The 57671-nt window shown below is 41.7% G+C and carries 45 protein-coding genes and 1 pseudogene (1 of these 46 running past the window's edge); 18 read left to right on the top strand and 28 right to left on the bottom strand.

Features of this window, described 5'->3' with window-relative positions; genetic code table 11:
• Window positions 1-269 (top strand): integrase core domain-containing protein (locus tag LPA49_RS15725; protein WP_230236436.1); only part of this gene is annotated, 269 nt, incomplete at its 5' end.
• 28 nt (window positions 270-297) lie between these two features.
• Here LPA49_RS15725 and LPA49_RS15730 read toward each other — a convergent pair.
• The 4 genes and pseudogenes from LPA49_RS15730 to LPA49_RS15745 form a co-directional block, all read right to left on the bottom strand.
• Window positions 298-780: pseudogene (locus LPA49_RS15730) on the bottom strand (TonB-dependent receptor plug domain-containing protein); the annotation flags it as partial.
• Between the two features lie 624 nt (window positions 781-1404).
• Window positions 1405-2631: a threonine/serine exporter ThrE family protein gene (locus LPA49_RS15735; RefSeq protein WP_036972924.1), complete on the bottom strand. Its 1227-nt coding sequence runs from the start codon at window positions 2629-2631 to the stop codon at window positions 1405-1407.
• Window positions 2632-2780: 149 nt separating this feature from the next.
• A complete protein-coding gene (locus LPA49_RS15740; protein ID WP_074988719.1) occupies window positions 2781-4001 on the bottom strand; it encodes a glycosyltransferase in 1221 nt (406 codons plus the stop codon).
• Window positions 3998-5005: a LacI family DNA-binding transcriptional regulator gene (locus LPA49_RS15745; protein ID WP_230237104.1), complete on the bottom strand. Its 1008-nt coding sequence runs from the start codon at window positions 5003-5005 to the stop codon at window positions 3998-4000. Before LPA49_RS15745 ends, LPA49_RS15740 begins: the two co-directional genes overlap by 4 nt.
• Window positions 5006-5159: 154 nt before the next feature.
• Here LPA49_RS15745 and LPA49_RS15750 point away from each other — a divergent pair, with 154 nt between their 5' ends.
• Window positions 5160-7613: a prolyl oligopeptidase family serine peptidase gene (locus LPA49_RS15750; RefSeq protein ID WP_118845205.1), complete on the top strand. Its 2454-nt coding sequence runs from the start codon at window positions 5160-5162 to the stop codon at window positions 7611-7613.
• Window positions 7614-7792: 179 nt separating this feature from the next.
• Here the strand turns inward: LPA49_RS15750 and LPA49_RS15755 are convergent, their stop codons facing one another.
• Complete coding sequence (locus LPA49_RS15755; RefSeq protein WP_230237106.1) at window positions 7793-10159, bottom strand: TonB-dependent receptor; 2367 nt, start codon at window positions 10157-10159, stop codon at window positions 7793-7795.
• Window positions 10160-10996: 837 nt separating this feature from the next.
• Between LPA49_RS15755 and LPA49_RS15760 the strand changes: the two genes are divergently transcribed.
• Window positions 10997-11614 carry a LysE family translocator gene (locus LPA49_RS15760; protein WP_230237107.1) on the top strand — a complete coding sequence of 206 codons (618 nt, stop codon included), beginning with the start codon at window positions 10997-10999 and terminating at the stop codon, window positions 11612-11614.
• A gap of 45 nt (window positions 11615-11659) precedes the next feature.
• Here LPA49_RS15760 and LPA49_RS15765 read toward each other — a convergent pair whose 3' ends face one another.
• Window positions 11660-12568: a LysR family transcriptional regulator gene (locus LPA49_RS15765; protein ID WP_065978962.1), complete on the bottom strand. Its 909-nt coding sequence runs from the start codon at window positions 12566-12568 to the stop codon at window positions 11660-11662.
• Between the two features lie 119 nt (window positions 12569-12687).
• On the opposite strand from LPA49_RS15765, the gene LPA49_RS15770 reads away from it, so the two are divergent.
• Window positions 12688-14664 (top strand): ligand-gated channel protein, encoded by a 1977-nt coding sequence (locus tag LPA49_RS15770; RefSeq protein WP_230237108.1) that lies wholly within the window; start codon window positions 12688-12690, stop codon window positions 14662-14664.
• A 145-nt stretch (window positions 14665-14809) separates the two neighbouring features.
• On the opposite strand, the gene LPA49_RS15775 is transcribed toward LPA49_RS15770, so the two are convergent.
• Genes LPA49_RS15775 through LPA49_RS15790 form a run of 4 tightly spaced genes read right to left on the bottom strand, consistent with a single transcriptional unit; the run spans window position 14810 to window position 19754 of the window.
• Entirely contained in the window at window positions 14810-15856 is a 1047-nt protein-coding gene (locus tag LPA49_RS15775) for a pectinesterase family protein (RefSeq protein WP_230237111.1), read from the bottom strand.
• 9 nt (window positions 15857-15865) lie between these two features.
• Window positions 15866-16807, bottom strand: a complete 942-nt coding sequence (locus LPA49_RS15780; protein ID WP_036972291.1) for a sugar kinase — start codon at window positions 16805-16807, stop codon at window positions 15866-15868.
• The gene (locus LPA49_RS15785; protein WP_036972290.1) at window positions 16807-18294 is read right to left on the bottom strand and encodes a UxaA family hydrolase; all 1488 of its coding nucleotides are present in this window, start codon (window positions 18292-18294) and stop codon (window positions 16807-16809) included. The genes LPA49_RS15780 and LPA49_RS15785 overlap by 1 nt, the downstream gene beginning before the upstream one ends.
• 2 nt (window positions 18295-18296) lie before the next feature.
• On the bottom strand, window positions 18297-19754 hold the full coding sequence (locus tag LPA49_RS15790) for a tagaturonate reductase (protein ID WP_230237114.1): 1458 nt from the start codon (window positions 19752-19754) through the stop codon (window positions 18297-18299).
• A gap of 242 nt (window positions 19755-19996) precedes the next feature.
• Here LPA49_RS15790 and kduD point away from each other — a divergent pair, with 242 nt between their 5' ends.
• The 6 genes from kduD (at window position 19997) to LPA49_RS15820 (ending at window position 25563) form a co-directional block, all read left to right on the top strand.
• A complete protein-coding gene (kduD, locus tag LPA49_RS15795) occupies window positions 19997-20761 on the top strand; it encodes a 2-dehydro-3-deoxy-D-gluconate 5-dehydrogenase KduD (protein ID WP_118845217.1) in 765 nt (254 codons plus the stop codon).
• A 15-nt stretch (window positions 20762-20776) separates the two neighbouring features.
• Window positions 20777-21619 carry a 5-dehydro-4-deoxy-D-glucuronate isomerase gene (gene kduI, locus LPA49_RS15800; protein ID WP_036972286.1) on the top strand — a complete coding sequence of 281 codons (843 nt, stop codon included), beginning with the start codon at window positions 20777-20779 and terminating at the stop codon, window positions 21617-21619.
• Between the two features lie 36 nt (window positions 21620-21655).
• The gene (locus tag LPA49_RS15805; protein WP_074988727.1) at window positions 21656-22645 is read left to right on the top strand and encodes a TRAP transporter substrate-binding protein; all 990 of its coding nucleotides are present in this window, start codon (window positions 21656-21658) and stop codon (window positions 22643-22645) included.
• Window positions 22642-23127, top strand: coding sequence for a TRAP transporter small permease (locus LPA49_RS15810; RefSeq protein WP_036972283.1), 486 nt, complete (start codon window positions 22642-22644; stop codon window positions 23125-23127). The genes LPA49_RS15805 and LPA49_RS15810 overlap by 4 nt, the downstream gene beginning before the upstream one ends.
• Window positions 23127-24428 (top strand): TRAP transporter large permease, encoded by a 1302-nt coding sequence (locus tag LPA49_RS15815; protein ID WP_036972281.1) that lies wholly within the window; start codon window positions 23127-23129, stop codon window positions 24426-24428. Before LPA49_RS15810 ends, LPA49_RS15815 begins: the two co-directional genes overlap by 1 nt.
• Before the next feature lie 118 nt (window positions 24429-24546).
• Window positions 24547-25563: a LacI family DNA-binding transcriptional regulator gene (locus LPA49_RS15820; protein WP_036972278.1), complete on the top strand. Its 1017-nt coding sequence runs from the start codon at window positions 24547-24549 to the stop codon at window positions 25561-25563.
• On the opposite strand, the gene LPA49_RS15825 is transcribed toward LPA49_RS15820, so the two are convergent.
• From LPA49_RS15825 to LPA49_RS15860, 8 genes are all read right to left on the bottom strand, one after another.
• Window positions 25540-26487, bottom strand: a complete 948-nt coding sequence (locus tag LPA49_RS15825; RefSeq protein ID WP_230237117.1) for an alpha/beta hydrolase — start codon at window positions 26485-26487, stop codon at window positions 25540-25542. The genes LPA49_RS15820 and LPA49_RS15825 overlap by 24 nt on opposite strands.
• The gene (locus tag LPA49_RS15830; protein WP_230237120.1) at window positions 26484-28142 is read right to left on the bottom strand and encodes a glycoside hydrolase 43 family protein; all 1659 of its coding nucleotides are present in this window, start codon (window positions 28140-28142) and stop codon (window positions 26484-26486) included. The genes LPA49_RS15825 and LPA49_RS15830 overlap by 4 nt, the downstream gene beginning before the upstream one ends.
• A 9-nt stretch (window positions 28143-28151) precedes the next feature.
• Window positions 28152-29234 carry a glycoside hydrolase family 105 protein gene (locus LPA49_RS15835; protein WP_227006884.1) on the bottom strand — a complete coding sequence of 361 codons (1083 nt, stop codon included), beginning with the start codon at window positions 29232-29234 and terminating at the stop codon, window positions 28152-28154.
• A gap of 116 nt (window positions 29235-29350) precedes the next feature.
• Window positions 29351-31885 (bottom strand): glycoside hydrolase family 88 protein, encoded by a 2535-nt coding sequence (locus LPA49_RS15840; protein WP_230237123.1) that lies wholly within the window; start codon window positions 31883-31885, stop codon window positions 29351-29353.
• Between the two features lie 52 nt (window positions 31886-31937).
• Window positions 31938-33380, bottom strand: coding sequence for a glucuronate isomerase (uxaC, locus tag LPA49_RS15845; RefSeq protein ID WP_118845226.1), 1443 nt, complete (start codon window positions 33378-33380; stop codon window positions 31938-31940).
• Between the two features lie 53 nt (window positions 33381-33433).
• A complete protein-coding gene (gene eda, locus LPA49_RS15850; protein ID WP_230237126.1) occupies window positions 33434-34060 on the bottom strand; it encodes a bifunctional 4-hydroxy-2-oxoglutarate aldolase/2-dehydro-3-deoxy-phosphogluconate aldolase in 627 nt (208 codons plus the stop codon).
• The gene (locus LPA49_RS15855) at window positions 34060-35538 is read right to left on the bottom strand and encodes a glycoside hydrolase family 28 protein (protein WP_065978972.1); all 1479 of its coding nucleotides are present in this window, start codon (window positions 35536-35538) and stop codon (window positions 34060-34062) included. Before LPA49_RS15855 ends, eda begins: the two co-directional genes overlap by 1 nt.
• Before the next feature lie 151 nt (window positions 35539-35689).
• Window positions 35690-38716 (bottom strand): TonB-dependent receptor, encoded by a 3027-nt coding sequence (locus LPA49_RS15860; RefSeq protein WP_230237129.1) that lies wholly within the window; start codon window positions 38714-38716, stop codon window positions 35690-35692.
• 354 nt (window positions 38717-39070) lie between these two features.
• Here LPA49_RS15860 and LPA49_RS15865 point away from each other — a divergent pair, with 354 nt between their 5' ends.
• Together LPA49_RS15865 and LPA49_RS15870 are read left to right on the top strand one after the other, a co-directional pair.
• Window positions 39071-39838, top strand: coding sequence for a rhamnogalacturonan acetylesterase (locus LPA49_RS15865; protein WP_065978974.1), 768 nt, complete (start codon window positions 39071-39073; stop codon window positions 39836-39838).
• Between the two features lie 247 nt (window positions 39839-40085).
• On the top strand, window positions 40086-42266 hold the full coding sequence (locus tag LPA49_RS15870) for a PHB depolymerase family esterase (RefSeq protein ID WP_230237131.1): 2181 nt from the start codon (window positions 40086-40088) through the stop codon (window positions 42264-42266).
• 39 nt (window positions 42267-42305) lie between these two features.
• On the opposite strand, the gene LPA49_RS15875 is transcribed toward LPA49_RS15870, so the two are convergent.
• Window positions 42306-44384, bottom strand: a complete 2079-nt coding sequence (locus LPA49_RS15875) for a TonB-dependent siderophore receptor (protein ID WP_230237134.1) — start codon at window positions 44382-44384, stop codon at window positions 42306-42308.
• 563 nt (window positions 44385-44947) lie between these two features.
• Here LPA49_RS15875 and LPA49_RS15880 point away from each other — a divergent pair.
• On the top strand, window positions 44948-45403 hold the full coding sequence (locus tag LPA49_RS15880; protein ID WP_230237137.1) for a globin family protein: 456 nt from the start codon (window positions 44948-44950) through the stop codon (window positions 45401-45403).
• A 61-nt stretch (window positions 45404-45464) separates the two neighbouring features.
• On the opposite strand, the gene LPA49_RS15885 is transcribed toward LPA49_RS15880, so the two are convergent.
• On the bottom strand, window positions 45465-46343 hold the full coding sequence (locus LPA49_RS15885; RefSeq protein WP_036972256.1) for an EamA family transporter: 879 nt from the start codon (window positions 46341-46343) through the stop codon (window positions 45465-45467).
• 333 nt (window positions 46344-46676) lie between these two features.
• Here LPA49_RS15885 and LPA49_RS15890 point away from each other — a divergent pair, with 333 nt between their 5' ends.
• The gene (locus LPA49_RS15890; RefSeq protein WP_051501874.1) at window positions 46677-47036 is read left to right on the top strand and encodes a flagellin; all 360 of its coding nucleotides are present in this window, start codon (window positions 46677-46679) and stop codon (window positions 47034-47036) included.
• 15 nt (window positions 47037-47051) lie between these two features.
• On the opposite strand, the gene LPA49_RS15895 is transcribed toward LPA49_RS15890, so the two are convergent.
• The 7 genes from LPA49_RS15895 to LPA49_RS15925 all read right to left on the bottom strand — a co-directional run bounded on the left by LPA49_RS15895 (window position 47052) and on the right by LPA49_RS15925 (window position 53271).
• Complete coding sequence (locus LPA49_RS15895) at window positions 47052-48041, bottom strand: Gfo/Idh/MocA family protein (RefSeq protein WP_230237139.1); 990 nt, start codon at window positions 48039-48041, stop codon at window positions 47052-47054.
• A gap of 2 nt (window positions 48042-48043) precedes the next feature.
• Window positions 48044-48844, bottom strand: a complete 801-nt coding sequence (locus tag LPA49_RS15900; RefSeq protein ID WP_230237142.1) for a class I SAM-dependent methyltransferase — start codon at window positions 48842-48844, stop codon at window positions 48044-48046.
• Window positions 48845-48848: 4 nt separating this feature from the next.
• Window positions 48849-49220, bottom strand: a complete 372-nt coding sequence (locus LPA49_RS15905; RefSeq protein ID WP_036972250.1) for a hypothetical protein — start codon at window positions 49218-49220, stop codon at window positions 48849-48851.
• A 54-nt stretch (window positions 49221-49274) separates the two neighbouring features.
• Window positions 49275-49694 carry a DUF3429 domain-containing protein gene (locus LPA49_RS15910; RefSeq protein ID WP_036972248.1) on the bottom strand — a complete coding sequence of 140 codons (420 nt, stop codon included), beginning with the start codon at window positions 49692-49694 and terminating at the stop codon, window positions 49275-49277.
• Between the two features lie 114 nt (window positions 49695-49808).
• The gene (locus tag LPA49_RS15915) at window positions 49809-51344 is read right to left on the bottom strand and encodes an AMP-binding protein (RefSeq protein ID WP_230237144.1); all 1536 of its coding nucleotides are present in this window, start codon (window positions 51342-51344) and stop codon (window positions 49809-49811) included.
• A complete protein-coding gene (locus LPA49_RS15920) occupies window positions 51328-52155 on the bottom strand; it encodes an SDR family NAD(P)-dependent oxidoreductase (protein WP_118845251.1) in 828 nt (275 codons plus the stop codon). Before LPA49_RS15920 ends, LPA49_RS15915 begins: the two co-directional genes overlap by 17 nt.
• An 81-nt stretch (window positions 52156-52236) precedes the next feature.
• Window positions 52237-53271, bottom strand: a complete 1035-nt coding sequence (locus tag LPA49_RS15925; RefSeq protein WP_036972243.1) for an AraC family transcriptional regulator — start codon at window positions 53269-53271, stop codon at window positions 52237-52239.
• Window positions 53272-53421: 150 nt separating this feature from the next.
• Here LPA49_RS15925 and LPA49_RS15930 point away from each other — a divergent pair, with 150 nt between their 5' ends.
• From LPA49_RS15930 to ahpF, 4 genes are all read left to right on the top strand, one after another.
• On the top strand, window positions 53422-54423 hold the full coding sequence (locus LPA49_RS15930; RefSeq protein ID WP_118845253.1) for an NAD(P)-dependent oxidoreductase: 1002 nt from the start codon (window positions 53422-53424) through the stop codon (window positions 54421-54423).
• A gap of 42 nt (window positions 54424-54465) precedes the next feature.
• Complete coding sequence (locus LPA49_RS15935) at window positions 54466-54969, top strand: 2,4'-dihydroxyacetophenone dioxygenase family protein (RefSeq protein WP_036972241.1); 504 nt, start codon at window positions 54466-54468, stop codon at window positions 54967-54969.
• A 206-nt stretch (window positions 54970-55175) separates the two neighbouring features.
• Window positions 55176-55745, top strand: a complete 570-nt coding sequence (gene ahpC, locus LPA49_RS15940; protein WP_036972239.1) for an alkyl hydroperoxide reductase subunit C — start codon at window positions 55176-55178, stop codon at window positions 55743-55745.
• A gap of 166 nt (window positions 55746-55911) precedes the next feature.
• Complete coding sequence (ahpF, locus tag LPA49_RS15945) at window positions 55912-57492, top strand: alkyl hydroperoxide reductase subunit F (protein ID WP_036972237.1); 1581 nt, start codon at window positions 55912-55914, stop codon at window positions 57490-57492.
• A gap of 95 nt (window positions 57493-57587) precedes the next feature.
• Here the strand turns inward: ahpF and LPA49_RS15950 are convergent, their stop codons facing one another.
• On the bottom strand, window positions 57588-57671 hold the 3' end of the coding sequence (locus LPA49_RS15950) for a DM13 domain-containing protein (protein WP_230237146.1). The gene runs 387 nt beyond the window's last position; 84 of the gene's 471 nt are visible here — the last part of the coding sequence; the start codon falls outside the window, past its right edge; it ends in the stop codon at window positions 57588-57590.

Below are 57671 nucleotides of genomic sequence, written 5' to 3' on the forward strand. Positions count from 1 at the left end.
ATCAAGTAAAGCTTAATGAAAATGGCATTACTCCATCGATGACCGATGGCTATGATTGCTATCAAAATGCATTGGCGGAGCGCATTAATGGCATATTGAAGCAAGAATTCTTACTCTATAAATGCCAAAATCTGAAAGAGCTACGTGAACTCGTCGAAGAATCAATAGTAATATACAATGAAATGAGGCCGCATTTGAGTTTAGGCATGGAAACCCCAAACCAAGTGCATAAAAAAGACCAGGAGCAAAAGCTACTGGCCTTCAATTAAAACCGTCAACGTATTTTAGGACGAGACAATCAATATCAGCCTCAGGTGATTTATACACTTCTAATCCAGAGACAATTTCAGAAGGAAGCATCGTGTAGTTAAAGCCTCGGCTTGCTGAAGAATCAACCCACCAATCAGCAGAGCCAACGGCTTGGCCATTTAAAAGAGTACGGTTTTGGTTTTCTGATGTACCGCGAATACTTATCCGCTCACCTTCGCCAAAGGCACGACTCATCGATACACCAGTAATACGTTGCAGTGATTCTGCAACGTTTTGGTCTGGAAACTTACCAATATCCTCTGATGTCACTGCATCGACGATAGAGTTTGCAAAGCGTTTAGTATTTAGTGATTTGACGACACTGCCACGAATACCGCGAACTTGAATTACTTCTACTTCATCAGTGGTGGCTTGGCCAGTTTCATTAGCAAATACAGGTGAAGCTACGCCCGCACTTAATAATGACAAACTGATCGCTAAACTGAGTTTATTCTTGTTTAAGTTCAACATTGTCGATCCCCTTGAATTCGAACTTGTGTTTTATCATTTAGGTTTAAGTGCTTAGCGGCATACACAGAGCACTTAACTGGTGTCAAACTAACGCAACGTATAGCGTGCTTATTTTTCTTGCTCTGCCAAAAGGCAGCGCTGTCATAAAGTTTGAGTGGTTATTAAACGCTTTTCTTGATTGGGGAGTCTTGAATTTGAATGAAAAGTTGTGAAATGTTAAAAATCAATTAAATTTAGACTTTTGTTCTGTTTAATGTTTTGATTTATTAGTGTTTTTTATTTTTATTTTTGTTGGTTATTTTAATGAGTTAAATTTACTTATTGTTTTTTAGATAATTAAATAGCGGACATTCACAACTTTAAGATGAAAAAGTTGGCAAATTTAAAAACGATTCGATACTGATTAAAAGAAGCTGAGAATAAACACAAAGAAGGAAATTTTAAATTGTCGCGGGGCACCTACATATTTTGTTTGTATCAGTTATGCAGTAACCTCGTTTTTAATGCGAAGCTTTAATCCTTGGCGAATTTGGTTTTCTTTAGAAGGGGTGTTTTCTTGACTTTACACGCTTGCTTACGGCTGCCAATAACCAAAAAGCCCGAGTAAACTCGGGCTTATATAAATTACAAACTCTTTTTCGGTGGCAGCGCAACGTTGGCGAAAATTAAACCCGCTACTAACGACATAAAAATCAAGAATGTTTGCTGACCTATGTGCTCGGCGTACACAAAATCTTGACCTTCAATCAGCGAGTTTAGGCCAATGTAGGTCTTGCTTCCCGGGACTAACACGATTAATCCTTGCATGGCGACGATAGAAGCAGGTGCATTCGCAACACGGTTAAACAGGTTACTAAAAATACCAACCGATAATGCCCCTACAAATGTACCCAAGGTGTAGTCAAGATACATTGCTGAGCCAATGCTTGTACCATATGCAATAAAACCTGATGCAATTGACCATAGCGCATGTTTAAGCTTGGTTCTAAATATCACGATTAAGCTGCTACATAACATGAAAATAGCCAGCCATGCGGTCCACTTGGGTAATGGTTCTGGTTGCACAAAATCGGCTTGTCCGAAAATCGCAAACCCGATACCAATACCAATAAAAGCACCAAAATAGAGTTTAAACAGCAACATAAAGGAATCCATGACTCTGGCTGTTCCCGACACCAAATGCCTCGCTGCAAGTTCGGCAAAGCCTAACGCTAAAGCAAGCCCCGGTATAAACACAATAATGGCAGAGAGAACAACTAACCGAATATTAATTTCGGCATCGAGGTACACACTCACTGCACACGCTAAAATAGCGGAAACAATGGCCACTAATGGTTCAAGCATATGAGCAACGCGTTTAGAACGTGTTGACCAAAGAACAAATAAATACACCACTAAAGTCAGCAGTGCAGACCAAAATACATCATTCCAACTGGTGCCCATTAGCATTGCAAATGCACCACCTGATGTTGCAAACGCAACGCCAGTGGTAAATTTGTTGTAAGGGTTTGGCATGGTGTAAATAATGTCGAGCTGTTTATCAACCTCTTGCAAGGTTAACTCGCCATTGAGCATTTTATTTACCAGATCATCGGTATCAGCAAGCGAGCCTAAGTCATGATCACCCGGATCAACGCGTGCAACATGGGTGTACTCTTCTTCGTGGCCATCTGTCCAGATCACAAACGTCACTGAAGTAGGCGACATGACGAAGGAGGATTTTAGGCCAAGATATGTTGCGACTTCCATTAAGTGCGCTTCAAGTCGATATGCTGGTGTGCCATATTTATGGAGCATTTTACCCAGCTTAACGATAAATTTTCGTTTTTCAGTAAACGTTGCGTTTTTCAAAGGCGTTTTGAACCAAAGGTTAAATTGTTCAGTTAAGGATAGACCAAATTTCAATAAGATATAGTCTGCAAAGCAGACTATAAAGCTTAAATTTACCAGCGCGATTTTAGCGACAAACGCTACTATGTCTAGTGTTATTTAGGGGTAATTTACTTATTTTTTGCTTCAATCCATTGCGCCATATATTGTGTTGAACGCATTGTGTGATGTTTCAGCATTTGCCCTGTGAAATTGTTGTGTCTATGGCTTATCAGTGACTCACTGACGTGTTCAATTTTAGCCATTAATTGCGCTTCAAGTTTTGATTTATCATAATATTTTTGCAATAACTGTTTGCCATATTGCTGAGCTTGAATAAACGCAGATTCATCTTTGTAAAGTGCTACGGCGGCGTCGGCAAATTGCTCTGCATTTTCGCAAACTGTACCTGGCCACGGCTCGTTTAGGTGCATGCCTTCACTGCCAATTGGGGTGGTGACACTCGGCGTTTGCATGATCATCGCTTCCAGTAACTTACCTTTAATACCGGCACCAAAGCGCAGTGGTGATAAGCATACGCGAGCATCTTCCATCACTTTATAGGCATCATCTGCCCAGCCTTTTATTAAAAATCCTGTTTTAGGGTTATTAAGTGCCGTTGCTTTAGGCGGTGGGTAAGAGCCATAAATATGTAATTCGGCGTCAGGTAGTTGCTTGCGGATCAACGGCCAGATTTGTTGTAAGTAAAGGACTGCATCCCAATTTGGGGCATGGCGAAAGTTACCAATCGTCATAAAATGCTGGCGCTCATTAAAGGGTTTTGTGTTGGTCGGAAGCGCTTTTAAGTCGACTAAAAATGGCAAGTGATGCAATAACGCACTATCAACGTTGAATACATCGTTTAGTAATTGCATTTCATAGTGCGAGATGATCAAACTAATATCTGAGCGCAAAATAGCAGCTATTTCACGTTTGGCAATATCACTGTGTAAGTCTGCAAAGCTGAATGCACGTCCTGCTTTATGTGCCTCGTGGCGAGCGTTTCTTAAGCATTGCAAGTCTTCTGTGTCGAGGATTTTTAATGCATTGGGACAGTATTTATCTACACGCCAACCAAATTGCTCTTCCATCATGAAGCGATCAAACATCACGATATCGGGATTATAAGCTTGTACATACTGATCAAAGCTGGCGCAGTTTAGGGCAATGACTTGGCTGGTTATGCCTTCGTTTGCAAGGTCAATCATGTGCTCTGTTTTTTGCGCTGGACTGGCAAACTCGACTTGCCAGTTTTGTGCTCGAAAGGCGCGCAATAGCGACATCATGTGGGTGCCGGCGGCAGAGGAGTTTGGCTCTGGCCATACATAGCCGATCACTAACACTTTTTTCATTGACTTGAGTCTCGTATTTGTAAATTGACATCCACCAAAGTGCGGACAGGTGGTGTCGATTGATTAAGAAGTTCTTTTAAAACTTGGCAAGTGCGCTTACCAATTTCATCGGCATTTATTGCAATGGTTGAGAGCGATGGTAGCATTAATCGCGAGTCTTCAAGATCATCAAAGCCAACAACTTTAATGTCTTTGCTCGGTTCTAATCCATGTTGGCGCATTGCTTCAATGGCACCATAAGCAATCACATCGTTAAAGCAAATAATCGCTTTGATATGCGGGGATTTTTTGATCAAACTGTTGAAGGCTTCGCGGCCACCTTGACGATTTGTTTGTGCCTGAATAACACGTTTGTCTTCGCTTATATTAAATTGTTTAAGCGCCGATAAAAAACCACTCAGTCGCTCATGGTAGTCTGATATTTCATCTACACCACCTAAAAAAGCAATTTCTTCAATACCTTGCGACAGGATATGGCTGGTAGCAATATGAGTGCCTTTTTTGTTGTCGGGTAAAACGCACGGTGCTGCCGAAAAGGGAACCTCACGCATTATATTAATTACAGGAAAGCCGCTATTAATCAGGTCATCTTGCCAGCTTTGTTCGGTGCCAGGGGCCGGGCACATAATAAAAGCAGACACATTGTATTCTTTTAGAGTTTTTACAACTTGCTTTTGTCTTTCTACACATTCGGCAATATTTACCAACATAGGCAGCATTCCTAAATCGTAAATATGCTTCTCCAAGCCTACTGCTAGTTGCGCTGAGTAGGGGTTGGTTAGGTCATTAATTACCAGTGCGACAAGATTCGAGCGCTTACTTCGAAGTGCTGCGGCGTCTCGGTTATATACATAACCAAGCTTATCGATGGCAGTCAGCACTTTTTCTTTACTTTTATTACTGACTTTATCACTGTTAGTGAGAACCAAAGACACGGTAGATTTTGATACTTGCGCTTCTTTGGCTACGTCCCAAATAGTGACTTTGCCCGTTGATTTTTTCATTTTTGTTTAGCGAAAAGTAGCGAATATAGTGTGCTTATATTAGCGTAATTTAGTGATTTAAGTCACTGATTAGCTGCCAAAAGAGTCGAAACTCTTTATAAAATGTCTTAAACTATTTTCTTAGTCGGAAATAAAAACGAAAAAAGGAACTAACATGAAAGCATTAAAATTGCTTTTTACGCTGATGATTGGCGTGTCAGTTTGTACTTCAAGTTTTGCCAATGAAGGGTATCAAACACCTTCACCTGCCTTGGCTTCGGTTGTCGATGCTAAATTAGCACCCAGTAGTTATTTATCAAATGATGCCGAGTGGTTGGCATTATTTGATAGAAAACGTATTGATACCCTACAAGATCTTGCGAAAGAAGAACTAAAACTCGCCGGAATTAAACTCAATCCTGCCAATTTTTCGCGCTCACGTGAGCGCGCTATATTTACGTCTCTGGTGCTAAAGCATGTTGAAACAGGGAGTGAAATTACGGTATCGGGTTTACCCAATGGTTTAATTCGCTCGCCCAGTTGGTCAAGCGATAGTCAATACTTAGCCTTTGTGATTGAACAAAAAAATAGTGCCAATTTATGGGTTTATAACGTCAGTACAAAACAAGCAAGGCAACTCAGTGATACGCCGTTAAACTCAGTATTAACGCGTACTCCTTACATGTGGTTACCCGATAGCAGTGCTATCGTTGCAAATGCGGCTGTTAATTTAGGTAAAACCCGTTTAACCAATGACAGCACGGCTGTCGTTCCGGTAATTCAACAAAGTACAGGTGAAAAAGCACCTGCGCGCACTTATCAAAATTTATTAAGCAGCCCCTTCGATGAAGCGCAGTTTAAGTTTTTTGGTCAAAGTCAGCTTACTTATATTCCATTGAGCGGCCAAGCGCAGCCAATTGGTCAAGCTGGGTTAATTAAGTCGTTTTCAGTATCGCCCGATTCAACCAATATTTTGGTGGGTATGATCGATGAGCCTTTTTCGTACCAAGTTCCATACCAACGCTTTGCTGCTACATGGCAAATTTGGGGAATGCGCGGTTACACCTTGGCTGAGCTGGCAAAACAGCCGCTAGCCGACAATATTCCCCAAGGTTACGACAGCGTTCGTACTGGCCGTCGAGATTTTCAGTGGCGTTCAGACCAAGGTGCCGAAGTCATTTGGGCAGAAGCACAAGACGGTGGCGATATGAAAACAGACGTAGCGCACCATGATTACCTTTATAGTTTGCGCGCTCCGTTTAAACGTGAACCTAAGCTATTTGCTAAAGTTGAGCGTCGCTTCGACTCAATAGAGTGGGGCAGTAACAATGTTGCTTTATTATCTGAATGGCGTTTTAGCGACAGACAAATACGCACATTTGTTATACAACCTCGAAATGCCGATAAAAATCGCGTGCTCTTTTCTGAGCGCAGTTACAATGATGCTTATAAAGATCCAGGTTACCCAATCTACGAGAAAAACGACTTAGGTGAAAGTGTCATCAAAGTGGTTGGCGGTCGTTATATTTATTTCCGTGGTAATGGGGCGTCTGAGCAAGGAAATATCCCATTCTTAGACCGTTACGATGTAAAAACAAACTCAACAACCCGTGTTTGGCAATCAGCTGCACCTTATTACGAGCGTGTGCGTGCGATGTTAGACGATGAAGGCGAGCGTTTGATCACCATACGTGAATCAAAAACAGAGCAACCAAATTTCTTTATTCGTGATTTAGATAACGACAAACTCACTCAATTAACAACGTTTGAGCATCCTTACCCTGAATTTAAAGGCGTAACTAAAGAGCTTATTCGTTATAAGAGAGAGGATGGTGTTGAACTTAGTGGCACACTTTACTTGCCGCCGGGCTATGACAAAACCCAAGGAACGTTACCTGTACTGATGTGGGCTTACCCGCTTGAATACAAAGATAAAGCGGTGGCATCGCAAGTGCGCGAATCACCGTATGAGTTTACTTACATTGGGTATTGGGGGCCTATGCCGTACCTTGCAAAAGGGATTGCGGTATTTGATGACCCTAAAATGCCAATTGTAGGTGTCGATGGTAAAGAGCCGAATGACCTTTTCCGTACTCAGCTCGTATCGAGTGCGCAAGCCGCTGTTGATGTATTGGTTGAAAAAGGCATTGCCGATAAAGACAAAATAGCGATTGCTGGTCACTCGTATGGTGCTTTTATGGTGGCCAATTTACTAGCACACAGCGACTTATTTAAAACGGGTATTGCCCGCAGTGGTGCTTACAATCGCACATTAACGCCATTTGGTTTTCAAGGTGAAGAACGCGATTTTTGGCAAGCTCAAGATGTATATGCCGCAATGTCGCCATTTTTCCATGCTGAGAAAATCAATGAACCTATGTTGATGATACACGGCCAAGAAGATCCAAATTCAGGCACGTTTCCAATGCAAAGCGAGCGCATGTACGCCGCATTAAAAGGCCTTGGCAAAGAGGCTCGTTTAGTTATGTTGCCTTATGAGGCCCACGGCTACCGTGCCCGTAAGAGCTTATTGCATGTGCTTTGGGAGCAAGAGCAATGGCTAGATAAATACTTATTAAGTGATGAAAAGCAAGCAGAGCCAGTTGCTGCTGAAGGTGTCACTCAGTAATTAGCAAAATACTTATATTAAGAATCCCCGCCTTTTAGCGGGGATTTTTTGAGAGGCTAAAGCTGAAGTTAATGGTGGTCAGTATTACCAATTACGATTTAACGAGTTTGAGCTGCCTAGAATTAATTGTTGAAAAAATAATGCCGCTTAGAAAGCGGCATTGACTCTTTAATTGTTATTTACATAAAGTTGTAATCTAAACGTATGCCAATGCTACGCTCGGGTAAAAAATCTATGTATTTTTGAGCGGTTGTTCTATTACTACGACTTCGATCTCTTTTATACTTAATCGCATCATTATCGAAGACATTATTTAAGTGAACGCTTAATTTCACGTTTTCGTTGACCTCATAACGAGCTGATAAGTTAAATACTTCATAACCAGGCACTTCATCTCCAGGTTTGGTATCAAAGTGCGTGTTGTATTTACCATATGCTGAGACGTCACCACGAATAAAGAATGGCTTGTTATTAATGTCAAATTCCTTATCTATTGCGATATAAGCATTATATTTAGGCACCATCGTCATTTCTTGACCTTTAACGCCACCGATTGTTTCATTATCTTCAGTAAGTTCAGAGTTGGTATAAGAGGCATTTACAATTAATGCTATAGTATCTGTTAAGCTTGCTTTTGACTCAAACTCAAGCCCTCTTGAACGTGCTTTTCCTGCATTTGCGGTATAAGAGAACCCACAAGAATCCATGTAAATACTCGTCTTAATATCACTCCAGTTTATTTGATAAATAGCAGAACTAAAGTTGAACTTACCATCGAATAATGAGCCTTTTAAGCCAACTTCATAGTTATCGATTGAATCAGATGTGAAGCGAGCTTTACGATTCTTAGCATTAACATCATTTACACACGCTGCGGCTAGTGGGCTATTGTTACCACCTGGGCGGTATCCTTCAGAGTAAAGAGCATAAATTGAATAGTCATCAGTAGGTTGCCAAGAAGCGCTAAATTTAAAGCGATTTCCTTGTTCTTCACCGCCTATCAGTGTTTTATCGTTTGACCACACACCAATTTCTTCAGTGCGTTCAAAATCTTCTAAATTGAAATGGCGAATACCCGCATTTAACTCAATATTGCCAAAATCGTCTGTTTCAATTTGGTACGCTACATCTGCAAACAGCGCAAACTCTTTTGCCCACTCGCTGAACACATGATAATTCCAAATTTTATTAGGATCGTCAAAGTTATCTAAACCGATTTGCTGGGCATCGTCCCCCCACCAGTAAAGTGCAGCAGCTGCTGTCCTGTCACCGCTTTCAATATATTGCCATTGATGACCTGGAGAGTCAGGTCGCCATGATTTATCCCAATAAGCACCGACAGTCCAACTTAAATTGCTATTTAAATCGAAGTTCTGAAGCCTAATTTCATGGGTAACGCGGGACAGCTCTTGATCGTTTATTATCCATGTTTTAAACATATCAGAAGCATCTAAACGAGACCAATCATCCAGCGAATCAGATTTTACTTTTCGGTATGAACCAGCATAAGTTAATGAAGCAACGTCGGCTATATTATCAACATCAACAGTTAAGCTATATAAATTTGTAGACTCTTTATCCCAACCATCGAGTAAATTATAGAGAGCATATTTATCATCAGCACCATGAATAAATCCACCACCTTGAATACAATCTGGGCGATTAAATGTCGGATCACATGTTATTTTAGTGTCTGAGATATCATAACCGTACTTAGCTGAAGCATCTTCATCATAAGATAATTCATAGTAATATCCTGGCTTTGAGGTATCTCCCAATGTTGCGCCATTAGCAGAATACTCATCATGCACATAGGTGAAGTTAAGTGCTAAATTATCAATTGGTTGCCATAATAATTGACTTCGAATAAAACTACTTTGACTTTTACTCTGTTGTCCTGTTGCTTGATTGACATAAGGACGGACATCGTTGGTTATATTACCTGTCACTCTTAATGCAAGGGTATCTTCTAATAGAGGTACATTAACACCTAAAGATAAGCTGCTGTCAAAACCATCTACATTATTTTCACTTGAGCCTTCAATCGTACCAAATAACTCAAATTCATCTAATTGTGGTTTTTTAGTGATAACGCGAACCGTACCACCGATTGCATTCGAACCGTATAATGTACCTTGTGGGCCGCGTAATACTTCAACTCGCTCAACATCTGTGAGGTTTGTAAATTCATACGGGATATCATCAGTGAATATGGCTGTTGTATCTGGCGATGCGCTATTCCCTCCGCTTAACCCTCTTAAAATTAACTGACCACGAGGTGCTGCAGCACCAGCTAAAGTACGGTAAATATCAGATGCATCAAGGTAGTTTCGATTGGCAATCTCAACTGCAGATACCGCTGAAATACTCATAGGTATTTCTAGGATTGTTTCAAGTTTTTTACGCGAAGTAACCGTTATTACTTCTAGATTTTCCTCTTTTTCAATTTTATCTTCTGTATCCATCGCTATTGCTGGAACTGCATATAAATGACCTAAAATCACAGTGGTTAAAATAGTTTGTTTTGTTAATAGAGTGTTTTTCATTGATGTTCCCAGTGTTTTTTTGTTGATATTCTATTAACGACGTTAATTTAAATATTGGTATTGTTCAATCTATTTAACCCTTTTTTGGGGAATTGTTTTTCTGATTGTTTTTTATTTTGGAATTAATTATGTCTTTTTGTTTATTTTTACATGCTAAATAATGAGATTGACCAACGTGTATATTGTTTTTGTGAGTCGTTAGTCGTGCTTACGGAATTGCTCATCAGGCAATGGTCTTTTTTTGGTGATGAGTGATGAATTTTTTAATTGTTCTCTCAAACTGCACATTCGAATCTTTCTTCAATTAAATTATCCCGTCAGATAAAGCTACAGAGCACTCATAGGTATTTTACAGAGAAGGTAAAAGCTCAGCGCAACAAGTTTGCAGTGATCACAGGGGTCATTGCTGTTTAGGTAAAATACTAAATTCAGTTTCACGCGGAAAATTAGTTATAGTGTCTGTACTTATCGAAGCTATAAAGTAGAGCTGAGTTTAGTTGACTGAAGATGAAGCGCTTGTGCAATAGCCATCGCTATCCCAAGAAATGGAGTCCGATACAATGACTACTCGTGGTCGCGCTGTATGTAATAATGATCTGGCTTGATTATTTGCTGCAATAGAATGTGTTGCCCAAGCTAATGATATAGGCTTTTTGGTAGCTTATATTTTAGTAACGAAGATCGTGGGATAACTAGCTCCCTATATTAATATTGCATTACCAGTTTTCATGAGCTTTAGCGCATTGAAATGTGAGTAATCGCGTGTTTGTTTGCTTATTTAATTGAATGTGTTTAAATCGCTTTCCTATTTTTCAGTATTCATGATGTGATTGGTTTATGCTCGATTTAGCAGTACTTGCGGTTTTTATTCCTACCTTCTTTTTTGTGTCTATTACACCAGGTATGTGCATGACTTTAGCGATGACTCTGGGTATGAGTGTGGGGGTAAGGCGCACATTGTGGATGATGGTGGGTGAAGTGCTGGGCGTGGCAACGGTGGCAATTGCGGCTGTTGTGGGGGTTGCCAGTATTATGCTTAATTATCCTGCGTTGTTTGCGGTACTAAAATATGTTGGCGGTGCGTACCTTATTTATCTTGGAGTCAATATGTGGCGCGCAAAAACCAGTTTTAAGCCCGAAAATGAAACCGAGCAGCAAATAGGGCGCGGACAACTGTTTTCACAAGGTTATATCACTGCCATCGCAAACCCAAAAGGGTGGGCGTTTATGATTTCACTCTTGCCCCCTTTTATAAATGTAGATTTAGCCGTTGCCCCGCAGCTTGCTGTATTAGTAAGCATTATTATGCTGAGTGAGTTTATCTGTATGTTAATTTATGCCACGGGTGGTAAAAGCTTGAGGTTATTTTTAGATAAAGGCGACAATTTAAAATGGCTAAATCGTATTGCCGGTGCGCTTATGATGTGTGTAGGTGTTTGGCTCGCACTTGGATAATACCCACGCGCTTATTTTAGCGAATTGGTATTATCCGTACTGGCCTTAATCAACAAATTCAACCTGTTTCGATACATCATTAAAACAGTGTTTTATGGTTTCTATCGCTGTTTTGGTTTTTGCAGCTAAGCTGTCTCTTGCTGGAGTAACTGCATACACGGTGTAGTTTGGCATGGCCCATTCGGGCGCGATTTCGATGAGTTCTTTTGTTCTTAATAAGTGCCTCACTTCAGGCTCTGGCAACACGCCATAACCGACCCCATCACAGACCAGCGCAATTAAACTTTGCATGTTATTAACGTTTATTTTTGCCTTGGGCAGCGGTTTACTTTCAAGCGTTAGTGGATTAAATGCATTGCTGTCGGCGTATGTATGTGAAATACGGGCGAACTGATGTAAATCATCCCAACTGACTTTTTTAAACTTAGCGATAGGATGATCTCTGTGGGCGCAGAGCTTTAACGGCCAGGTTGCGAGCTTTCGTGCAATCAGATTTGAGTTTGTTAATGGGCCTATTGCAATGGCTAAATCTGCGCCACTTTTTATCATATCGATTGGCTCATCAGTTAAAATTAACTGAATACGTAAATCATCAAACTCGTTTATTAGGCGCTCGAGCGGTTCACTTAAAAGCCCTCCACCAAAACCGACGGGGGCGACTAACTTTAATTCGCCACTGGGTTTACTTTGTAAGTGTTGTAATTGCGTGCTGGCTTGATCTGCAAGTGCCAGCATCTTTAAACAGCTTTGATAATACAAATGACCGGCTTCGGTCAGCGTCAACTCTCGCGGGCTGCGATTAAATAAACTTAACCCGATTTCCTGTTCTAATTGTTTTATATGTTGGCTTACAGCCGATGTCGTCATTGATAACTCAGCAGCAGCACTGCTCATATTGCCTGTTTCAACAGTACGAGAAAATACGCGTAGTGTTTTGATTAGCTTGGAATTCATTGTTCAGGCCTTCTTAATTCAGTTTTAAGAAATCGTAAATTGTTAAAACGGGGACTTCTCATTAATATTGCAAACGCTAATTATTATCATTTATAAACGAAAAGTCACGGAGTATTATTATGACGAGGGTTGTTCCTTCTGTTTTACCTCTCACCGCTGCTGTCTTAGCAGGCCTATCTCATTTTGCATACGCTGATGATAAAAAACAAGACATGGAAGTGATTGTTGTTTCTGCATCTGGGTATGAGCAAATGCTAAAAGAGGCACCTGCAAGTATTAGCGTGATTGATCGTGAGCAGCTAGAAAAGCGTTTTTACCGTGACTTAACAGATGCCATGACCGACGTACCCGGTGTGGTTGTGACCGGTGGTGGTGATAGAAAAGATATCAGTTTGCGTGGTATGGCAAGCCAGTACACTTTGATTTTAATTGATGGCCAACGTCAAACCTCTCGCGAAACTCGTCCAAACAGTGATGGCCCAGGTGTTGAAGGGGCATGGACACCCCCTATTTCAGCCATTGACCGAATCGAAGTTATTCGTGGCCCTATGTCATCACTGTATGGCTCTGATGCGATTGGTGGGGTTATCAATATTATAACCCGTAAAACACCCGAAAAGTGGTATGGCGAACTGCGTTTAGACAGCACCATTCAAGAATCAAGCGAATCTGGCAACATTAATCAAGGTAGTTTTTTTACCGCGGGTGGCTTAATTCCAGAGTTGCTAGGAGTTCAGCTTTCAGGGCAGTTCTCTGAGCGTGATGAAGATGACTTTGTTGCTGGCTTTCGAGGTAAAGAGCAAAGCAATATCAAAGCGAAGTTTATTTTAACGCCATCAGATAACCACGAAATTATGTTTGAGGTGGGCTCGGCAAAACAAAAACTGGATGAAACTTTAGGTAAAACCGTCGCGCCTTTAGCGCAAGGTGAAAGCTGTGGCCGACGGGGGTGTCCTGAGTCGTCAACCACAGAGTACGACCAAGAAACTTATTCGCTTAGCCATAATGGCTTTTACGATTTTGGCTCATCGCGCAGCTATCTAAAATACGATAAGTTTGATAACACCTCGCGTGAAATGTATGTCGAAAATACCGACGCGCAAACAAGCTGGACACTGCCATTTACCAATCATAATGCAAGCGTTGGTGCGGCGTATTTAAAAGAAGAACTGGATGATTATACGAGTAATAGCATCAGTGATTTAACGCATGTGGAAAACGAGCAATGGTCGGTGTTTGCAGAAGATGAATGGTCTGCATCAAAGCAATTTAAACTGACCACTGGGCTTCGTTATGATCATGATGGTAACTTTGCGGGTCACTTTAGTCCGCGTTTATATGGTGTATACAATGCCACTAAGTCGCTGACTGTGAAAGGGGGAATTTCAACAGGCTTTAGAGCACCGAATATTCGCCAATCTACTCCAGCGTGGGGACAGGTAAGCCGTGGTGGTAATATTTATGGTAACCCAGACTTAATCCCTGAAAAGTCCGTAAACTACGAAATGGGGATTTATTATGATATCAGTCGCGATTTATCGCTCTCAAGTACGGTGTTCTACAACGAGTTTAAAGATAAAATTACGCGTATTTCTTGCCCATTAACGCAATGTACAGATGGTCCGAATCAGTTTGGTTCTCTGCCTACAACTTATATCAATGTTGATGAAGCAGTAACACAAGGGTTTGAGCTGTCGGTTTCTTACGATATTACCAGCGAGCTTGATGTGAGTGCTAATTACACCTACACCGAATCTGAGCAAAAAACCGGTGAATACAAAGGCAGTCCACTTAATCAATTACCTAAACACATTTTACAAACCTCACTTAATTGGCGCCCAGTAGATAAACTAGGAACGTGGCTGCGTGTGCATTATCGCGGTGAAGAAAGCCAACCTACGACAGGTCCATCGCAAAGTAGCTTAATTGCACCAGACTACACTTTGGCAGACATGGGGGGTAACTATGATTTAAGCCGACGAATTACACTTGGCTTTGGTGTGTATAACCTATTCGATAAAGAAATATCAGAGGCAGAGTATGGTTATGTAGAAGACGGTCGTCGCTACTGGTTGTCAGTGGGTGTTAACTTTTAAATGTGATGAGTAAGATGAGTGTGGCGTAATTATGCCACACTCATATTTATCGAACGAGGTTGAGTGCATACCTGTGAGAGGTGAGTAACGATATAACTTACAGTGACATTGAAACCCAAAGCATGCACTCTAAAGTTAACGCAACTTATTTCAACTGAAATGCATCAGTTTTAAAGTTTTGAGTAGCCAGCTGTTGTTTCAGCATCTGCAATTGTTGTTTGGGTTGCCATTCGCCTTTGAAAACCCAGTCAACAAGGTTGTTTTCTTCTATATTTAGCTGTTTCGGTTGGAAGTTATCATCTAACCAAGCATACGGGGCTTTGTTATTGGCGAAGAAATAACGGGATCCCCAACGATTTGGTTGGTCTCTTTTCTTATCCGCATAGGTTTTTTTAAAGATAGGTTTATCTGCTAAGTTATCAGAAAACTGATTTCCGAATAAATAAAACTGGGCATCATAATGATGTCTGCCAAGCCAAAAGCCTTCTACGCCATTAAATTCACTATTAGCAACAACAAACTTTTGTTCGCTACTCAATTCGCCATCATGCCAAAGAGTCGCGGTTTGTTTTAAGTTGTAAAATTGAGAATGCTCAATGAGGGCGGTACCTCTTGGGCAAACCATATCTGTAGCCCCAGTGAAAGAGCAGTAAGAGTGGTAATAAAGACCCTCTTTTTTGTTCCAAAGACTCACTGTATCAGCACCATAGGCCTGTACGTCACATTGATGAAAGATGATTCGTGATGCGTTTTCAAAGCCGCGGATCGCAAACTGATGTTCAAGTGTGTTATGAATTTTTCCGTAATCATTGATAACGGAGATATTGGCGAGTGTTATGTCACTGCCAGTGATATTAACCACGGCAGCTCCCCAGTCACTGTCATTGTGTTCTCGCCAACTATTCCTCAACTGTGCGTAACGAATGATAGTATTAGCGGCGGATTCACCGACAATACTGAGGTTACTGCGGGTGATATACAGTTTTTCGTTGTATTCACCAGCTGCAACAGTGATCACCACCTCTTTATAGGGGCTACTCGCATTAATTGCAGCTTGAATGCTGTTATAGGCATGCTTATTATTTTTTTCTACATGCATAAATGTGACAGGCTCGGTACCAATTGCAGGCGTCGCAGCAAAAACACTCTGCGCAATAGATAACCCCACGAGCAATGATAAAAATAAACGCATACTTGTCTCCTAAAGTGTGCTGTTTAGTATTGAGTTATCTATTGGAACGATGGCCCCTCGTTGTTGAATAACCTGTCCTGCAACGAGATTTCCAGCCTCTGCACAGCTTGCAATGTCATGGTCTAGCAACCAATAACTTAAAAACCCCGCATTAAATGAATCACCTGCTGCAGTGGTATCAACAACATTATCTACCAGTCTGGCATCATACTGATTGACAATACTGTGACTATTTTCACTGTATTGACAGCCCTTTTCACCGGTTTTAATGACCAGCTGCCTTACACCTTGTTGATGCAAGTGCTCACGACATTCTGTGAGGTTGTTAAAGCCCCAAATTTGGGCTTCATCTTCAAATGTCACCAAGGCTAAATCAGCAAGCTGATACATACGGTTGTTGCTCTGTTGGCAATGAGATTGAGATGCCCAAAGCGTTGGCCGGTGGTTACTATCGTAGATAATTTTAACACCATGAACTTTTAGATCAGCCAAAGCATTTAGTAAAACATTACAGTCATCGATGGGCAAAATTGCGAGTGAAATACCCGACAAATAAACTGCATCGACCGCTTTTAACTGGCTAACAATATCAGCAAATTTAGCATGGCGAACGAGGTATTTTGCCGCAGAATCATTGCGCCAATATTGAAAAGTGCGTTCGCCATGGGCGTCAGTTTGGATCATGTATAAACCAGCATGCTTGTTACTGTCGGTTAATACGGTGTCACAGTTAACCTGGTAGTCTTGCCAGCGAGCAATCATTGCTTGGCTTAACGCATCCTCTCCCATCACAGTGACGTAATTGACATCAATGCGTTCGCTTGCCAATTTTTTCATGTAAATGGCTGTATTCATGGTATCGCCACCAAAGTTTTGTTGCATTTCGCCAAAAATAGCCCCTGACAACTCCACCATACATTCCCCAATAATGGCAATTTTCTTTTTTGACATTAGAGGGTTACTCCTTTTTTCCAGATGGCTACTTCGCGAATATCATTCACTTCATTACAGGTCGGTTTACCATTCACTACATCCACCAACAAATCGACAAATTCTTGATGAACTTCAGGCATGGATTTGCCATTCACCAGCACACCAGCATCGAAGTCGATCCAGCGGGTTTTCTTTTTCGCAAGCTCTGAATTAGTGGCTATTTTTAAGGTAGGCACAAAACCACCGTAAGGCGTACCTCGCCCGGTGGTAAAGAGCACAATATGACAGCCTGCAGCTGCAAGTGCGCTGGTGGCAATGGGGTCATTGCCGGGGGCGTTGAGTAAATTGAGTCCTGGAGTACTTAATCGTTCACCATAATCAAGCACTGCCTGTACTTTGCTGGTACCTGCTTTTTGAGTACAGCCCAACGATTTGTCTTCTAATGTAGTTATGCCGCCTTTTTTGTTACCCGGAGACGGGTTTTCATAAATGGGTTGGTTATGCGCTTTATAGTAACCTTTAAAATTATTTACCATGCTGACAAGCTGGTTAAAGGTGTCTTCATCTTTACAGCGAGACATTAGTAAGGTTTCTGCACCAAACATTTCGGGTACTTCGGTCAGTACGGTCGTTCCACCTTGAGCAATTAAGTAATCAGAAAAATAACCTAGCATTGGGTTTGCTGTGATACCGGATAAACCATCACTGCCACCACACTCAAGACCAAACTTTACTTCACTCAGCAGACCGGGTTCACGTTTATCATGTTTAATTACATCGTAAATTTGTTCTAGCAGCGCGACACCATCTTCTACTTCGTCATCGGAATGCTGAGATACTAAAAATTTTATTCGATTCTCATCAATATCACCTAACCCCGCTTTAAAGGCGGCAAGCTGATTATTCTCGCATCCTAAACCGACAACTAATGCACCACCGGCATTAGGGTGTAATGCCATATCTTGCAGTAAAATTCTCGTGGTTTCTAAATCGTCACCTAACTGTGAACACCCAAATTGATGAGGAAATATATGAACTCCGTCAATGCCAAGATCGGGGTGATTCCGTAGAAACTCATCTTTCATTTGTTTGATCATACCGTTGACGCAGCCAACCGTTGGAATCAACCAAATTTCGTTACGTATACCAATTTCGCCATTCGCTCTGCGATATATATTCACGGGTGGAGAGGGCTCAGCAGGAGCTTGACTGACAAATTCAGGCTGATATTGATACTCTAACTCATCATGCAGGGTCGTTTTAATGCTGTGGGTATGAACCCAAGCACCTTGTTTTATATCTTCAAGAGCAAAACCAATTGGAGCGCCATATTTTATAACACGGTCATCTTTTGAAATTGGCTTTAACGCAATTTTATGTCCTTTTTCGATGTCGTCTAATGCGGTGAACGAGAAGTCTTCAAACTCAATGTGTTCACCCGCACTAATTGGGCTCAGGGCAATAGCAACATCATCAGTATTATGAAGTCTTAATAACTGTGCCATGATTATAATTCCACTTGTTTTGATAGTGTCTCTTCAACAGAGGTCGTAAGCATGCTGTTAAGCTGTTCTGTTACTAGAACAGTCAATCCTGTCAGTTCATTGAGATCTTTATCCCAATGCCACTTAGCGCCAAGCACACTGCTGACAAGTTCTTTCAATGTTATCGCACCATCTTGGTGCTGTTGCCACAGGGATTTGAATAAAGTGATCCACTCAGGACTATCTGAGAGCTCAATGGGTTGACCATTACGCTCGCCGCGGTAAAACAAAATTTGCCCCGCAATTGCTGTCGCAATAAGTGCTGGAACGGTTTTATTATCTACAATATACTGCTCTAACTGCGGCAGTAATCGCGTTTTAAATTTGGTCATACTATTCAGTGATATCGACATAAGTAAATGACAAATATACGGATTTCTAAAGCGATTAAGCACATCATTGGCAAATACCTGCAATTCATCTTTAGGTAAAGATAGCGTGGGAATAATCTCGTCAAAAATCAGTTTACTTACATATTTCTCGATTAATGGTGAGGCGAGCGCTTCGCCCACAGAGTCGATATTTGCCATATAGGCCAAAGGCACCATCGCAGTATGTGCACCGTTTAAAATAGCGACTTTACGTTGTTTGTAAGGGGCTATATCGTCAACAATTTTAATATTGACATCACTGCCTTCTAAACATAATACGTCAGCTAAATGTTGCGGCCCTTGAATAACAAATAAATGAAAATATTCAGCTGTGACCATGAAGTTGTCGTAGTAGCCAAATTGTTCTTGCAAGTGTTGATGTTCATCACGTGGGAAGCCCGTCACGATGCGGTCAACCAACGATGAGCAAAAATAATTATGCTCGTTAAGCCAGCTAACAAACTCGCTGGGTAAATCCCATAGTTGGCAGTACTTGAGGACAATTTCTTTTAATTTTTCACCATTATAATCAATTAGTTCACAAGGAATGATGATCATGCCGCGATCACTTGCACCGTTAAAGTGATTAAAGCGGTGAAATAACCATTGAGTTAATTTCGCAGGGAAGGCTTTTGCTGGCATATCAGTGAGTGAGTCTTCGCTAATGTACTCGATGCCTGCTTCGGTTGTATTAGAAAAAATTAACTTTAGATCTTCACTTTCTGCGAGCTGTAAATATTTATCGAATTCTTTATAAATAGGAATTTCTTCGTTTACACAGCTAATAATGCGTTCATTAGATACCGATTCACCTTGCTCATTAATGCCTCGAATAATACTGGTATAGAGACCATCTTGAGTATTAAGTAGCGGTAATGTGTCGTAATCAATTGGTCTAATAATGGCGACACCCGCGTTTAAACCTGTTTGTTCATTTAATTTGTCGATTTGCCAATCCACAAAAGCGCGTAAGAAATTCCCCTCACCGAATTGCATTATAGTCGTCGGGTATTTGTTTTTATTGACGTTTTTTCTATTTAGTGTGTACATACATTTGACCCATTTTTAACCTTAATTGGCGTGTTGATTTTTACATCTTAGACATATTTGCCACCGGTGGCAAATAAAATTTGACAAATTGCCACCGGTAGCGAAGAATGGCTATTAACAACTTTGTGAATGTTTTTTACAACTTGTTTATTAAAGTGGTGTTAAAACAGGCATTCAAACTTTTGTATCATCTTATTTGAAGAGTCTGATACAGAGAGTTAACAGATAAAAAGGTTAATTTTATGACAACACAGCTATTCGATTTAAAGGGGAAAACGGCTTTAGTAACAGGCGCGAGCCGTGGCTTAGGAAAGCAAATTGCAATGGGATTAGCCGCTGCCGGGGCTGATGTGATCTGTAGCAGTAGTCGTGAGCATGGTTGCGAAGAAACATGCAGCGAAATAGCTAAAAGCGCATCGAAAACATGGGATATTGCCGCTGATTTGAGCGATGCCAAAAGCGTGTCAGCATTAGCAGAACAGGCGTTGTCGGTTAATGATGGCATCGATATTCTGGTCAATGTGGGTGGCACCATTTTTAGAAGTCCCGCTATCGATTACCCCTACGATGAATGGCAAAAGGTGATAAAGGTTAACCTTGATGCCAGCTTTTTACTTGCTCAGGCATTTGCACCGAAAATGATCGAAAAGGGTCAAGGTAAAATTATCAATATTGCATCCATGCTGTCATACAGTGGCGGAATGACTGTGCCCGCTTACACAGCAAGTAAACATGCTATTGCAGGCGTTACCAAAGCCTTAGCAAATGAATGGGCACAATATAACATTCAGGTTAACGCGATAGCACCTGGGTATTTTAGAACAGATAACACGCAAGCGCTTCAGGATGATCCTGGGCGTAATAGCGAAATAGAAAAACGTATCCCAGCAGGGCGCTGGGGAGAAGCTGAAGATTTAATTGGTACCGCAATCTTTTTATCATCACGAGCCAGTGATTATGTCAATGGACATATTTTGGCAGTTGATGGCGGATGGTTAGCACGTTAGTAGGAAAATAAAACAATGAACACAGAAATTGAATCACGTTACGCAGTAGGCCCAAATGAAGTAAAGGGGTTTGACACTGAGCAATTGAGAAACGAGTTTTTAGTCGACAAATTAATGCAAGCAGACAAAGTGTATTGGCTTTATACCCACTATGAACGTTTTATGGTTGGCAGTGCAGTACCTTTAAATAACGCATTAACGCTTGAAACATTAGATAACTTAAAAGCGGCCCATTTTCTTGATGGTCGCGAATTGGGCATTATCAATGTTGGGGGCAAAGGTAGTATTACAGCGGATGGTGAAACTTACTCATTAGACTATAAAGATGCACTTTACTTAGGTCGGGGTAACAAATCAGTGTCTTTTCGCAGTGATGATGCTAAAAACCCAGCTAAATTTTACTTAAATTCAGCACCTGCGCATCACAGTTACCCAAATAAACACGTTACTAAACAAGATGCTAATGTACTTCATTTAGGAAGTTTAGAGACATCGAATGAGCGTAATATCAACCAAATGCTTATCAATACAGTGGTACAAACGTGTCAATTGCAAATGGGCTTAACTGAACTTAAGCCCGGTAGTGTGTGGAATACCATGCCAGCTCATCAACATGATCGTCGTAACGAAGTGTATTTTTATTTCGAAATACCTCAAGAGCAAGCGGTCTGCCACTTTATGGGTGAGCCAACAGAAACGCGGCATTTATGGATTCATAATGAGCAAGCTGTGGTCTCGCCACCGTGGTCAATCCATTCTGGTGCAGGGACACAGAATTACAGCTTTATCTGGGGGATGGCTGGTGAAAACTTAGATTATGACGACATGGACAAGTATCAACCGCAACAATTGAGATAGTCCACATTTAACAGAACACACAATGAAGAAATAATAATGAATAGAAATCTTCTTTACAGCGTTTTTGTGGTTTTTACGCTTGGTTTTATAACCAGCTGCAGCAATGACAACAAAACCACACGCTTGACGCTTGCCCACACGCTGGATACCCGGCATGTGGTGCATCAAGCGATGGAGTATATGGCAAAACGTTTAGATTACTATTCCAACGGAAGTATGGAAATAGTGATCTATCCCGGTGGTCAATTAGGGTCAGAACGAGAGCTTATCGAGTTGCTACAAATAGGTAGTCTTGCTATTACCAAAGTGTCTGCGAGTCCACTTGAGGGCTTTGTGCCAGAAATGAAGGTGTTTGGTATTCCTTATCTGTTTAATGACAGTGCGCATTTTTGGCGCGTATTAAACAGTCAGTTAGGCCAAGACATGCTTGATAAAGTATCTTCTGCAAGACTCAAAGGGTTAGGTTATTACGATGCAGGCAGCCGAAGCTTTTATACGACCCAAAAACCCATTCACACGCCTGACGATTTAATTGGTCAGAAAATTCGTGTATTAAATAGCCCCACGGCCGTTGCGACGGTACAAGCTCTTGGCGGTGCTGCAGCACCTATTGCGTGGGCTGAGCTGTATTCGGCTCTGCAGCAGGGGGTTGTTGACGGCGCTGAAAATAACCCACCCAGTTATTACTTATCTCGCCACTATGAAATTGCGAAGTACTACTCGTTAGATGAACATACCTTTGTACCTGATGTTATTTTGGCCAGCCAAGAAGTGTGGGAGTCCTTGAGTGAACAACAGCAAACATGGCTAACTAAAGCCATGGCTGATTCTGTTGAATACCAACGTTCACTCTGGCAATCAGCATCGGATGAAGCACTTAAAGCGGTTATTGAGGCCGGCGTTGAAGTTACCTACCCCGATAAAAAAGCGTTTCAGGATAAAGTCGCCGATTTTCATGCTTCATTTGCAGGTACGCCTGTTGAGCAACATATCAAGGCTATCAAAGCGATGGGGGAGGCAAAATGACAAAGCTAAATTCACATCTTAACTCATTGATAGAACGTATTTTGATAGTAGCGATGATCGCCATCGTGGCTGTCGTGACTTGGCAGGTGTTTTCGCGTTTTATTTTGCGTTCGCCAAGTTCATACACAGAAGAGTTAGCACGTTTTTTATTAATGTGGATTGGGGTTTTAGGCGCATCGTACGCATACAGAACTCGCGCCCATTTAGGACTTGATCTGTTCTATCAAAAAATGGTTCCGACACTACGCAGAAAATGCACCTTTATTATTGAATTATCGGTATTGATAACCGCATCTTGCATTTTAGTGTATGGCGGCAGTTTGTTAATGATGCTGAGTTTTGAGCTTGAACAAAGCTCGGCAGCTCTGGGTATTAATATGGGCTTTGTTTATGCTGTATTGCCGTTAAGTGGCCTATTAATTGTATTTAACTGCGTTGAAAATATTGTTAATTGCTTAATGAATGTGATGGAGGAATCATAATGGAAATGACAGCCATAATTCTAATTGTGTGTTTTTTCATCTTACTGTTTATTAATGTCCCTATTTCTATTTGTATCGCATTATCGACACTGATTGCGCTTACGTTACATATGGATTTTACGCCAGCAAGTATTACGATTTCCCAACAGATGATGGGCGGTCTGGATAGCTTTGCCTTGTTAGCCATCCCATTCTTTATTTTGTCTGGTTTAATTATGGGCCAAGGAGGCATAGCCAAGCGTTTAATTGAGTGTGCTATGGCAATGATTGGCTTCTTACCCGGTGGTTTAGCGCTTGTGAATGTAATGTCGTGCATGATGTTTGGTGCTATTTCGGGTTCTGCTGTTGCAGCTACGTCGGCTATCGGTAGTTTTATGGTGCCAGAAATGAAAAAGCACGGTTACAGCGAAAACTTTGCAGCAGCAGTCACAGCAAGTGCGGCAACAACAGGTATGCTAATACCCCCGAGTAATATTCTTATTATTTACGCTATTGCGAGTGGGGGAGTATCGATTGCAGCCTTATTTATTGCGGGTTATTTGCCGGGTATTTTACTCGGTTTAGCACTGATGATGGTGTGTGCAATTTATTCTATTAAGAACAATTACCCTGTGACAGCGCGATTGCCTTTTTCGGTCATGTTCGAAAAAATAATCGCAGCATTGCCCAGTTTATTACTTGTTTTTATTGTGATTGGGGGCATTATTGGTGGTGTTTTTACGGCGACAGAAGCCGGGGCCGTTGCCGTGATTTATGCTCTCGTCCTTGCTGTGTTTGTGTATAAAGAAATTCGTTTAAATGAAATGCCTCAGTTATTACTGAAGGCCTGCGAAACAACCGCCATTGTGATGCTTATTATTGCTGCATCTTCGGCAATGTCGTGGCTTTTGTCCTATACGCATATTCCACAAATGGTCAGTGAATTCTTTTTAACATTAAGTGATAACCCAATAATTATTTTGTTATTAATTAATTTAATTTTGATACTTGTGGGCGCATTCATTGATATGACGCCAGCTGTACTGATATTCACACCGATATTTTTACCGGTGGCAATGCAATTTGGTATGTCTCCTGTTCAGTTTGGTATCATGATTGTTCTCAATTTATCGATAGGATTAGTGTCTCCGCCAGTGGGGAGTGTATTATTTGTAAGTTGTGCAGTCGCAAAAACAGCGATACATAAAATAATAAAACCCATGATGCCACTCTATTTAGTGATGTTTCTGGTACTAATGTTGGTTACGTATGTACCTGCAATTAGTGAATTTTTACCACGCTTATTCGGTTTATTAGATTAAAATCACCAAAGAGGTGCATGTCGCCTCTTTTGTCATTTATAATGTAACGAATTTGTGTACTTTTAATAATTAAAAGCTGAACACTACTGTCGCTAAGTAGTTGACTCTGGAATTTTATATGTCTGTAACAATCAACGATATTGCTCGTTTATCAGGGGTCTCTAAACGCACTGTTTCGAGAGTGATAAACTGCTCACCGGCGGTCGGTAAAGCAACCCGTGAGCGGGTGTTAGAAATTATTAAAGAAACAGGGTTCTCGCCAGATAAGCAAGCGCGCGGTTTGGCGTCGAGTCGCTCTTACTTACTGGGCTTAATCTATGATAACCCCGATGCACTGTATATTGATGAAGTACAACGTGGCGCATTGAGTGTTTGTGCTGAGCTTGGCTATGAGCTTGTTGTGCACCCTGGATCATCAAAACGCGATGACTTCATTAGTGATTGCCTTAGTTTTATTTCGCGCTCAAAACTAGATGGCGTGATTATTTTACCTCCTGTCTCTGAAAATAAAGCATTGGCAGCAGCGCTTCGAGAAATTAACTGTCCTTATGTTCGTCTTGCGTCAGTTGATTTAGATGATGCAGACAATATTGTTGTGTCTGATGAGCGTGCTGCCATGCGTGATATGGCGACACATTTAGTCGAGTTAGGTCATACAGATATTGGGTTTATTTCGGGCCCTCAACATTACCGCTCGTCGATTGAACGTTTAGCAGGCTTTTTGGCTGAGTTGCAGGTATATAACGTTAAGCTACCAACAGACCGCATAGTTGAAGGTAAAAACAATTATGACAGTGGTTTGGCGTGTGCTGAGCAATTACTTAATACTTTGCCAAGACCCACTGCAATCGTTGCAAATAACGATGAAATGGCTGCAGCGGTTCTTCGGGTTGCAAACAACTTAAATATTAGAGTGCCCGATGAGCTCTCAGTGGCTGGATTCGACGATAATATTTTGGCATCACGTATTATTCCCTCATTAACAACTATCCGACGCCCAGTGTTTAATATGGCGTGTTTGGCAGTCCAAAAGCTGATCAATAAATCCCGTAATAATCAGGAAAAGTTAGCCTTACAAAAAACAGTGACACCTAACCTCGTTACACGCGAGTCAACGGGAAGGGTCAACGGCTAACTGTTTATTAATAAACTCACTGATTAATTCAACCGTGTTATTTTGCCAAGGGTGAAATAGCCAAAAGCAATGGGGAGCCTCTTTAAACACATGCTCCTTGTTTGTAATGCCACGCTCAGTTAATTGTTCTTGAACTGCTTTTTTTCCTGCATAAAATCGCGCAAAGCCACCGTTGATAAATAAAGTCGCAGGGCTTGTGTTTGAGATGTAATTAATTGGGGATGCATGTTGCCAAATTGCAGGGACTTCTTCATAACGACCTCCTAGCCACTTACTGGCAGATGTAACCGCCTTACTTTTATCATTCTCGTAGCGCAGTGCCAAAGGGGTAGTGAAATCAGACAGACCATCAATGTTGATTAACACGCGCGCATTCACTGCCAATGAGGCACTTTGATTCGATAACTTGCCATGACTATAAGCCAGTAGGGCAGCTATTTGCCCGCCTGCTGAACTGCCTGCAAGGGTCAGTTTTTCAGCGTTTAAGTGAAAGCGTGAAGCGTTACTTTTTAACCACTGTGTTGCTAGTGCAATATCATGAATCGATGCAGGGTATTGCGCCTCATCCGAAAGTGTATAAGCAGGGGTTGCCACAACAAAGCCCTTAGCGGCAAGTTTTGCTGCGAGGGTTTGCAAAATGGCCGGTGAACCCGAGCCCCATCCACCACCATGCACCAATACAATCAGTGGTAATACGGTGTTGTTATTAGGTCGAATAATAGTGATTGACTGGGAGCGCAATTTACCTGGGTACGTATGTTGTTCGACGTTTAAATTACTGATTGGGCTGTCATCTGGTAGATGCAACTCGCTGTAGCGTGGTTTTAACTTTTTATATGTGTTTTCAAGAGTATAAGACGCACTATGAACGTGGTTTGATATTCCACTTAATAGAAAAGCGATAAGGGGGAGTGTGTGTTTCATTTATCAGCTACCTTAGAAAAGCGAATATAATCGTAATGTACAGAGTGAGAATTGCGACTGACCAACTTATTGACATTGAATAAGCCCACTTTGGCACCAACCCAACGGCCTTTTTTGGCACTAAAATGCTCTCCGATGGCCCGATATGGTGAGGCTTCTGACGTTTTATAACTAAATACCGCATGAGCGCCAGGTTGCACCAGTAATCTTAAATACATTGTCTCAGTGGTGACCTCTGTAATGATTGTTTTATGTTCTGTACATCCTTTTCGTGCTCCTTTGCATTGGCTATAAACAAGGTGGAGTGCGCCTTCATCTGAACGCGATATACCGATCCACGCATAGTCTTCGCCAAACAATAAAAGACCGCTGTCGCCCTGGTAAGTTTCTGGATTAAAGACTAATTTTGTTTCAACGAAAAAGCGCTCTGCCGGTAGTTTTTGCAATAACAGCGAAGGAGTAAGCCACAAACTGTCTGCTACTTTTTGCTGTTGGGATAGTGTTAAATAGCCAGCACTGTCAGTTAAAGAAAACCAGTGTGGCTGTGGATTTGCGTTCCATTGCCATTGTAAACCAAGTTGCTCAGCGTTAAATTCATCGCTGTTGGGTATTTGAGTGCTTAAGAACCGTTTAGCTTTGGGTTTTCGATACTTTAAAACCGGCTCGCCGATGCCATCTTTATCGGGATCTCGGCCAATCACGGGCCAATCATTAAGCCATTGAAGCGGTTGTAAATGCACGATACGGCCGTAGGCATTTTTAGATTGAAAATGAACAAACCAATCTTGGCCATATGGCGTGTTGATCCAACTTCCTTGGTGTGGGCCGTTGGTTAGCGAGTTTCCTTGTGCCATTACAATTTTGTCTTCATACGGGCCTAGTATGTGTTTACTTCTAAAAACTGACTGCCAACCTAAATCGACTCCGCCAGCAGGAGCAAAAATGTAATAAAAGCCATTACGCTTGTAAAACTTAGGACCTTCTAGGGTACGATATGAGGGCAGGGTATTGCCATCGACGATATGCTGGTATTCGTCACTTACCCAACTGGCGTCAGCACTCATTTCACGAATTGAGAGAACATTGTTAAATCCGGCCCTGCTTTTTGCCCACGCATGGAGCAAGTAAGCTTTGCCATCATCGTCCCATAAGGGTGTAGGGTCGATAATTCCTTTCCCTTTTAGAATTAATATGGGTGTTGACCATGCTTTAGCGGGGTCTTTGGCTGTAATAACATAGATCCCAAAATCTGGGTCAGGGTAAAAAATCCAAAATAAGCCATTATGATAACGAATATTGGGTGCCCAAACGCCATTACCATGTTGTGGCGTGTTGTAGTGCTCACGCGGTTGTTGAATAGGGAGTGCGTAATTTATGAGTTGCCAGTTAACTAAGTCGTTTGAATGTAAAATAGGCAACCCCGGCGCAGAGTTAAAACTTGATGCCGTCATGTAATAATCATCACCCAGGGCAACGATATCAGGATCTGAAAAGTCAGCATGAATGATAGGGTTTTGGTAATACCCATTTTCTAAATCTGCCTGCCAAATGAGCGGCATGTTATTTTTTTCAGTGGGGAACTCTATCAGTTCAATAGCCGGTAAAGTAACACTGACAAAAAAAAGGGTATTTATTAAGACATAAATCGCTTTCACTTGATTTCCTTATCTGCCTAATAAAAGACTCGCTAAAATAAAAGGCCCAACTGCTTTAGGGTCATTATCTCGGATATTTTCGCTTAAGTAATAATCATAGCTACCATCACGATATGGCTTGCCGCCAAGCCCTGCGACTTCACAGGCTGATGTGATTGAAATACGTTTTGTTTTTTTGTCGACAGCGATGAATTCATCGATTAATCCAGCATAACTTTGCTCTGCGTACACTAAGTAGTAGGCAGGTAAGGCGTTATCTAATACTCCTTTGATGATTGCGTAGGTAAACATGCTGCTTCCAGAGGATTCAGGATAATTACCGGCTTCATCGCCTTTATCTGTGACTTGATACCAAGTTCCAGTGTCATTTTGATAATGTAATAAGCGATCGATTAAGTGTTTAAAGCGGCGAGATAACCATGCTTTTTCAGGATAATCATCTGGCAATTGCGCTAACACATCAACCATCGCCATGGCATACCAACCTATTGAACGTGACCAGTGATTTGCTGATTGTCCTGTGATTGGGTCAGCCCATTTTTGACTCTTTGACTCATCCCAGCCGTGAACAGGGAGTTGGGTATCAGGTCGGTATAAATGCTTTTCAATAAGTTGGAATTGCTTGATAACATCGCTAAATTGCTCTTTTTGACCATAACGACGAATGTACTCAGCGTAGAATGGTGCGCCCATGTATAAACCGTCGAGCCACATTTGTGAGGTGTAGCGTTTTTTATGCCAAAATCCCCCCTCTGTAGTGCGGGGATGCTTTTCTAATTGCTTTACTAGTGTGTCGATGGCGAGTCGATATTTTTTGTTGCCTGTTTCGTCATACATGAAAAACAATAACTTACCAGCATTGAGCATATCAATGTTGTATTTACTCTGTTGATAAGTCTTAATCGTGCCATCGTCCATAACGAGGCTATCAACATACTCTTTTATGTAATTGAAATAGCGTGTATCGCCTGTTTTTTGATAAAGCTTAGCAAATGCCATAAGTTCTAAGCCATGGGTATAGTCCCAGCGAGCAGCAGTGCGCCAGTCAATCAAATAGGCATGCGGATGACGTTGCATTTCTGATTCAGCCATCCATATCGACCACCTAATAGGGGGTTTTTTAACATTGCTTGCAATGCTGTTTACTGACCAAAAAACGCTTAAAATACAGGTTAATAAAATCGATAAATAGCGAAATGTTTGCATGATTATTTACTTTTCTGACGAAGCAATTTTACCATTTCTGTGCCAGCTAAAATATACGCCGCGTTGCCTTTAGGGTCGTTTGCAACAACAGGTTCACTCATGTAGTAGTCATAACTCCCATCACGGCCATAGCCAAGCCCCGCTACATAACATTGGTTAGTCATAGACACAGTGCCATCTTGGTGCAATAAGGTAAATTCGTTTAATAATCCCTGATAGGCCTGATATGCAGTCGCAAGGTAATCGGTGCTTAAGTAGCCCTTATTTATTGCTTTTGCATAGAAGTAGGTAAACATCGCCGTTGCTGATGACTCTCTATAATTACCTATCGCATTGGGTTTATCCATTACCTGCCACCAGGTACCGGTTGCTGGGTCTTGCGTTTTTTCTAGACTGTCGGCAATTTCTTGCACCATGGTAAGTAAGTGTTTTCGTTGCTGACTATTTTGTTCAGGAATATAATCAAGTACATCGACAACGGCCATCGCAAGCCAGCCCATTCCGCGAGCCCAGACCTCGTGTGAAAGCCCCGTTGATTTATTAGCCCATGCCTGTTGTTTAAGCTCATCCCAGCCGTGATAGTAAAGCCCTGTTTGTGTCTCTTTTAAAAACTCGCGGGTTAAGTTAAATTCGTTCACCACTTCGGCAAAGGTTTCTTGTTGTTGGTGACCCGATTCAAATAAGGCTGCGTACTCAGCTAAAAAAGGCATACCCATATACACACCATCAAGCCATACTTGGCCTTGGTATTTTTTCTTATGCCAAAATGCCCCTGTCGACGTGCGAGGGTGTTTATGTAATTGCTCTCTTAGCGCATGAATTGCTTTTAGATACTTTTGTTCATTTGTTTGCTGGTATAGCGTAATTAAATTGCGACCAGGCGGAATATTATCAATATTAAAATTGCTTTGTTTATAGGCTGAAATAAGGCCATCTTCAGAAATAAAGCTTCCGGTCACTTTTTCAATTACTTGTTTATATTCCGCATTATCTGTGAGTTCACCGAGTGTGTAATAAGCATACGGTTGAATACCAATAATGTCATATTCAAACTTTGGAGAGCGCTTACGGTTAACATCCCATCCATTGTAGTGGTAGCCTAGCGTTTTACGCGCCAGTTCAGAATCTGCGAATGCTTGTGTCCACTTAAGTGCAGACTCTGCGGAGATAGACGCTTGCATTGCATTCTGTGTCAACGATGTTTTGAGCTGAATTCGAGGCTTAATGGTCAGCTTTTGCGCTTGTTGTTTAATATAATGCTCAAATTGTTCTACGGTATTAATACCACTTTGTGCTTGCCATAAAGATGCAAAATAATAGTGAACTTGCTGACTGCCTTGCTGGCCTTTTGGCGTTAATTCTACTAAGTAGTTTTTATCATCTTGGCGTACTGTTTTTACATCCCCTTTTTTGAAAAAAACCACCATGCCTAGCGCCTTACCGTCGAGACTTTGTTTGCCCCAACTTGCAATATACCCATAGCCATAATTGCTCATGCTTTGTAAATCGGCTTTTAAAAAGGTCGTATCGGGATGTTTTACAAGGCCTGCGGTGATGTTATCAAGTGGTTTGTCGAGTTTTAAGGTGACTTCTGCCAGTGGAGAACCCGCTTGCATACTGATAAATGCACTGAGGTCTTGTTGCTGTACGCTGTTTTGCCAGCCATGGTAATCAAGTTGAATTTGGGCGAATAGATCGCCATTCGCAGTGATGCTTGCAGTACGAGTATCTACTTTGCTGACATGTTCAAGCTTACCTTTCTCATTGGTATAGGCAAAACCACCTGCACCTAGCGATCCTCCTACTTTTAATAAGTCCATTCCCCAATCTTGCAGCGAATGATACGACTTATAACCATCTAAACCAACGTTGTGCAATACGGGTTCTGGAGTCAGTTTTCCGAAGATATCAAAACCATTACGCCAATCGAGGTAAATGCGATAACCGACCTTATCTGATTCGATCCCTGGTCCTTCATAGCGGATCCAGTTTGAATGGTCTGTGTAATATTCAGGAGGGGTTATGGATTGAACATTTTTAAACTGGCCACCGACATATTCTTTCATTCCAGCATTTTGTTGGTGTTTTGGTGGGCGAGTATGAGGTACCCATTCACCACCCACTTTATGAGCTAAATCTGCTTGTACACGCTTTTTGGAAGGTGCGAGACGTGTTGTTGAGATTATCTCTGCGTGTATATTTTCACCTTTAGAAAGATCAGTAACGAACAAAATACCATCGTTCTTTCCATCCAAATCTTTATCAATCGCTTGATTGGCAACTTGATTATCGCCGATATTTACCGCAAGGGTTGTATCAGGTGCTACACCTAAGTCGTAGTAGCTTAAATAAATAGCTTCATCTTCGCGATTAAACGGGCTGGGATTAGCAATATCAACAGTGGCAACAGAACCTGTCTGTGCTTCTTTTATGCTGTGATGCTGGGGTTGTTCTGCTTGTTGGCAAGCGGTAACAGACAAAGCAGCGAAAGTAATCAGTGATGTGTGTATCAGGTGACGTGAGGGTAAATGTTTCATTGTTGTTCTCCCCTGAAAAGGCCAAAGCAAAGCTTTGGCCTAAGTGTTTTTATTATAAGTTGTATGCTTTTTTCACTAAACCATAGGTTAACTGATAAGCGAGTTCATGCGCTGACTCAATACTAATTTGGTGATTAGCAACAAGTTCAGCTAAATAGCGGCAATCCACACGACGCGCGACATCGTGGCGGGCCGGAATAGATAAAAATGCACGCGTATCATCATTAAAACCAACAGTATTATAGAAGCCCGCTGTTTCAGTGGTTTGTTGACGAAAACGCAGCATACCAGCCGGACTATCATGGAACCACCATGCAGGCCCTAGTTTTAGGCTAGGGTAGTGGCCTGCAAGTGGCGCAAGCTCGCGGCTATAGGTGGTTTCATCGAGAGTGAATAAGATGATTTTTAACTTTGGATGATTACCGTATTTACTCAATAGTGGTTTAAGCGCGTTTACATATTCTGTTTGGCTTGGGATATCTGCCCCTTTATCACGACCGAATTGATTGAAAATCGGTTGGTTATGGTTGCGGTGTGCACCTGGGTGGATTTGCATTACTAAACCATCCTCGATACTCATGCCTGCAAGCTCGGTAAGCATTTGTCCACGAAACAGCTCTTGTTCTTGCTCATTTGCGTGACCAGTTCGGCATTTTTCGAACAATGCTTCACATTCACTCAGTGACAAGTCGGCAGTTATTGCACTGGGGTGCCCATGGTCAGTGGCTGTTGCGCGACCTTCTTTTTTAAAGTACTCACGGCGAATACGTATAGCGTCTAAATACCCTTGCCATGTTGTGGTATCTTGCTCGGTTAGCTCCCCTAGTTTTGCGACATTATCAATAAAGTCTTCGCGACTTGCATCAACCACATCATCTGGTCTAAACGTTGTAATAACTCGCTTTGCCATGTTTGTGCCAGCCATGCCACGATGATGTTCGAGCGAGTCTAGCGCACCTTCTGTGGTTGCAATTAGCTCAATATTGAAACGGTCCATTAGCGCATGCGGTTTATAGGCATCAGTCGCCAGCTCTGCGGTGATTTTGTCATAATAGTCTTGCGCATTGTCTGAATTTAATTTTTCAGTAAAACCAAAAACATCGCTAAATACAGCGTCTAGCCAATAGCCACTGGGTGTACCTGCGAACAAGTAATAATTGTCCGCAAAAATTTGCCATGCTTTTTTTGGATCAACGCTTTTAGAACGCGCCATATCACCTTCTAAGCCATGCTCAGGAATTCCTAACGTTGTTAAGTCGATGCCTTGGCTGTAGAGCATTCTAAACACATAGTGATCTGGTTTTATGAAAAGCTCAGTAGCGTTACCAAAATGAGGGTTTTCATTAAACCATTTAGGGTCTGTGTGGCCGTGTGGGCTTACAATAGGGAGATCTTTAATTTCATTGTAAAGTTCACGGGCAATGCTTACGACAGTGGGATCGCTTGAAAATAGGCGATCAGGATGTAGTTTAAGAGACTGTGATTGACGAGTCATAGTGTTTCCTTTATTCATTTACTTATTAGCCACCGGTGGCAAAATAGGCCAATTTATTTTGTTAGTACGTTAGCGCAGGCTTGAGTGATACTTTGCCAGTCTTTTGTATTCACCCAATCAGGTTTTGCGACCCACGTTCCACCCACAGCAAATACATTATCTAATGCTAAAAAATCTTTGAAATTTTGAGCATTTACACCGCCTGTAGGACAAAAGCGTATCTCTTGAAAAACACTCGAGACAGCGTGTAAAAAATCGATTCCGCCGCACAATGAAGCTGGGAATAACTTATGTTCTGTAAAGCCATATTCACTGGCGAGAAGAATATCGGCATTATTCGATACGCCTGGTAAGCATGGTTTGCCACAACTTGCTAAAGCATCTAGCAGGCGAGGCGATACTGCTGGCGTTACAATGTAATCAGCGCCTGCATTGATGGCGTTATTTAATGTGTCACTACGGGTAATTGTCCCCGCACCCACGATGAGATTTGGTAATGCCGATTTTATCGCTGTTATTGCAGCTAATGATTGCTCAGTGCGAAGTACAACTTCGACTAAATTAATACCAGCATCTTGCATAGCCCGAGCAACGGCGACTCCTTGCTGTGGATCATGTGCTTGGATGATTGGCAAAACCGGTTGTCCTGCCATTAATTTAGAAAATGCGCTCTGTGCCATTAGATTGACTCCGCTAATAATTGTTTTGCGCTAATTGATTGATTGTTCAAGGTGACGTTTTCAACATTGAAATCGGTGATATTTTTAACGATTGACTGTTTTGCGACGTTATCAAAGTGGCTATTTATAATTGTAAAATCTTTGATAGGTGCCCGCTCAAATCCATTTAAATAGAACGCTTTATCAAGCACGTTATTACAGTGCAGATTGTCTATAACGATATCGCGTACGGTGGGGTCAAATTGGCCTGCATCACCTTCTTCGTAAAAGAAATTAATAACAATTGCATTTTTTACTGTGCCAACTTCAACATTACGAATGCGAATATGCTCAATTAATCCACCGCGGACAGAATTGGTTTTAATACGGATGGCACGTTCTAAATGTGGACTGTCCATCGTGCAATCTTGTACGTAAACATTGTTCACACCGCCTGATATTTCACTGCCAATGACGACACCACCGTGACCTTCTTTCATGTGACAGTTTTCGATCACTATATTGGCAGATGGCGTGTTGACGCGACGACCGTCAGCATTTCGCCCTGATTTAATTGCAATACAGTCATCACCTGTATCGAACGTACAGTCTTTTATATGCACATGATTGCAGCTTTCTGGATCGCAACCATCGGAATTTGGCCCATGGCTTGAGAACGTGACACCACTGACTGTCACACTGTTACATAACACGGGGTTTACTAACCAAAAAGGAGAGTTTTTGATAGTCACTCCCTCAATTAACACATTATTACAGCGGTAGGGTTGAATGAAAGGGGGGCGCAGATATGCACCATCAGCGTAGATTCGCTCAGTAACAGGTAAGGCGTTTTCAGCATCAACCATTAATTGTTTACGTGCTGGTTTTTGATCCATCAATTGACCATTTTCTTGGTATTGTAATTCCCAGTGTTTTTCTTTGTGCGGACCTTTCCATGGCCACCAAGTGGTATTATTCGCATTACCCTCTAGTACACCTTCGCCAGTGATCGCTATATTTTGTTGGCCATACGCATAAATTAAAGGGGAATACCCCATCATCTCGAGGCCTTCCCAACGAGTGAATACTGCAGGTAGGTAGTCATCTGGATTAGTACTAAAACTTAGCACTGCGTTTTTTTCAAGGTGTAAATTAACGTTCGATAATAAGTGAATCGGGCCGGTATAAAATACCCCCTCAGGAATAATAACTTTTCCACCACCTTGCTGGTGGCAGGTTAAAATAGCCTTTTTTATAGCATGGCTATTATTAAACGTACCGCCACTTTGAGCGCCAAAGTCAACGATATTAAAAGCACTCTCGGGGAACTGTGGTACTTTAATGTTCTTTTTAATCGCTTCGGCTGCTGACCAATCATTATTATCTGTTGGCGTCAGTAACGTATTTACACTCGCACTTTTGCAGCCCATTAATGCAGCAGTACCTACTAAACTACTCGAGGCGAAGGCTTTAAGAAAAAATCGGCGATTATTGTTCATACTCAAGGTTCCTGTAGTCACAACATGTGTGCTAATTGTTTTTATAGTTGAAGTACTCTAGCAACAATTGCCACCGGTGGCAATTCTTGCTAGAGATTTTATAAAAAATAACCAACCACACAGTATTGGTTATTTGGAGGGGAGTCATTTGTTAAAATGATCCGCGCAAGCCGACTAAAAATTGGCGTCCTGATGATAAGCTTTCGTATGGGCGAGGTGTGTAAATATCATTCCACATCTCTTGCTTTTCATCAGTTAAGTTAACGGCTTCAAACGACAAGCTCATATTTTCTGTCAGTTCATAGCGAGCAGAGAAGTTGAGTTTTGCTTTGTCATCATAGCCACGTACAAACGTTGATTCATCTTTGTATTCATCGAGGTATTGTTTGTTATAACCACCACGATAGTTGTATGAGAAACGTGCTGACCAATTATCTACTTCATAATACATCGTTACATTGAAAGTGTTTTTAGACGTTTCTTCTTCGACTAAATTCAAAGGTGTACCATAAAAAGGGTCTTCGATATCGCGGGTATAGTCGATATATGTGTAGTTTGCTTGGATCCCTAAGTTATTAAAGGGCTCAGGCAAGAACGTAAATGGCTGCTGATAAATAAACTCAGCACCCCACATATCTTCAGCGTCGGTATTAGTAAGTTGGGTTACGGTCCAGGTAATATCTTCTGCGTTCATATCACCAATGTCGATACCCAAGCGATCTAACTCAGCCTGACTTAACACTTCATCACTACTTTCAGATGAAATACCGGTGATATTTTTAAAGAAAACAGAACCCGCAACCAGAGATTCATCTGCAAAGTACCATTCTAGACCTATATCGTATTGTTTTGCTTTGTACGGCTCAAGTGACGGACCCGCACCACGTTTAATTGTTGCGGTAGGGTCTTGCTCATCAGGGGTATTAACACTTATTGATGAACGTAAGTCAGATAGTTTTGGTCGGGTAATAGCGTGTGAGTAACTAAAACGACCGACTAAATCTTCAGTGATATCATAAGCTAGGTTAAGCGAAGGTAACCATTCATCACCTGTGCTAATCGATTCTCGCCAACCATAACCATTTTCAAAGTTAGCGCCATCACCTTTGCCTGCTGTGTAGCCATCTTTGTAAATATGATCCAGATTTACAATTCGGCTCGTGTTTTTGTTATCAACATAGCGAAGACCTAAATTACCCCTTAGTTCTGAATTGAATATATCTTTTCTAAAGTTAAGTTGAAGGTAGGCTGTGTTTACCTCTTCTTTTATATAATAGGCACGTTTGTACTCTTCCTTCGCTTCAAAAAAGGCGGCATTAGAAAATGCATCCATCATGGCATTGTAGTCAGGTGTTAGCCATGTAGAGCCAAATAGTGTTGAAGTGCTCGGTACTGAGGCATTATTACCAAAGTGAATACCGGTCTCATTAAGCGTGGTAGAAAATAAGTCTCCCGCTATTTGATCGGCATCTAAGTCAATAACTTGTGTTTCAGCTGATTTACCGCTGGTTTTGTTCGTTTCTATATCTAGGTTTTTCCACGCGTTGCGGAAGTCGTGTTGTTCAGTTTCAAAGCTACGCTGCCCTACACCAAATTTCACTGTGTATTCATCATTAAGTTCGTAGGCAAAATCAAGTTTAATGGTTGAGTTTTCGCTCTCAATAGTTTGTGCGCGGTTACGAACGAGCCCAGCACTGTAATTGCTAGCGTCTAGCATGGTGTTTTGTAATTGCTCTTTGGTAAACGCGTTTCCAGGAGCTTGTCCTGCTGCAAAAGCAAATGATGGCATTGTTGTGTTTAACTGCGCACTGCCTATCGCTTCACCACCGGGATTATTAATTAGAGAAAGTGGGTCAATATTACTGTCGTAACTGTAAGCAACGGTTGAGCCCTCTGCATCAAGTGCAAAAGTGCGAAGATAAGGTACATCCAAATCAGATTTTCCTTTACCTACTAAAAAGCTCATTTTTAAACGATCATTAATGTACCAATCACCCGTAAAGCTTACTTGATCAAAGTTTGATTCAGAGGAATCTTGTCGTGCTTCTGAACGTATAATTGCATTTGAAAACGCACCAGCAACAATTGTATTGTTAGGATCTGTATAGATGTTTTCAGGTACGATATTTTTTTGATCACGTAACAATACTGAGTATTGATATTCATCCATTGTCGTGTCTAGCTCTGCATGGAGAATATCTAAGTTCATTGAAAGATTATCAGTAGGAGCGTACTGGAAGGCGACGGTTGCACCTAGGCGTTTTTGCTCTTTTGAAAAGATAGAATAACGAGGTATACGGGGTAAATATAAACCATCCAGATTATCGTTTGTGTAATTGCCATTTTCTAACAAAATGGTCTTAGGTGCAGCTGATAGGTAGTTTGTACCTCCTTGACCAACGGGTGAACCGCCATCAACATAGTTTGGATTATTGACGGTCCAGCGAACCGTTGATGAACCTTCACTTTGGACGGTCCCATCACTGTATGCAACAGAGGCAAGTACACCGAATTTATTATCCCAGTTATTACTGAGCATAAATGACACGCGCGGCGATACATCCTCAGAAATATCGTTATAGCGGGCATTGACATTGTATGAGCCTTTAAAGCCTTCATATTGGAAAGGGCGCGCAGTCTGTAAATTGACATTACCTGAAATCCCGCCATCTTCTCTTTCTGCAGACACGGTCTTATCGATGTCTATTTGTGTAAAGAGTTCTGAAGCAAACACGTTATAATCAAAGGCGCGTGAAGTATTAGAGCCACCAGCCGCATCGGTTGCCGCTCCTGCTGAAGCTGATTCCATGCCATTAATCGTTGTTTTTACAAACCGAGAACCAAGACCCCTAATTGTTATTTGACGTCCTTCGCCAGCATCTTCTTCAATAGAGATACCGGGTACTCGAGCCAGGGAGTCGGCAACATTTAGATCTGGAAACTTACCAATATCTTCAGCAATGATTGTTTCGCGTGTGCCTACCGCCTCACGCTTAGACATTAGCGCTGCATTAATACTGCCACGGTAGCCTTTAACCTGAATAATTTCGATGCCATCATCTTCTACTGCATTATTTTGTTGTTCTTGTGCATTAGCAGCATAACTTCCCATTACGCCACTGAGTAATAGTGAGGTCATAAGAGAGCTTAGTTTGAATGTTTGCTTACTTGTTGTCATTGCTGTTCCAGTTGTAGTTTATTGTTATAAATTACATGACTTTCAAACGGCATAAGTCATATCCTGTTATTTTTTTATGCGATTGTGTGTTCAATTACGCAAAGAGTAAAATGCCACTTTAAATCCCTGTTTTGCTACCGGTGGCATTTAGGTAGAAATTATACGTAAAAATTCGTGCTGTCAAACCAAATAAACCAAAAATATTAATATTTCCTTTACAAATTAACGTTTTTAAAACCGCCGCAAGTTACATGATGGTGCAATAGTGGGTTGATTTTATTTATTTATTTGCCACCGGTGGCAGTGTGTGCTAGGGTCATTTTTATTGAGTTAATTTTCTACAGTGAGAGTTCAATGTTTAAACATTTTTTAAGGTTTCTATACGTCGGTGTTGCGCTTTCGTCTACTGCTCAGGCTGATGAACAGATCAACGTTTTTATGGCGGGAGACTCTACAATGTCAATAAAAGAAGTGAAAGATTACCCAGAAACAGGGTGGGGAATGCCTTTTCAATACTTCTTTAATGATCAAGTACAGGTAATTAACCTGGCTAAAAATGGTCGCAGCACACGGACTTTTAAATCAGAAGGTCGTTGGCAAATGATTATGGACGAGATTAAGCCAGGGGACTATGTCATCATACAGTTTGGTCATAATGATCAATCAAAACAAAAAGTTGACCGCTACACATCCGTACCCGACTTTAAAGCAAATTTACTTGGCTTCATCAAAGATGTGCGCGAAAAGCAAGCTCACCCCCTGTTAATGACACCGATAACGCGCCGCTATTTTAATGAAGACGGAACGATTAAAGAGACGCACCCGTTGTATGCAGATGCGGTAAGAGATGTTGCTAAACAAACAAAGGTTGATTTTATTGACATGGAAGCAATTACTAAACGCTACTTTCAAGCGCTAGGTGATGACGGCTCTGCATTACGTTTCATGCATATTGCCCCTGATTTGCACCCAAATTACCCGTTAGGTGTAACAGATGACACCCATTTGAACCAACTGGGTGCAACAGAGGTTGCTCAGCTTGTGTTAACAGAATTAAAGAAGATGAATCATCCCTTGGTTGCAAAAGTTAGGAAGCCAGACCCTAAACACCTAAAGCGTTAAATTTGAGCGTTAAGTTGTATTTTTTACTGAAAGCCTAACAATAAGATTGTGAGGCTTTTTTATTGGGTTTTGTTAATCGCTTTTGGTGTAATTTCACATATTGACATTATAAACGCGTTGCTTCTTTTGGCTTTATTGTCCTTAATTTTATAGCACTATAGTTATAGTTCGCTTTTTTAATTGTTCTACTACATTGGGTTAGTCATCAACTGACAGACAGCAATGATAACAACTATAAAGGCGATATATGCAAAAAATAACACAATTATGTAAACGAAAATCAGCATCGTTTACGCCTGTGGCCGTGCTCTGCGCTGCTATTTTCTCACAGCCAAGTTTTGCAGGTAGTTGGCAGCAAAATGTCAGCATCGGCGGTTTCAATAATGTTCATATTTACACGCCAGATACGCAGTCGAGTATCGGTGATGGTCATTCATTAATGTTAGTCCTGCATGGCTGCGTGCAACCAATCAATAACTATTTAAGTGCCAATTTAGAAGAGGCCGCAGAGGCTCATGGCATGGTGATAGCCGTGCCTGATGCGATGAATAAAGCGGGGTATAGCTGCTGGTCCTATTGGCAAGGTGCAATAAACCGCAGCTCTGGCGATTATAAGAATTTGATTAATTTAGCCAATGCTTTAAGTGGTGATGTAGCCCGTAATATCGACCCGAAACAGGTCTATATTGCTGGCTTATCATCTGGGGCTGCGATGGCCGCGCAAACAGCATGTGTGGCACCTGATGTATTTGCAGGGGTTGCACCCAGTGCGGGTCCTACTATTGGTACCAGTTCAAGTGGCGCTATTTCGACCTGTGAAACAGTCTCTGAAAATACGTTTGTATCACGTTGTGAAAGTTATGCTGGTAGCTACAAAAATAGTTTTGAAACACAAATCGCAGTGGTTGCTCACGGCACAGCCGATACCACAGTAAACACATGTTATAACCAACAAAATGCCAATGGGTTTGCAGCGCTTTATGGGGTTAATCAGTTATCGGGGACAACAACAATTAGCGACGACGCCACTCGCACGGCAGAGCAATCACACTGGCAAGATAATCGAGTCGCTATGTTGTGGTTGAATAATTTAGACCACTCATGGTCAGGTGGGCAAGGTGCTTCGGGTGATTATGTGGCAGCAAATAGCATTAACTTTGCAACATATTTAGGCGAGTATTTTACAGCGAACAATAAACGTGTTGATCGCAACTCTGGCCCCGAAATCAGTAATTTAAATGCCACAGACAGTAACAGTCAGCTCACCATTACAGGCAGAGCAATCGACCCTGAAGGCAGTGTAACGAGTGTGAATATAAATGTGTATAGCCTGGCCGCAGGGATGACAAGCTTAATTGAATCTCTCAATGTGCAAGTCGATGCGAATAATGCCTTTAGCGGGGTGACAAGTGCACTCACCGATGGTCTTTATGAAGTGCGTGTAAGTGCCACAGATAATGAAGCTAAACAAGGTAATGAAGCAAATCTTACTGTACGTGTTGGGCCAGAACCTGCGGCCACAGCACCTGTACTCAGTGATACTGCGGCTAGTGTAAATGGGCAATGCGCTACAGTAACAGGCACCGTTATCGATGATAATCAAAACGTAAGCACGGTTGTGGTTAGCTTTAGCAATGGTGATGTGACTGCTACGGTGAATGGGCTTGAGTACTTTGCTGAGCAATGCAATCTAGCGGGTGGCAATAATACCGCAGTGATCACAGCAAGCGATGATACAGCCCTTACATCAACCGACAGCATTAGTTTTGTCATCGATGCTGGGGTTACTGGCGATTATAACTTGCACATTAATGAAGGCCATATTACGTGGGGAGAAGGTTATTCGGCGTGTTATTTAGCGTTTGGTACCGCAAGCTTCACGATGCGGGAGTATGCGGTAGGAACAGAACAATGTCAGTGGATTGCTGATGATGACTCAAGTTGTGCAGGGCCTTTACAGGCATGCAAAACCACCACAGAACCTAGTAATGACGCAGACAACGACGGTGTGCTCGACGGCGCAGATAATTGCCCGAATGTAGCGAATGCTGATCAAGCCGATAACGATAATGACAGTATTGGTAATGTGTGCGACAGCACACCCGACGGTGAAACGAGCGACTTTGACAGTGATGGGGTGAGTGATAGCCTTGATAACTGTCCGCTTGTGGCAAATAGTGATCAGTTAGATAGTGATGCTGATGGTGTGGGTGATGCGTGTGATTCAACACCGAATGGTGATTACCAATGCACCGAAACCACTTCAAGCAACTATGCACATGTACAGGCAAATCGTGCGACGACGAATGGATCATACGCTTATGCGTTGGGCTCAGGTGATAACTTAGGTCTTTACAACACTTTTTATACCAGCACCTTAGCGCAAACTAGTGCGGGGTATTACGAGTTAGGCAGTTGCCCTAATTAATAAAATTGTGTCGCCCCGATGGGCGACACATCCACCCAGTTAAAACTTATAAGTTAAGGTTAGGCTGCCGTTTGTAGGCGCACCATAATAACCCACAGTTTGTAAACTATTAATGTACTGCTCGTCAGTGATGTTGTTGACGTTTGCTTGTATGTCAATGTTGTCGTTGATATTCCATCGAGCAAAGGCATTAAGTAAGCCATAACTCCCTTGTTTTACATTGTAGTCAGTGCTTTCGATTTTAGATTGCCAACGGCCATTTAAGCCCACAACCACCGCATCGGTCACCGCATAATCTACTGTTACACCTACAACATCACGAGGCGCCCATTTATTGGTATCATCACCATTTTCATCAGTTACATCAATATGTGTATAAGAAGCGACGATATTGATGTTGTCGGTAATCTTTCCAGTGACTTCAAATTCATAGCCTTCTGACTCAATAGACACGCCTTTATAGTAATAAATACCATCTTCTGTCAGGCCCGCGTATTGAGCAAAGTTATCTTGCTCAGCAGTAAAATAGGCAAACGTTGTCATTAGTGCATCGTCAAACCAAGAAGCCTTAACACCTGTTTCAAAGTTAGTGCCTTTGGTGGGGGCTAAGTATTGGCCGTTGTAATCTGCTTGCTCTTGCGGCTGATAAATATCAGAGTAACTTGCATATAAGTTTAAATCGTCGTTTAACTTATAAGTAAAACCAACATAGGGGCTCGTCTCGCTCTCGTCATTATCAATTGATGCACCGGCATTCATGCCTGAGCGCTCAAATTCAATAGTGTTAAAACCAACTACGGTAAATAATTTATCAGTAATGTTTAACTGAGCAGAGCCAAAGTAACGCGTTAGCTTTTGTTCGATATCAGAATATAAAACAGGCGCTAACCAATCTGGCTCAGGTATAGCATCTAAGTCATATGGAAATGCTGGGGTTGGACCATAGGCCGGTGTGTTTGCAAAATCAAATGGGTGTTGATACATCACGTCATCACTTTTTGCATGGCTTACACCAACGCTTGCCTGATGTTCTTTACCAAATAATTCAAAGGCACCAAATGCTTTGATTTCAAATAAGTCTGCATCTATATTACTGTCATAACGACCCGGCCAACCACTTAAGCCTAAGTGAGTGTCTTTATCAATCGTGCCGCTGGCATAAAATAGCTTGTCTTGCTCTTCAAAACCGCGGAAGTTATAGCTTGCTTGAAGTTGCCACGCGTTAGCAAAAATATAGTTGTATTCAATAAATGCAGAAGTGTTGATGGTGTCCCACATTGTCCATTCTTGGGTGGTTGTGTCGCTCACATCCCATTTTGCTTGGCTGCCATCTGTGTAGTTATACACCAGCCCACCCCATGTATTACCATCGGTATCAGCATCTTGATAAGAATAACCAGCGGTAACAGTGGAGTTATCTGTTAATTGACCATCGACAATAACAGAGAAAAACTCACGGTTATTTTCAAGCCCGTCAAGGTAAGATTCTTTATCTTCAGCAGCTGCAACAAAGCGGGCTGCCCAGCTCCCCGAATCAGTTAAAAGCAAAGAGTAATCTGCTTGAAGACGTTTAAAGTCCCATGAGCCAAATGAAACACCTACTTCACCACCATTTTCATTTTTTGGGCGCTTACGAACATAGTTAATCGTGCCCGATGCATTACCAACACCCGTTAAAAGGCCATTTGCTCCACGGATAACTTCAATGTTTTCGTAGCCATAGGCTTCCATAGCCCCGGTTACAATGCCCCAATCATTTGGCAAACCAACCCCATCAATTTGGGTGTTTTTAATTTCAAAGCCACGCGACGTGTAGTTAGTACGATTTGTTTCCCATTCTTCAACATTGATGCCTGGGGCTAAACGTAGCGCATCGTTGATATTAAAGGCTGAATAGTTTTTTAGTTGCTCTGCGGAGATGATACTGATTGATTGTGGTGTTTCATCAATCTCTAGTGCAAGGCCAGTTGCGCCTTCACTTATACGATTTTGGCGAACACCCACAATCTCAAGTGTTTCAATATTCGCTTCAGCCTCAGCAGTTTGCTGTGCGAAACTGAGTTGTGGATTCAATGCATAAATAATAGCGGTTGCAAGTGGCAACTGAGTTAATTTCATTCTTTTCTCCGCGTGTTGTGAGCAGTAAATGGCAATGGTTGATTATTGTTTTGATTAAAATAATTCGCGGTAAACTTATCACAACTGATAATAATTATCATCAAGATTTAAATCTAAAGTGTTATGTTAATACAAATAAATGTAACAAAATATGTCAGTTTATTTTGTAAGAGGGCAGCTTATAAGGCGTATTTCATTTTGTGCTTACCGTCTATTTTAATAGTGGCTTATCGCTGCTTAGCAACATGTAAAATTATGAGTAATTTTAAGGAGATATCACCATTTTATTCTTGGTCCAAATGGTTAGCGGAACAACGTGTGGAAGAGGGGGTATTGCGTGTGCTAAATGATGACATTATAAAATAAGCCACTGGCATAAAATCGAAGCCGTTGTGTAGGCTAGGTAAATAAAGTGCGGCGTCCAGAGTCGCTATTTTAAAGTTAATTCAGTATGCGTTATAAGGTTAATAAAGTGGGGTCATACAAAAATTGGGTATTTGAGGAGTAAAATCGTCTTTATGTACTAGTATGAAATAACAATCTTCATTATAAAAGGAATAGGCATGCTCAGCGCTTATCAAAAACAGTTAGTTCAAAATAGCTTTAAAAAGGTAGCCCCCATAGCCGACGACGCAGCAGCCATTTTTTATGCCAAATTATTTGAGTATGATCCTAAACTTAAAACACTCTTTATAAGCGACTTAAGGTCACAAGGAAAAAAATTAATGATGACCTTAGGTATTGCAGTTAAAGGGCTCGATAATTTAGATGAGCTCGTGCCAGTACTTGAACAACTTGCACGAAAACATATTGACTACGGTGTAAGCGTGGATGATTACACACCGGTAGGAAATGCATTGTTATATACGCTAAAAACAGGCTTGGGGGATGATTTTACCCCTGAATGCAGAAAAGCATGGGTCATTACTTTTAAGGCCATTGCTGATGTAATGCGAACTGCGGCATACCCCAGTTTTGACCCCGCAACTTACAAAAATGTTAAGTATTATCACAAATAATTTTATTGAATCGGGTGTATTGATATAAAGCCCATTGCTCATGGGCTTTATAGTGAAAGTTTTAAGCGTTACTTTCAACTTTTGTTTGTTTTGAGGTCGACATTGAGCTTCCGACCGATGCGGTGATAACGAGCAAAATGGCTAACCATTGCCATACACTTAAAAACTCAGCCAAGATAATAAAGCCAGCGAGGGCTGCTACCGCAGGCTCCAAACTCATCATGATACTGAAACCCTGTGCGGGCATATTTCTAAGTGCAACCATTTCAAGTGTATAAGGCAGGGCACTTGACATAATGGCAACTAGAATACCTAAAGGTAAAACGTCCCAACTTAATAGCGCCATGCCTTGTGAAGCTGCACCATAGGGAACAAGTACAATAGCTGCAATGCTCATACCTAAAGCGACGGTCATGCCACCTGAGCCCTGATTGCCCGTTTTTTTACCGAATAAAATATAAAATGCCCAACAGGCTCCTGCCGCTAGCGCTAAAATGACCCCTACAGGGTCGAGACTTTCCTCACCTTTCATATCAGGTAATAACAGCACAATACCTGCTATGGCGCAGGCAACCCAAAATAAGTCGCGCTTTTTACGAGATGATAAAAGTGCGACCGCTAATGGACCAGTAAATTCCAGTGCGACACCAATACCCAGCGGAATACGCTCGATAGCGTAGTAAAAAAGTATATTCATACCCCCTAAGCTTAAGCCGTAAATAATAATCGGCATGCGCTGGCCAATAGGAGGAAAGGCTCTCCAAGGCTTAAAAACTAAACACAGAATCGCCGCCGAAAAACCGAGGCGCAATGCAGTGGTCCCTTCAGGGCCAATCAATGGGAATAATTGCTTAGCGACAGATGCACCTGACTGAATGGTGACCATGGCTAATAACACGCAAATAACAGCAATCAAAAACGGGGGGATGGTACGCTGCATCACTGTCCTTATGAATAAATAAGAGCTGAAGTTTGGGGGCGATTTTACTGATGTTTTGATGATTAAGAAATGTTTTTCGTTAAACGGTAGCCGATTTTCGATGAAACCTAAGTTGTGAGGCATTCATAACTGTAATGTATTGATTATCAGAGATAAAGTGCATTTTAAGGTGCTCAGTCGCAACGGACTGAAAAACGCACGTCAGGTGCGCAAAAATTTACCTCAAAACACTCGGCAGTATTTATTGTGATTATTTACTCGTGAACAAGCGATGTCTGAACAATGCGTCATTTCTAATTATAATATGCTAGTAAATTGGTATGAGGTTTTGCTTTGTTTGAGGGTGTTGATGCCAGTGCGGGTTCGTTAACAATTGATGGTATTACCATAAGCAGCGAAAATTTAGCGCAAAATGCAATAACGAGAATAGACACCGCATTGTCACGTATTGGCGGCTTTAGGGCTGAAATAGGCGCAAAAATAAATGCGATTGAATCGACCATCCGTAATGAATCAAACCAGTCGTTGATGCTAAGTTCAGCGAATCAGCGTATTGAAGACACCGATTTTGCAAAAGTCATGGCTGAGAAAATATCACTCGATATCGTTCAGCAAGCGGGAGTAAGTGTTGCCATGCAAGCTCGCAATATTACAAAAGAGGGTATTTTGAGTTTGCTAGGGCAACTAGAGTAGTTGCCCTCAGACTTATTAGTCATTATCAGCAGGATACACGACACCTAATTGAGCTCTCGCTGTATCCAGCACGTCCATAACCTGTTTTGATAAGGTGTGTGTGTTTACAGCAGACTCAATGTGTCCGGCTTTGGCTGCTGCTATAAAGTGACTTACTTCATAGCGCATAAAATGCTCGTCAAATGGCTGAGCAAGTTCTTCAACCGTGCCATCATTACCAATAAACTGCATACGTTTTAACAAAGAAACCGCTTCGATTCTAATGCGGCCTTTTTCACCTTGAATTTCGGTAAAGTTGTCGCCTTGAGAAATTTTAGAATAACTAATAACTGCTTGTTTATCGGCATAATTTAATAGTACATCACCTGCACCATCAACCCCAGTTTCCAGCAAAACTCCACTGGCTTGCACACTCTGTGGGGCGCCCCAAAGAGCTAACAAAACATACAAAGGATAGATCCCTAAATCAACCAAGGCGCCGTTAGCAAATTCAGGTAAAAAGGTATTGGGTCTGTCCCCATTTTTGTATTTGTCGTAACGCGAAGAGTACTGACTATATTGACCTATATATTTGCGCGGCGTGCCTATTTTGGTGAGTGCGTGTTTAAGAATGGCGAAATTAGGCAGGTGAGTGGTCATCATCGCTTCCATATACAGGCGCTGATGCTTTTTTGCCGCGAGAATAATTTCATTTAACTCAATACTATTTGCCGCTGATGGTTTTTCACCCAGTACATGTTTGCCTCCGGCTAAACACATAACCGCGTAGTGTTTATGTAGACTATTTGGCGCAGCAATGTAAACAGCTTCAACCTGATTATCTTGGCACACTTCGTCGATACTCGTGAAAACTTTGGCATTATTGCTGGTATGTTTAGCTAAAAACGAACGGGCAGTGCTCTCTTGACGAGAACATACGCCGTATAAATCGAATTCTTCAACATGGGTTGCTGCGTCTAAAAAAGTGTCGCTTATAAAATTAGTACCCACAATGACAAATTTCATGTTTACTCCTCGCTATTAAGTGCAAGCCAAGCCTGCCAGTCTTGTTCAAACTTTTCCATTTGCAGGTGTTTTTTGCTGCGCAAATGTTTGTCTTCGTCTTCTTTTGCCATGTAGGGACCCACACGACACAATGCACAGTGTTTTTCACCCAAGTATGGCGGAATCGTTAGCATTGAGCAGATGTCGTTGTCTTTTTTACTGCTAAACACATACGTGATGCCGCTGGTGTCTTTTACATGCTTATCACGGTCGACGTTGCGAATTTTGTAACCTGGGAAACGGCTAATATCAAACGGCATTTGGCCAATATAATGACACGGTAAACCTTGGTTTAAACTCCCTTCAATGTTCCATTCTCGGTAAGGTTTAACGTCTTTTGAAGTAATAAAACACAGCATAGGGCCGTTTTTATCAAGTGCAAAGCGATGCGCATATTTTAAGTATTGATAAAGCAATGCGCGATTCAGCACATTCATGCTTCCAGAGCCTGTTTGTGCTTTAAAGGCGGCTTCACCTTTGAATGCAGGAATGAGTGGAAATTGAAAAATAACCACATCAAAACGTTGTTGGTCAAGGCGTTGCCAAGCACTGGGTTTCGTTACATCAAACTCTGTGAGCACACGAATACCTAACGTACGCAGTTGTGAAAGGGCGTTGTCGGCGTATTTCTGTTCTATTGTCTGTGCTGCATCATAGGTTGAAGCAGTAAGCTGTGCTGGTTTTACATGCTTGGCAATGGCATGCGAAAACGATAAATCGCCATCACCGACCGTTAAAATATGCCACGTTGGATCCAAAAACATGGAATCAGTGACCTTGCTCAGCGAGGTCGCTATTTTCTAGTTTAGGGCACAAGGCTAAACGTGTTTTTAAACCCTCAATAGCGATTTGCTTTAAGATGAGGTTAAAACTTAACAGCACCGCAATCACAATATGAATAGGGCCGTGCGTAAATCCTGCATCAGTATCGAAGAGCATTAAGCCAAACAATAAAAACATAACGGCTAAGAATATTTCGATAAGTTGATTCGAGTAAAAGGTGATGAGCCCCTGATTTTTATGATCTTTCTTTATATGGATTGCACAAAAAAAAGGGATCACCTTTATTTTAAAGTGTGCACCTTTTTCAACGTAGTTCTCACCAAGATGGTCTAGTTTAGCGCGTAGTTGATCTATCATACCAAGTCCTTAAACAACTGAGCCGCGGATGTTACCGCAAACACACTGAAAGGGCTACTCAGGATAGACGCTAATACCAATTACAAATATATGGCAGACAAACACCACGCCGGTAAGTACAAAGCGCATTTTTTGATAGTCAACGTGGTAGTTTTGCCATTGAGGTGTGCTCTTTTCAAATAATAACACCAGCCAAAAGCTGGCTGCGAGCCAAGCCAGAATCCATGCTGGCGGTAGAAAGCTCAAAAAGGCAATAGGTATAATAGGCAAAACGGCTTTGATGGCATCGGCATAAGTTTGCTGGCCCGCATGCCATAAATTACCGGCCATAAATGCCAAAATTGCTATGCTGTAGAAAGTGAAAAATTCTAAATTAATGGCACTACTGCCCGTGATCAGCGGCCAGCCTACGCAGCCTAAAAACGGAAGTAGACCTAAGTAACCAAGTTGAATGTGATTGATGAACTTTTCCATAATTGCCTTTTAAACCGACATAAAATAAGTAAAAGCATACCTGCGGGTATGCTTTTTCTTTTAATCAAACTCGTTGTATTTTATACCAGTTAAGCGCCTAAAACGATCGCTTTATTATTTACGTAATTCACGACGCAATATTTTGCCAACCGTTGACTTGGGCAATTCTTCCATAAAAATAATCGACTTGGGTACTTTATAAGCACTTAAGTTTTCACGGCAATAGTCTGTTACTTGTTGCTCATCAATTGGCTCTTTTAAAGTGATGTAGGCACACACTCGCTCACCTGTTTTTTCGTCTTGAGCGCCAATCACAGCCGCTTCACAAATGGCTGGATGCTGACAAAGTACGTTTTCAACCTCGTTAGGGTAGACATTAAATCCAGAGACAATAATCATGTCTTTCAAACGGTCGACTATTTTGTAATTACCACTTGGCAGTTGTAATCCCACGTCACCGGTTTTGAAAAAACCACCTTTCATACACTTATCTGTTTCATCTTGGCGTTGCCAATAGCCCATCATGACTTGTGGGCCTTTCACAACAATTTCACCTGATTGACCTTCAGCCACAGGCTGATCGTTTTCATCCCAAATCTCTACAACGGTATTAGACAATGGACGGCCGATACTGCCGATTTCTTCTTTCTTGAAATCATTTAAGGTCGCAACGGGTGATGTTTCTGACAGTCCATACCCTTCGGTAATTGTGCAGCCAGTGACCTTCATCCATGCATCTGCAGCAGCATGGGTCAGCGCAGCTCCTCCGGAAACGGTCATTTTTAATTGTGAAAAATCAAGCGCTTTAAAGCCTGGATGCATGCATAAACCAATAAATAGCGTATTAATTCCTGAAAAGTAATTAATGGTGTGAGGCTCTACTTGTTTAACTAAAGCATCTAAATCACGAGGATTCGGGATCAGTACGTTAAACTGACCCATCGCGAATAAGCCAATCATATTCACGGTGAATGCGTAGATATGATAGAGCGGCAACGGACAAATTCCCGTTTCTTGGCTTGGCTGCATGATCTCAGCAAAACGCTCATTCATTTGTTCAGCGTTGGCTAAAATATTGCCGTGACTAAGCATGGCTGCTTTGGCAACCCCAGTGGTTCCACCTGTGTATTGAAGTACCGCTATATCATCGCGGTTTGCGTTGTGTACTTTAAGAGGGGCTAGTTGTTCACCTTGCTCAATAAGCTCAGGGAGAGAGAGTTGTGTGCCTTTGACTGCTGGTAAGCCAACCGCTGCGGTCACTATGACGGTATTAATGGATGTTTGGTCAATGATAGTCGTGAGTTTATCTGCTAAGCCGTCGAGGAGCACAATCGCTTTAACGCCCGCATCATTAAATTGGTGCAGCATTTCTCTTGCTGTGTAAAGTGGGTTGGTGTTTACAACAATTAAACCAGCGCGAAGAGCTGCATAGGTGACGATAGGGTAGTCGACAATATTGGGTAACTGAATCGCAATACGGTCACCTACTTGCAGGCCGCTGTGTTGTTGAAACCATTGTGCCAAATAGCGAGATTGCTGCTCTACATCACTAAAAGTTAATGTTTTACCTGCACTGTTGTAGGCCGGTAAGTCAGCATAAGTTTGACAGGTATGGTCAATTAGCTGTGTGAGATTATCGTGTGTGTTCATTCGGACTCCTTAGCATATTGTTCTTATTAGAGTGTTTGATGATGCGCTTCATTACAGGGGTCATCATCCAAGCAGGTAAATAACGGCTTAAGCTATAAGATAGTCTAGATTGAAAGCCGAGTATCACCATAAATTTTTGCTTATCTAATCCACGCATCAGTCTGGTGACGCGACGGTCTTGTGTTAAGTAACGACTTACTTTATTGATGATTTTAGTGTTTGTGTGTGCGCAGTTGTGTTGGTCACACTCACTTAAATAAGGGGTCTCTGGTGCATAAATTACACTGACTTTAATGCCATCCGGTTTTAATTCTTGGCGTTGTGTTTTGGCAAAGTTCAAGATTACATCGTCAGCAATACGTTGATCTTGCACGTATTCAAAAGGGGTCATGGGGGCATGTGAAGTGATAAGTGCAAGGTGGCTATTCATGGTGAGGTACTGACGAATTACGGCGCTAAAGTTAAGAGTGCGAATGATATTAGCTTGTAGGCTACAATGATTGTTAGTGTCAGAGTGCTTTGCTAAAGACTCGATATTCTTAGTGCTGGGGCAGTATATCGCAACCTCAGGCTCACCAATGGCCACGACCGCATTGTTAACTTGAACAGCCAACGTTTGCGTATCGGCCATATCAACAGCAAAAAATTCAATGTATTGAGAATCATCGCTCAGTGTTCTAAGCGCATGTTTACTTTGCTGGCTAAAGCGTATATCAAATAATGCGACATCATCACCACGCTTTATGTATTGTTTAGCAAGTTCAAAGCCTAAACCACTATTTGCACCCGTAATAAACACCCTTCTTATCATTGCACGACCGCTTATCAGTGAAGTTAGCGAATCAATATATATAAATTGTTAACGCAATAATTAGCTTTTAGCGACCTATTTTTAACTTTTTACGCCATTATGCAGTAATGACTTACGGTAGTCTTTCGGAGGTACGCCATACCAACGCTTAAATGCGCGGGTAAATTCACTGTAGTTCGAAAAGCTTAAAATATCTGAAATATTCGACAAGCTTAAACTTGATTCTGTTAAGTACTGGTGCGCAAGATTACAGCGTATGTCATCAACAAGCTCACGAAAGGTTGTCCCTTGCTGAGTTAAGTGCCTTTGCAGGCTGCGGGAACTCATAGACAGTTTTTCAGCAATTAAGTTAACGCCAAATTGTTCGTGTAATAAATACTGTTTTATTAACACTTCAACGTGATCAGAAATATTTTCTCTTTTTGAGTCATTAAGGTGACCAAGTTGTTGGCTCAAAATTGAAAATAGTTGTTTATCAGAGTTCTTGATGGGTAGCTTTAGGTATTTTCTGTCAAAGATTAGCGCGGTGTGCGGACAATTGAACACTGGCACTTGCCCGAGTGCTTGACGATAAACACTGGTATTTGTATTGGCGCTGTGAGGGAGCTCGAGGCGGTGTAACTTTATCTGATCATCCGTAAGCTGTTTAAGTAAGTTAACGCCAACACTTAATGCTAAATCGGCTCCATGATACACACTGACCTTCAGTTTGCTGCGTACTAAAAACGACAGTTTCACGTAATCTTGGCCGATTTCGAGCAAAAGATCGGCGCTATTTTGATGGACATGATAATACTTAGTTAAGTTTTTTAGTGCCATTTCTAAGCTGTCACAGTTACCCATTAAATACCCAACCGAGCCGAGTATGTTCAAACTCTGCCAGCGACCAAGTTCTAATCCAAAATAAGGAAGGTCGAGCTCTTTTGCTGTGATTTCTAGCAGTTCGATTAATTGCTGATACTGAATGAAGTTGTTGGGCTCTTGTAATTGTTTTCTGTCTAACCCAACGCGCGATAATAGTGCATCAGGGTTAATGAGCTTGCTTTCAATTATTTCGATGTATCCATGTAGAGCCGATACTCTAATTAGGTCAGGTGTGTGGGGTGAACGGGGCATAATGTGCTCTTTTTTAGTGCGCTGGCGTAAAAAGTAAAAAAAATTGCGTAAAAAGTAAAGTAAATACAGCGATTAAAGTTTAACAATGTATTAACGATGATGGTCTACTATTTAAAATTAGGCCATTAACAGTACTTATAGGAATACGCAATGAATTACACAAAAGTCTTTATAAGTGGCGGTAATGGTTTTATTGGCCGCAAACTTGCGCAGTATTTTAAAGATAGAGGCGTACAAGTATGCGGTGTTGACTTGATGCCGTGTGATGAATTTAACATTGTGTCGGGTAATTTAAGTGAGCCAGCGAGCTTTAGTCACTTGATCAAAGACTGCGATTTAGTCATTCACACTGCGGCTATTGTGTCTAACGCATTGAGTTACAAACAAACATGGCAAGCAAACGTCGGCTGGACAAAAAATTTACTTGATGCCGCAGTACATGCTGGCACGGTGATGCGCTTTATTCATATTTCTTCAACGGCCGTGTACGGCAGCGATTGGCAAACAGCGATAAGCGAAGATGCACCATTACTCCCTGATGGGCGTGCTTATAACGATTCTAAAATGATGAGTGAACACTTATCTTTAAGTTATCACGCCAGTAAAAAGTTGAATGTAACAATTATTCGACCTGGCGATGTCTATGGTCCAGGGTCAAAACCATGGATAGCTTACCCCTTGCAAGAAATTGCAAAAGGAACCTTTATGGTGCCACAGGGTATGTTTGGGCCAGTTTATATTGATGACCTCGTTAAAGGAATTTATTTAAGTGCGATGAGTGAGCAGGCTAGCGGCGAAATTTTTAATTTGTCAGGGCCTGAACAAGTAACAAATCAAACATATTTTAACTATTTAGCGCAGGCACAGGGTCAACAGCACGTGAAAGTTGTTAATTTAAAGCTGGCATTGAAACTGACCGGCTTCATTGAGTGGTGTTATCACTTAGTTGGTAAAACGACAGACATTAACCCGTCGACAATGCGCATGCTTAGCCGTAAAAGTGCCGCTTATAGTAATGAAAAAGCAGAACGTTTATTAGGGTATAAACCTGAATTTAGTTTGCAGCATGGTATGCAGAGCGCACTGCAATGGGCATTTGAGCAAGGACTTTGTAAAGCGGCTCCAGAACAGCCTGCTGTCAAAGTTAACTAAACAATTAACAACATTTAAAGCAAGTGAAAAGAGGACACACACATGGCATTACCAGATATTATTAATCATCAAGACTTTCTATTAACGATTCATACCAATGATGAAAAACTTATAAAAAATGCATTACCGGGTGTTCATATTTACCCATTGATGCTTGATTCTGAAAACGGGGTATGGGTATTACGCGTTTTATTTGAACCCGGTACAGTATTACCAAAGCATTTTCACACTGGTGTTGTACATTTATATACTTTGTCTGGTAGCTGGCATTACACAGAGTACCCAGATGATGTGCAAAAAGCGGGTAGCTATTTATTTGAACCAGGTGGTTCTATTCACCAATTCCAAGTGCCTGAAGAAAACACCGAAGTTACTGATACGTTCATGGTGGTTATGGGCTCAAACATTAATTTTGATCCCGATGGTAACTACATGAACATTATGGATGCAGGCTGGATTGAACAAGTCATGTTAGCGGCTGCAAAAGAACAAGGTTTTGAACCTAAATATATTAAACCAAAGAGTTTGTACGGTTTTAATAAGTAATTTCGTTCCCACGAAAAGAAGCCCTCATTCATGTAAGTGATTGAGGGCTTTATTCTTTTTAAAGAATTTAGGTTTGCAATCTAAAAAATCAATTAATTTAATCTAAACAATCAATTTTATTTTAATCGCTCAGGCCTCTATTGTATTAATCAAGCAGACGCAAGGCTGCGTTAATTAAACTTTTAAATACATCAATGAGGAAAACTATGAGCACTTCATTAATCAACACAAAATTACAACCATTCAATGCAACAGCTTACCACAACGGTGAGTTTGTAGAGCTAACAGAAAAAGATGTGCTAGGTAAATGGTCTATCTTCTTCTTCTACCCAGCAGATTTTACGTTTGTATGCCCAACAGAGTTAGGTGACGTTGCAGACTACTACGCACAACTTCAAGAAATGGGCGTAGAGGTTTACTCAGTATCAACAGACACTCACTTTACTCACAAAGCATGGCACGATACATCTGACACGATTAGTAAAATCAAATTCCCAATGATCGGTGACCCAACAGGTCGCATTACACGCAATTTCGGTGTGATGATCGAAGATGAAGGTCTTGCTCTTCGCGGTACATTTGTAATGAACCCTGAAGGTGAAATCAAAGTGATCGAAACTCATGACCTAGGTATCGGCCGCAGTGCAAAAGAGTTAGTACGTAAAGTACAAGCTGCACAATACATCGCGAACCACGACGGTGAAGTATGCCCTGCATCATGGCAGCCAGGTGAAGAAACATTGGCTCCTTCACTAGACCTAGTTGGCAAAATCTAAATTGCGACTGCACGTAAGTGCTTAAGCGAAGCCACGCTTCGCTTAAGCGAGCAATACGAATTTAATTGCCCATCACAACTCACACACATTAAGCACATTAGCGGGTGGTGGGCAGTTAATCCTGTCATTTTTCGAGATTATTTATTCTGAACTCAAGGGCTAAGCCATGTTAGATACAAATATCAAAAACCAATTAGCAAGCCACTTTGCTTCTATTACCAGCCCTGTTGAGCTGCTTATCGCCTTGGATGACAGCAATAAATCAACAGAACTAAAAAGCTTAGCGACTGATTTAGCATCGTTAAGCGACAAATTTTCGGTGCGAGACAACCCAGACCAAGGCGTACGCCGTCCTTCAATGGTGGTGTCTTCACCTGTAAACAATACGCAAATCATTTTTGCCGGTGTGCCAATGGGCCACGAATTTACTAGCTTGGTTCTTGCATTACTGCACACAGGTGGCCACCCAAGCAAAGCGTCAGACGCTGAAATTGAACAAATTAAATCATTAACTGGCCCGCTTAATTTCGAAGTATATATTTCATTAAGCTGTCAGACGTGTCCGCAAGTAGTACAAGCACTTAACTTAATGGCGGCGCACAATCAGAACATAACAGCCACAATGATTGATGGTGCTTTGTTCCAAGATGAAGTGAACGAGCGCAATATTCTGGCGGTACCGGCTGTTTATTTAAATGGTGAATTGTTCAGCCAAGGTGCTGTGAACTTAACCGACATTTTAAATAAAGTAGACACCAAAGCAGCAGCACGACAGGCTGATGCGCTGAACGACAAAGCGTTATTCGATGTATTAGTTGTAGGGGGCGGCCCAGCGGGGGCTTCTGCGGCTATTTACTCAGCACGTAAAGGTTTAAACACCGGAGTGGTCGCAGAGCGATTTGGTGGTCAGGTTGCAGACACATTAGCCATTGAGAACTTTATCTCTGTAAAAGCAACTGAAGGCCCTAAGTTAGTTGCGCAACTTGAAGAACACGTTAAAGAATACGGTGTTGATGTGATGCAAAACCAACGTGCTGCGTCATTAACTAAACAGGATAACTATCAAATTACCTTAGAAAATGGTGCGGTATTAAATGCCAAATCGGTTGTATTGGCAACGGGTGCCCGCTGGCGTGAAATGAATGTGCCGGGCGAGAAAGAGTATCGCGGCCATGGCGTTGCATACTGCCCGCATTGCGACGGCCCGTTATTTAAAGGCAAAGCAGTCGCAGTGATCGGGGGGGGTAACTCAGGCATTGAAGCAGCTATTGACCTTGCTAACATCGTTGAGCATGTCACCGTGCTTGAATTTGCTGACACATTACGCGCCGATGAGGTACTTATTCGTAAAGCGAAAAGCTTAAGTAACATCACAATCATTAAAAACGCGCAAACAACCGAGGTTGTTGGCGATGGCAAGCGTGTAACAGGTTTAAGCTACATTGATCGTGTCTCTGGCGATGAAAAGTCGCTTGCACTGGCTGGCATTTTCGTTCAAATCGGTTTAGTACCAAACACTGAGTGGTTAAAAGACTCAGATGTGTCATTGACTCGCTTTGGTGAAATTGAAATCGACAGTAAAGGGGCGACTTCTTTACCCGGTGTGTATGCTGCGGGTGATGCCACGACAACACCGTTTAAACAAATCATTATTGCCATGGGCAGTGGTGCAACGGCAAGTTTAGGTGCATTTGATTATTTAATCCGCCACAGTGATGAGGCTCAACACACTGAAAATGCAGCCTAAATGGATAAATAAAGACTCTTGATTAGGCAGCTCAACACCCATAGCTGCCGCTTTAAAGCCGCCCTCTCCAAAGGCGGCTTTGTTTTGCATACTATTTATTGATAGCGCGCTGCGGTAATGAACTCATTAAAGCTTTCGCACCAAATAATGACGGTGTTGTATTCGCTTATATTTACGCC

The sequence above is a fragment of the Pseudoalteromonas sp. MB41 genome, assembly GCF_020966275.1.
GTDB classification, from domain to species: domain Bacteria; phylum Pseudomonadota; class Gammaproteobacteria; order Enterobacterales; family Alteromonadaceae; genus Pseudoalteromonas; species Pseudoalteromonas lipolytica.

What these genes read in the sequence shown, in the direction of transcription:
- LPA49_RS15740 (WP_074988719.1), bottom strand. Translation starts at nt 4,001, where the DNA reads ATGAAAAAAGTGTTAGTGATCGGCTATGTATGGCCAGAGCCAAACTCC.
- LPA49_RS15745 (WP_230237104.1), bottom strand. Translation starts at nt 5,005, where the DNA reads ATGAAAAAATCAACGGGCAAAGTCACTATTTGGGACGTAGCCAAAGAA.
- LPA49_RS15750 (WP_118845205.1), top strand. Translation starts at nt 5,160, where the DNA reads ATGAAAGCATTAAAATTGCTTTTTACGCTGATGATTGGCGTGTCAGTT.
- LPA49_RS15755 (WP_230237106.1), bottom strand. Translation starts at nt 10,159, where the DNA reads ATGAAAAACACTCTATTAACAAAACAAACTATTTTAACCACTGTGATT.
- LPA49_RS15760 (WP_230237107.1), top strand. Translation starts at nt 10,997, where the DNA reads ATGCTCGATTTAGCAGTACTTGCGGTTTTTATTCCTACCTTCTTTTTT.
- LPA49_RS15765 (WP_065978962.1), bottom strand. Translation starts at nt 12,568, where the DNA reads ATGAATTCCAAGCTAATCAAAACACTACGCGTATTTTCTCGTACTGTT.
- LPA49_RS15770 (WP_230237108.1), top strand. Translation starts at nt 12,688, where the DNA reads ATGACGAGGGTTGTTCCTTCTGTTTTACCTCTCACCGCTGCTGTCTTA.
- LPA49_RS15775 (WP_230237111.1), bottom strand. Translation starts at nt 15,856, where the DNA reads ATGCGTTTATTTTTATCATTGCTCGTGGGGTTATCTATTGCGCAGAGT.
- LPA49_RS15780 (WP_036972291.1), bottom strand. Translation starts at nt 16,807, where the DNA reads ATGTCAAAAAAGAAAATTGCCATTATTGGGGAATGTATGGTGGAGTTG.
- LPA49_RS15785 (WP_036972290.1), bottom strand. Translation starts at nt 18,294, where the DNA reads ATGGCACAGTTATTAAGACTTCATAATACTGATGATGTTGCTATTGCC.
- LPA49_RS15790 (WP_230237114.1), bottom strand. Translation starts at nt 19,754, where the DNA reads ATGTACACACTAAATAGAAAAAACGTCAATAAAAACAAATACCCGACG.
- kduD (WP_118845217.1), top strand. Translation starts at nt 19,997, where the DNA reads ATGACAACACAGCTATTCGATTTAAAGGGGAAAACGGCTTTAGTAACA.
- kduI (WP_036972286.1), top strand. Translation starts at nt 20,777, where the DNA reads ATGAACACAGAAATTGAATCACGTTACGCAGTAGGCCCAAATGAAGTA.
- LPA49_RS15805 (WP_074988727.1), top strand. Translation starts at nt 21,656, where the DNA reads ATGAATAGAAATCTTCTTTACAGCGTTTTTGTGGTTTTTACGCTTGGT.
- LPA49_RS15810 (WP_036972283.1), top strand. Translation starts at nt 22,642, where the DNA reads ATGACAAAGCTAAATTCACATCTTAACTCATTGATAGAACGTATTTTG.
- LPA49_RS15815 (WP_036972281.1), top strand. Translation starts at nt 23,127, where the DNA reads ATGGAAATGACAGCCATAATTCTAATTGTGTGTTTTTTCATCTTACTG.
- LPA49_RS15820 (WP_036972278.1), top strand. Translation starts at nt 24,547, where the DNA reads ATGTCTGTAACAATCAACGATATTGCTCGTTTATCAGGGGTCTCTAAA.
- LPA49_RS15825 (WP_230237117.1), bottom strand. Translation starts at nt 26,487, where the DNA reads ATGAAACACACACTCCCCCTTATCGCTTTTCTATTAAGTGGAATATCA.
- LPA49_RS15835 (WP_227006884.1), bottom strand. Translation starts at nt 29,234, where the DNA reads ATGGCTGAATCAGAAATGCAACGTCATCCGCATGCCTATTTGATTGAC.
- LPA49_RS15840 (WP_230237123.1), bottom strand. Translation starts at nt 31,885, where the DNA reads ATGAAACATTTACCCTCACGTCACCTGATACACACATCACTGATTACT.
- uxaC (WP_118845226.1), bottom strand. Translation starts at nt 33,380, where the DNA reads ATGACTCGTCAATCACAGTCTCTTAAACTACATCCTGATCGCCTATTT.
- eda (WP_230237126.1), bottom strand. Translation starts at nt 34,060, where the DNA reads ATGGCACAGAGCGCATTTTCTAAATTAATGGCAGGACAACCGGTTTTG.
- LPA49_RS15855 (WP_065978972.1), bottom strand. Translation starts at nt 35,538, where the DNA reads ATGAACAATAATCGCCGATTTTTTCTTAAAGCCTTCGCCTCGAGTAGT.
- LPA49_RS15860 (WP_230237129.1), bottom strand. Translation starts at nt 38,716, where the DNA reads ATGACAACAAGTAAGCAAACATTCAAACTAAGCTCTCTTATGACCTCA.
- LPA49_RS15865 (WP_065978974.1), top strand. Translation starts at nt 39,071, where the DNA reads ATGTTTAAACATTTTTTAAGGTTTCTATACGTCGGTGTTGCGCTTTCG.
- LPA49_RS15870 (WP_230237131.1), top strand. Translation starts at nt 40,086, where the DNA reads ATGCAAAAAATAACACAATTATGTAAACGAAAATCAGCATCGTTTACG.
- LPA49_RS15875 (WP_230237134.1), bottom strand. Translation starts at nt 44,384, where the DNA reads ATGAAATTAACTCAGTTGCCACTTGCAACCGCTATTATTTATGCATTG.
- LPA49_RS15880 (WP_230237137.1), top strand. Translation starts at nt 44,948, where the DNA reads ATGCTCAGCGCTTATCAAAAACAGTTAGTTCAAAATAGCTTTAAAAAG.
- LPA49_RS15885 (WP_036972256.1), bottom strand. Translation starts at nt 46,343, where the DNA reads ATGCAGCGTACCATCCCCCCGTTTTTGATTGCTGTTATTTGCGTGTTA.
- LPA49_RS15895 (WP_230237139.1), bottom strand. Translation starts at nt 48,041, where the DNA reads ATGAAATTTGTCATTGTGGGTACTAATTTTATAAGCGACACTTTTTTA.
- LPA49_RS15900 (WP_230237142.1), bottom strand. Translation starts at nt 48,844, where the DNA reads ATGTTTTTGGATCCAACGTGGCATATTTTAACGGTCGGTGATGGCGAT.
- LPA49_RS15905 (WP_036972250.1), bottom strand. Translation starts at nt 49,220, where the DNA reads ATGATAGATCAACTACGCGCTAAACTAGACCATCTTGGTGAGAACTAC.
- LPA49_RS15910 (WP_036972248.1), bottom strand. Translation starts at nt 49,694, where the DNA reads ATGGAAAAGTTCATCAATCACATTCAACTTGGTTACTTAGGTCTACTT.
- LPA49_RS15915 (WP_230237144.1), bottom strand. Translation starts at nt 51,344, where the DNA reads ATGAACACACACGATAATCTCACACAGCTAATTGACCATACCTGTCAA.
- LPA49_RS15920 (WP_118845251.1), bottom strand. Translation starts at nt 52,155, where the DNA reads ATGATAAGAAGGGTGTTTATTACGGGTGCAAATAGTGGTTTAGGCTTT.
- LPA49_RS15925 (WP_036972243.1), bottom strand. Translation starts at nt 53,271, where the DNA reads ATGCCCCGTTCACCCCACACACCTGACCTAATTAGAGTATCGGCTCTA.
- LPA49_RS15930 (WP_118845253.1), top strand. Translation starts at nt 53,422, where the DNA reads ATGAATTACACAAAAGTCTTTATAAGTGGCGGTAATGGTTTTATTGGC.
- LPA49_RS15935 (WP_036972241.1), top strand. Translation starts at nt 54,466, where the DNA reads ATGGCATTACCAGATATTATTAATCATCAAGACTTTCTATTAACGATT.
- ahpC (WP_036972239.1), top strand. Translation starts at nt 55,176, where the DNA reads ATGAGCACTTCATTAATCAACACAAAATTACAACCATTCAATGCAACA.
- ahpF (WP_036972237.1), top strand. Translation starts at nt 55,912, where the DNA reads ATGTTAGATACAAATATCAAAAACCAATTAGCAAGCCACTTTGCTTCT.